The organism is Parasphingorhabdus sp. (assembly GCF_039982415.1).
GTDB lineage: Bacteria > Pseudomonadota > Alphaproteobacteria > Sphingomonadales > Sphingomonadaceae > Parasphingorhabdus.
The window spans coordinates 1-57466 of record NZ_JBDWYL010000005.1 but is presented as its reverse complement, the minus strand read 5'-3'; the positions used below and the strand labels follow the sequence as shown (position 1 = coordinate 57466).

General features: G+C 51.6%; 59 protein-coding genes (1 of these 59 cut by a window edge). 44 read left to right on the top strand and 15 right to left on the bottom strand.

All coding sequences use genetic code 11. The annotated features are described in order from the left end of the window. From ABJU74_RS05170 to msrA, 3 genes are all read left to right on the top strand, one after another. Nucleotides 1-924 carry the 3' portion of a pyridoxal phosphate-dependent aminotransferase gene (locus ABJU74_RS05170; protein WP_348383092.1) on the top strand. 279 nt of this gene lie to the left of the window's left edge, so the window shows 924 of its 1203 coding nt (coding positions 280-1203); the start codon falls outside the window, past its left edge; the stop codon is at nt 922-924. A gap of 229 nt (nt 925-1153) precedes the next feature. Next, on the top strand, nt 1154-1312 hold the full coding sequence (locus ABJU74_RS05165; protein ID WP_348383091.1) for a hypothetical protein: 159 nt from the start codon (nt 1154-1156) through the stop codon (nt 1310-1312). Between the two features lie 28 nt (nt 1313-1340). Beyond that, complete coding sequence (gene msrA / locus ABJU74_RS05160) at nt 1341-2078, top strand: peptide-methionine (S)-S-oxide reductase MsrA (RefSeq protein ID WP_348383090.1); 738 nt, start codon at nt 1341-1343, stop codon at nt 2076-2078. 248 nt (nt 2079-2326) lie between these two features. On the opposite strand, the gene infC is transcribed toward msrA, so the two are convergent. The 3 genes from infC to thrS all read right to left on the bottom strand — a co-directional run bounded on the left by infC (nt 2327) and on the right by thrS (nt 5473). Further along, complete coding sequence (infC, locus tag ABJU74_RS05155) at nt 2327-2866, bottom strand: translation initiation factor IF-3 (RefSeq protein ID WP_348303387.1); 540 nt, start codon at nt 2864-2866, stop codon at nt 2327-2329. Between the two features lie 112 nt (nt 2867-2978). Beyond that, nucleotides 2979-3470 carry a DUF305 domain-containing protein gene (locus tag ABJU74_RS05150; protein WP_348383089.1) on the bottom strand — a complete coding sequence of 164 codons (492 nt, stop codon included), beginning with the start codon at nt 3468-3470 and terminating at the stop codon, nt 2979-2981. Then, nucleotides 3467-5473, bottom strand: a complete 2007-nt coding sequence (gene thrS / locus ABJU74_RS05145; protein WP_348383088.1) for a threonine--tRNA ligase — start codon at nt 5471-5473, stop codon at nt 3467-3469. The genes ABJU74_RS05150 and thrS overlap by 4 nt, the downstream gene beginning before the upstream one ends. A 337-nt stretch (nt 5474-5810) precedes the next feature. Between thrS and ABJU74_RS05140 the strand changes: the two genes are divergently transcribed. The 7 genes from ABJU74_RS05140 to ABJU74_RS05110 all read left to right on the top strand — a co-directional run bounded on the left by ABJU74_RS05140 (nt 5811) and on the right by ABJU74_RS05110 (nt 9539). Continuing rightward, the gene (locus ABJU74_RS05140; protein WP_348383087.1) at nt 5811-6227 is read left to right on the top strand and encodes a hypothetical protein; all 417 of its coding nucleotides are present in this window, start codon (nt 5811-5813) and stop codon (nt 6225-6227) included. After that, nucleotides 6224-6670 (top strand): hypothetical protein, encoded by a 447-nt coding sequence (locus tag ABJU74_RS05135; protein WP_348383086.1) that lies wholly within the window; start codon nt 6224-6226, stop codon nt 6668-6670. The genes ABJU74_RS05140 and ABJU74_RS05135 overlap by 4 nt, the downstream gene beginning before the upstream one ends. After that, entirely contained in the window at nt 6667-6858 is a 192-nt protein-coding gene (locus ABJU74_RS05130) for a helix-turn-helix transcriptional regulator (RefSeq protein ID WP_348383085.1), read from the top strand. Before ABJU74_RS05135 ends, ABJU74_RS05130 begins: the two co-directional genes overlap by 4 nt. Nucleotides 6859-6918: 60 nt before the next feature. After that, nucleotides 6919-7272, top strand: a complete 354-nt coding sequence (locus tag ABJU74_RS05125; RefSeq protein ID WP_348383084.1) for a hypothetical protein — start codon at nt 6919-6921, stop codon at nt 7270-7272. Nucleotides 7273-7329: 57 nt separating this feature from the next. Then, nucleotides 7330-8076, top strand: a complete 747-nt coding sequence (locus ABJU74_RS05120; protein ID WP_348383083.1) for an alpha/beta hydrolase — start codon at nt 7330-7332, stop codon at nt 8074-8076. A gap of 101 nt (nt 8077-8177) precedes the next feature. Further along, nucleotides 8178-8954, top strand: coding sequence for a tetratricopeptide repeat protein (locus ABJU74_RS05115; RefSeq protein WP_348422662.1), 777 nt, complete (start codon nt 8178-8180; stop codon nt 8952-8954). A 78-nt stretch (nt 8955-9032) separates the two neighbouring features. After that, nucleotides 9033-9539: a DUF3617 family protein gene (locus ABJU74_RS05110; protein ID WP_348383081.1), complete on the top strand. Its 507-nt coding sequence runs from the start codon at nt 9033-9035 to the stop codon at nt 9537-9539. 17 nt (nt 9540-9556) lie between these two features. On the opposite strand, the gene ABJU74_RS05105 is transcribed toward ABJU74_RS05110, so the two are convergent. From ABJU74_RS05105 to ABJU74_RS05095, 3 genes are all read right to left on the bottom strand, one after another. Beyond that, nucleotides 9557-11188 carry a DUF4166 domain-containing protein gene (locus ABJU74_RS05105; RefSeq protein ID WP_348383080.1) on the bottom strand — a complete coding sequence of 544 codons (1632 nt, stop codon included), beginning with the start codon at nt 11186-11188 and terminating at the stop codon, nt 9557-9559. Continuing rightward, nucleotides 11185-11613, bottom strand: a complete 429-nt coding sequence (locus ABJU74_RS05100) for a DCC1-like thiol-disulfide oxidoreductase family protein (protein WP_348383079.1) — start codon at nt 11611-11613, stop codon at nt 11185-11187. Before ABJU74_RS05100 ends, ABJU74_RS05105 begins: the two co-directional genes overlap by 4 nt. 102 nt (nt 11614-11715) lie before the next feature. Further along, on the bottom strand, nt 11716-12522 hold the full coding sequence (locus ABJU74_RS05095; protein ID WP_348383078.1) for a hypothetical protein: 807 nt from the start codon (nt 12520-12522) through the stop codon (nt 11716-11718). 88 nt (nt 12523-12610) lie between these two features. Here ABJU74_RS05095 and ABJU74_RS05090 point away from each other — a divergent pair, with 88 nt between their 5' ends. Beyond that, entirely contained in the window at nt 12611-13528 is a 918-nt protein-coding gene (locus ABJU74_RS05090; RefSeq protein ID WP_348383077.1) for a LysR family transcriptional regulator, read from the top strand. A 56-nt stretch (nt 13529-13584) separates the two neighbouring features. Beyond that, the gene (locus tag ABJU74_RS05085) at nt 13585-16209 is read left to right on the top strand and encodes an AMP-binding protein (RefSeq protein ID WP_348383076.1); all 2625 of its coding nucleotides are present in this window, start codon (nt 13585-13587) and stop codon (nt 16207-16209) included. A gap of 12 nt (nt 16210-16221) precedes the next feature. On the opposite strand, the gene ABJU74_RS05080 is transcribed toward ABJU74_RS05085, so the two are convergent. Beyond that, nucleotides 16222-16956: an SIMPL domain-containing protein gene (locus ABJU74_RS05080; protein WP_348383075.1), complete on the bottom strand. Its 735-nt coding sequence runs from the start codon at nt 16954-16956 to the stop codon at nt 16222-16224. Between the two features lie 112 nt (nt 16957-17068). Here ABJU74_RS05080 and ABJU74_RS05075 point away from each other — a divergent pair, with 112 nt between their 5' ends. Next, complete coding sequence (locus ABJU74_RS05075) at nt 17069-17509, top strand: VOC family protein (protein ID WP_348383074.1); 441 nt, start codon at nt 17069-17071, stop codon at nt 17507-17509. Nucleotide 17510: 1 nt separating this feature from the next. On the opposite strand, the gene ABJU74_RS05070 is transcribed toward ABJU74_RS05075, so the two are convergent. Further along, entirely contained in the window at nt 17511-19229 is a 1719-nt protein-coding gene (locus ABJU74_RS05070; protein WP_348383073.1) for a diguanylate cyclase, read from the bottom strand. A gap of 107 nt (nt 19230-19336) precedes the next feature. On the opposite strand from ABJU74_RS05070, the gene gloB reads away from it, so the two are divergent. After that, complete coding sequence (gene gloB / locus ABJU74_RS05065) at nt 19337-20062, top strand: hydroxyacylglutathione hydrolase (protein ID WP_348383072.1); 726 nt, start codon at nt 19337-19339, stop codon at nt 20060-20062. 71 nt (nt 20063-20133) lie between these two features. Beyond that, a complete protein-coding gene (locus ABJU74_RS05060) occupies nt 20134-20550 on the top strand; it encodes a hypothetical protein (protein ID WP_348383071.1) in 417 nt (138 codons plus the stop codon). A 21-nt stretch (nt 20551-20571) separates the two neighbouring features. Here ABJU74_RS05060 and ABJU74_RS05055 read toward each other — a convergent pair whose 3' ends face one another. The 3 genes from ABJU74_RS05055 to ABJU74_RS05045 all read right to left on the bottom strand — a co-directional run bounded on the left by ABJU74_RS05055 (nt 20572) and on the right by ABJU74_RS05045 (nt 25285). Continuing rightward, entirely contained in the window at nt 20572-22329 is a 1758-nt protein-coding gene (locus tag ABJU74_RS05055; RefSeq protein ID WP_348383152.1) for an AMP-binding protein, read from the bottom strand. Nucleotides 22330-22482: 153 nt separating this feature from the next. Further along, nucleotides 22483-24189 carry a gamma-glutamyltransferase gene (ggt, locus tag ABJU74_RS05050; RefSeq protein WP_348383070.1) on the bottom strand — a complete coding sequence of 569 codons (1707 nt, stop codon included), beginning with the start codon at nt 24187-24189 and terminating at the stop codon, nt 22483-22485. A 37-nt stretch (nt 24190-24226) separates the two neighbouring features. Continuing rightward, nucleotides 24227-25285 (bottom strand): quinone-dependent dihydroorotate dehydrogenase, encoded by a 1059-nt coding sequence (locus tag ABJU74_RS05045; RefSeq protein ID WP_348383069.1) that lies wholly within the window; start codon nt 25283-25285, stop codon nt 24227-24229. A gap of 132 nt (nt 25286-25417) precedes the next feature. On the opposite strand from ABJU74_RS05045, the gene ABJU74_RS05040 reads away from it, so the two are divergent. The 6 genes from ABJU74_RS05040 (at nt 25418) to ABJU74_RS05015 (ending at nt 31478) form a co-directional block, all read left to right on the top strand. Next, entirely contained in the window at nt 25418-26581 is a 1164-nt protein-coding gene (locus ABJU74_RS05040; RefSeq protein ID WP_348383068.1) for an isovaleryl-CoA dehydrogenase, read from the top strand. Beyond that, nucleotides 26581-27543, top strand: coding sequence for an NAD(P)-dependent oxidoreductase (locus ABJU74_RS05035; protein ID WP_348383067.1), 963 nt, complete (start codon nt 26581-26583; stop codon nt 27541-27543). The genes ABJU74_RS05040 and ABJU74_RS05035 overlap by 1 nt, the downstream gene beginning before the upstream one ends. Beyond that, nucleotides 27540-28226 (top strand): glutathione S-transferase family protein, encoded by a 687-nt coding sequence (locus tag ABJU74_RS05030; protein ID WP_348383066.1) that lies wholly within the window; start codon nt 27540-27542, stop codon nt 28224-28226. The genes ABJU74_RS05035 and ABJU74_RS05030 overlap by 4 nt, the downstream gene beginning before the upstream one ends. Nucleotides 28227-28344: 118 nt before the next feature. Then, nucleotides 28345-29832: a SulP family inorganic anion transporter gene (locus ABJU74_RS05025; protein ID WP_348383065.1), complete on the top strand. Its 1488-nt coding sequence runs from the start codon at nt 28345-28347 to the stop codon at nt 29830-29832. A gap of 117 nt (nt 29833-29949) precedes the next feature. After that, a complete protein-coding gene (locus ABJU74_RS05020; protein WP_348383064.1) occupies nt 29950-30582 on the top strand; it encodes a glutathione S-transferase family protein in 633 nt (210 codons plus the stop codon). A 59-nt stretch (nt 30583-30641) separates the two neighbouring features. Next, nucleotides 30642-31478: a DMT family transporter gene (locus tag ABJU74_RS05015; RefSeq protein ID WP_348383063.1), complete on the top strand. Its 837-nt coding sequence runs from the start codon at nt 30642-30644 to the stop codon at nt 31476-31478. On the opposite strand, the gene ABJU74_RS05010 is transcribed toward ABJU74_RS05015, so the two are convergent. Further along, nucleotides 31475-32008, bottom strand: coding sequence for a sterol desaturase family protein (locus tag ABJU74_RS05010; protein WP_348383062.1), 534 nt, complete (start codon nt 32006-32008; stop codon nt 31475-31477). The two genes, ABJU74_RS05015 and ABJU74_RS05010, sit on opposite strands and share 4 nt — an antisense overlap. Nucleotides 32009-32121: 113 nt before the next feature. On the opposite strand from ABJU74_RS05010, the gene leuC reads away from it, so the two are divergent. The 18 genes from leuC (at nt 32122) to ABJU74_RS04920 (ending at nt 46258) form a co-directional block, all read left to right on the top strand. Beyond that, nucleotides 32122-33552, top strand: a complete 1431-nt coding sequence (gene leuC / locus ABJU74_RS05005; RefSeq protein ID WP_348383061.1) for a 3-isopropylmalate dehydratase large subunit — start codon at nt 32122-32124, stop codon at nt 33550-33552. A gap of 8 nt (nt 33553-33560) precedes the next feature. Continuing rightward, nucleotides 33561-33803, top strand: a complete 243-nt coding sequence (locus tag ABJU74_RS05000; protein ID WP_348383060.1) for a hypothetical protein — start codon at nt 33561-33563, stop codon at nt 33801-33803. After that, on the top strand, nt 33800-34393 hold the full coding sequence (leuD, locus tag ABJU74_RS04995; protein WP_348383059.1) for a 3-isopropylmalate dehydratase small subunit: 594 nt from the start codon (nt 33800-33802) through the stop codon (nt 34391-34393). Before ABJU74_RS05000 ends, leuD begins: the two co-directional genes overlap by 4 nt. 34 nt (nt 34394-34427) lie before the next feature. Next, entirely contained in the window at nt 34428-35429 is a 1002-nt protein-coding gene (locus ABJU74_RS04990; RefSeq protein ID WP_348383058.1) for an NADPH:quinone oxidoreductase family protein, read from the top strand. 88 nt (nt 35430-35517) lie between these two features. Further along, the gene (locus ABJU74_RS04985) at nt 35518-35844 is read left to right on the top strand and encodes a DUF1476 domain-containing protein (RefSeq protein WP_348383057.1); all 327 of its coding nucleotides are present in this window, start codon (nt 35518-35520) and stop codon (nt 35842-35844) included. A gap of 11 nt (nt 35845-35855) precedes the next feature. Then, nucleotides 35856-36089 (top strand): BolA/IbaG family iron-sulfur metabolism protein, encoded by a 234-nt coding sequence (locus tag ABJU74_RS04980; protein ID WP_348383056.1) that lies wholly within the window; start codon nt 35856-35858, stop codon nt 36087-36089. A 21-nt stretch (nt 36090-36110) separates the two neighbouring features. Continuing rightward, a complete protein-coding gene (gene grxD, locus ABJU74_RS04975) occupies nt 36111-36446 on the top strand; it encodes a Grx4 family monothiol glutaredoxin (protein ID WP_348383055.1) in 336 nt (111 codons plus the stop codon). Between the two features lie 558 nt (nt 36447-37004). Beyond that, nucleotides 37005-37373, top strand: coding sequence for a BlaI/MecI/CopY family transcriptional regulator (locus ABJU74_RS04970; protein ID WP_348383054.1), 369 nt, complete (start codon nt 37005-37007; stop codon nt 37371-37373). Further along, nucleotides 37370-39406, top strand: coding sequence for a M56 family metallopeptidase (locus ABJU74_RS04965; RefSeq protein ID WP_348383053.1), 2037 nt, complete (start codon nt 37370-37372; stop codon nt 39404-39406). The genes ABJU74_RS04970 and ABJU74_RS04965 overlap by 4 nt, the downstream gene beginning before the upstream one ends. A gap of 114 nt (nt 39407-39520) precedes the next feature. After that, on the top strand, nt 39521-40399 hold the full coding sequence (locus tag ABJU74_RS04960; RefSeq protein ID WP_348383052.1) for an MBL fold metallo-hydrolase: 879 nt from the start codon (nt 39521-39523) through the stop codon (nt 40397-40399). Further along, on the top strand, nt 40381-41097 hold the full coding sequence (locus ABJU74_RS04955) for a DUF4230 domain-containing protein (RefSeq protein ID WP_348383051.1): 717 nt from the start codon (nt 40381-40383) through the stop codon (nt 41095-41097). The genes ABJU74_RS04960 and ABJU74_RS04955 overlap by 19 nt, the downstream gene beginning before the upstream one ends. Beyond that, entirely contained in the window at nt 41094-42185 is a 1092-nt protein-coding gene (locus ABJU74_RS04950; RefSeq protein WP_348383050.1) for a kelch repeat-containing protein, read from the top strand. Before ABJU74_RS04955 ends, ABJU74_RS04950 begins: the two co-directional genes overlap by 4 nt. Before the next feature lie 103 nt (nt 42186-42288). Beyond that, nucleotides 42289-43302 (top strand): quinolinate synthase NadA, encoded by a 1014-nt coding sequence (gene nadA, locus ABJU74_RS04945; RefSeq protein WP_348383049.1) that lies wholly within the window; start codon nt 42289-42291, stop codon nt 43300-43302. A 2-nt stretch (nt 43303-43304) separates the two neighbouring features. Continuing rightward, nucleotides 43305-43763: an SMI1/KNR4 family protein gene (locus ABJU74_RS04940; RefSeq protein WP_348383151.1), complete on the top strand. Its 459-nt coding sequence runs from the start codon at nt 43305-43307 to the stop codon at nt 43761-43763. Beyond that, complete coding sequence (gene nadC / locus ABJU74_RS04935; RefSeq protein ID WP_348383048.1) at nt 43764-44612, top strand: carboxylating nicotinate-nucleotide diphosphorylase; 849 nt, start codon at nt 43764-43766, stop codon at nt 44610-44612. It abuts the gene before it with no gap. A 34-nt stretch (nt 44613-44646) separates the two neighbouring features. Beyond that, nucleotides 44647-45072, top strand: a complete 426-nt coding sequence (locus tag ABJU74_RS04930; RefSeq protein ID WP_348383047.1) for a hypothetical protein — start codon at nt 44647-44649, stop codon at nt 45070-45072. A gap of 29 nt (nt 45073-45101) precedes the next feature. Next, nucleotides 45102-45557 (top strand): hypothetical protein, encoded by a 456-nt coding sequence (locus ABJU74_RS04925; RefSeq protein WP_348383046.1) that lies wholly within the window; start codon nt 45102-45104, stop codon nt 45555-45557. Beyond that, on the top strand, nt 45554-46258 hold the full coding sequence (locus tag ABJU74_RS04920; protein ID WP_348383045.1) for a ribonuclease T: 705 nt from the start codon (nt 45554-45556) through the stop codon (nt 46256-46258). The genes ABJU74_RS04925 and ABJU74_RS04920 overlap by 4 nt, the downstream gene beginning before the upstream one ends. A gap of 18 nt (nt 46259-46276) precedes the next feature. On the opposite strand, the gene ABJU74_RS04915 is transcribed toward ABJU74_RS04920, so the two are convergent. From ABJU74_RS04915 to ABJU74_RS04905, 3 genes are read right to left on the bottom strand one after another with little or no spacing between them, the layout of a single operon-like run. Further along, nucleotides 46277-46720, bottom strand: a complete 444-nt coding sequence (locus tag ABJU74_RS04915) for a DUF4112 domain-containing protein (protein ID WP_348383044.1) — start codon at nt 46718-46720, stop codon at nt 46277-46279. A gap of 32 nt (nt 46721-46752) precedes the next feature. After that, on the bottom strand, nt 46753-48270 hold the full coding sequence (locus ABJU74_RS04910; protein WP_348383043.1) for an ABC transporter substrate-binding protein: 1518 nt from the start codon (nt 48268-48270) through the stop codon (nt 46753-46755). Continuing rightward, entirely contained in the window at nt 48267-49811 is a 1545-nt protein-coding gene (locus ABJU74_RS04905) for a peptide ABC transporter substrate-binding protein (RefSeq protein ID WP_348383042.1), read from the bottom strand. Before ABJU74_RS04905 ends, ABJU74_RS04910 begins: the two co-directional genes overlap by 4 nt. Before the next feature lie 77 nt (nt 49812-49888). On the opposite strand from ABJU74_RS04905, the gene ABJU74_RS04900 reads away from it, so the two are divergent. The 5 genes from ABJU74_RS04900 to ABJU74_RS04880 all read left to right on the top strand — a co-directional run bounded on the left by ABJU74_RS04900 (nt 49889) and on the right by ABJU74_RS04880 (nt 57070). After that, complete coding sequence (locus ABJU74_RS04900) at nt 49889-51073, top strand: acyl-CoA dehydrogenase family protein (RefSeq protein WP_348383041.1); 1185 nt, start codon at nt 49889-49891, stop codon at nt 51071-51073. Nucleotides 51074-51463: 390 nt separating this feature from the next. Then, nucleotides 51464-52060 carry an Ig-like domain-containing protein gene (locus ABJU74_RS04895; RefSeq protein WP_348383040.1) on the top strand — a complete coding sequence of 199 codons (597 nt, stop codon included), beginning with the start codon at nt 51464-51466 and terminating at the stop codon, nt 52058-52060. 77 nt (nt 52061-52137) lie between these two features. After that, nucleotides 52138-52491, top strand: coding sequence for a hypothetical protein (locus tag ABJU74_RS04890; protein ID WP_348383039.1), 354 nt, complete (start codon nt 52138-52140; stop codon nt 52489-52491). Further along, nucleotides 52488-56711, top strand: a complete 4224-nt coding sequence (locus ABJU74_RS04885) for an RHS repeat-associated core domain-containing protein (protein WP_348383038.1) — start codon at nt 52488-52490, stop codon at nt 56709-56711. Before ABJU74_RS04890 ends, ABJU74_RS04885 begins: the two co-directional genes overlap by 4 nt. Then, nucleotides 56708-57070, top strand: coding sequence for a hypothetical protein (locus ABJU74_RS04880; RefSeq protein WP_348383037.1), 363 nt, complete (start codon nt 56708-56710; stop codon nt 57068-57070). Before ABJU74_RS04885 ends, ABJU74_RS04880 begins: the two co-directional genes overlap by 4 nt. Nucleotides 57071-57466: the final 396 nt, after the last annotated feature.

Below are 57466 nucleotides of genomic sequence, written 5' to 3'. Positions count from 1 at the left end.
ATTTCGGTAAATGGCGGCGGCAAACATACCTTGTTCAACGCTCTGGTCGCCACATTGGATCCGGGTGACGAAGTGATTATTCCCGCACCTTATTGGGTCAGCTATCCTGATATGGTCAATTTTGCTGGCGGAACGCCAGTCATTATCGAAGCCGGCGCGGATCAAAATTACAAAATCACACCGGAACAGTTAGAAGCGGCGATCACGCCAAAAACCAAATGGCTGATCCTGAACTCTCCATCTAATCCAACCGGCGCAGCCTATAGCGGTGATGCCCTGAAATCATTGGGCGCGATATTGAGCAAATATCCCCAGGTGATGGTGATGACCGATGATATGTATGAACATATTTGGTATGCGGATTTTCCGTTCACAACAATCGCCCAAATATGTCCGGATCTCTATGATCGCACCTTAACCGTTAGCGGTTGTTCCAAAGCTTATGCGATGACCGGTTGGCGGATTGGTTTTGCAGGTGGCCCGGAATGGCTGATCGGAGCGATGCGCAAATTGCAATCGCAATCAACATCCAATCCCAGTTCGATTTCGCAAGCAGCAGCAGTGGCCGCGCTCAATGGTCCACAAGAGTTTCTGGCGGAACGTAACGCCGCTTTCCAAAAACGTCGAGATTTGGTGGTATCGATGATGAACGATACGCCGGGCCTGCATTGTCCAACTCCGGAAGGCGCCTTTTATGTCTATCCTGATGCCAGTGAACTCATGGGCAAAAAGACGCCTAAAGGCAAAATTATCGAGAATGACCAGGATCTGATCGGATATTTTCTGGATGAAGCCCAAGTCGCAGCCGTGCATGGGGCAGCCTTTGGACTCTCCCCGGCCTTTCGGATAAGCTATGCCACTTCGGAAGATATTTTGCGCGAAGCCTGTACCCGAATACAGCGCGCTTGTGCCGCACTGACTTAGTTTTATCGCGCAATTTGGCCGTTGGTTTCGGACTCGATCTTGTCGAGCAACCGCCAAGGCGATAGGCAAGCACAACGCCTTGTGGCGGAAACTCTAAAGTTTCTCTTCACAGGCTGAAACTGAATGTCGTCCTGTGATACTGTTCACAACGCGGTCAGCATTTCTATATTATCTGTGTAACCAAATCGGGGGTCGCTTCGAATATTGAGGTAACCACAAGGATAATGACATGCCGAGTTTTTTGAAATCAGACCTGACTTATAGCCTGAGCGGCGGTTTCCTTTTGGGTGCGCTCGCTTTGTTTTTCATGCAGCCGAGCGAAGATCAGCAAGAGTTTAGCCAGAATTTGTCATCGACCGTGACAGAAGTAAAGCAAGTGCTAAGCTGAAATTTCGGGTCGAGACGAGGCGTTTGATATGAGTAGATTCCTTCCTAAACTAGCAATAGCAGGCATGAGTTTTGCCGCGGCAAGTGCGATATGGTCTGGCGTCGGTGCGCCCTCGCCATTGAAACAGCAAAGCCCCAGCTTGTTCACCAGCGAGGCGCATGCCGCCGAAAAAGCGACGATTATTCCAGCCCCTCGCGTCAATAGCGCTGAAAAAGGAAAACGGGCCGTTACCATTTTTGCCGGCGGATGTTTCTGGGGAGTGGAAGGTGTATTTGAACATACCAAAGGTGTGATCAGCGCCGTTTCAGGCTACCATGGCGGAAGCAAGCGCAGCGCGTCTTATAAGCTCGTCAGCGCGGGGTTAACCAATCACGCAGAAGTTGTGCGCGTTGTATATGACCCCAGTGTGGTTAGCTATGGCAAGCTGATGCAAGTCTTTTTCTCGGTAGTCGCCGACCCCACCACGCTGAATGCGCAAGGTCCGGATCGCGGCAAACATTATCGTAGTGCCTTAATTCCAACCAATAATGTGCAAGCCAAAGCGGCCCGTGCCTATATTGCTCAGTTAAACCGGGGCAAATATTGGAAGCGGCCGATTGTGACGAAAATTGAGCCTTACCAGGCCTTTCATCCAGCGGAACGATATCATCAGGATTTCATGCAGAAAAATCCGCGCCAAGGATATATTGTGCGATGGGACAAGCCAAAAGTCGCCAATTTGAAGCGTCATTTTCCTAAGCAATATCGTTCGAAACCAGTTAGTTAATCTCTGACTGGAAAAGTCGCGCAAAAAGTTGGGCCATGCTTAACCCGCTGTTAGTCCGATGCTGCCATAAACGGCAGCGAAGGGCATGAGCGCAAATGGTAAGTCAAGAATTCGAAATTATTGTTGCATTGGCTGCGATTGCGGTTGGTGTCGCATTTCTCTGGGTTGCGCGCACGCATCCTCAATAGCAATGTTTCTGAACCGCTAGGCGCGTTAAACTGGGTCGCTATGCAACCCAATATTATGGCTTATTTGGGACACAATACCATCAACATTTGACGGCCTTCCAACTTCGGATAGGCTTCCACCTTGGCAGTTTCTTTGGTGTCTTCCTGGACCCGTTGGAGAAGCTGCATACCAAGCTGCTGGTGTGACATTTCGCGACCGCGGAAGCGCAAGGTCACTTTGACCTTGTCCCCATTGTCGATAAATTTATTCACGTTGCGCATCTTCACTTGATAGTCATGATCGTCAATATTCGGACGCATCTTGATTTCTTTGACGTCCTGCACCTTTTGGGTTTTCCGAGCGGCATTAGCCTTTTTCTGGGCTTCATATTTAAACTTACCAACATCGAGAAATTTTGCGACGGGCGGTGAAGCGTTCGGAGAGACTTCAACAAGATCGAGACCGACATCTTTGGCACGCTCTATGGCTTCGCCGGTATTCATGACACCAAGGTTCTCTCCCCGGTCGTCAATCACCCGAACCGTGTCGGAGATGATCAAATTGTTGAAACGCGGACCGCCTTTGACGGGCGGTGTGGGACGGCGTGGTGGTGCAGCTATGTTAAATACTCCTAATCGTTGTAGTGAAGCGGGCAATAGCGAGAAATTGCTGAAGCCGCAAATTGTTATCTATAGTTAGTGTCTGCAAAGCCTCGGATCAATGGCCGGTTGATTATTCTGGGTCGGCGGGCGTGACTTGCGGAATATCGGCCACTTTGGGTGTATTCTCCAGGGACTTTGGCAATAGCGATTGGTTTGCCGGCAGCGCTTCGCGCTTTTCCATCCAGGCTTGCATCTGATCGATTTCTTTGCGCTGGCTTTCGATTATTTGCTCCGCAAGCGCTCGCGTTTCGGGATCGCTCCCATATTCGAGGACAATTTCAGCCATTTCGACTGCGCCTTGATGATGCGGAATCATACCTTGCATGAAGGCGATATCCGGATCGGGGTCGATGGTTTTGCCCATATCTGCATGCATTTTGGCATTGGCGCGAATATAGGCTTGAACCGCAGCATTGCCTTTGCCGGATTCCGGTTTGTCTGCCATTTTATGATCCATTGTCATGGCAGCAGTTTCCACGCTGCCTCCATCTTCGTCAACCGGTTTGCAGGAGGTCAGCACCAGCGCGCCAGTTACCATGAGGGCAAAATTTCTTCTCATCATTCTATCTCTCCCTTCAAGTCCGGCGCCAATGCTTCTTCCGTTAGCATGGCAATGGCGTCCTCGATGCTTAATATCATCTGTTCTTTCTGCCCCAATTTGCGCAGAGCAACCTTGCCTTCTTCGGCCTCACGCATCCCGACGACCAAGATATTGGGTATCTTGCCAACACTATGTTCACGCACTTTATAGTTGATTTTCTCGTTACGTAAATCGGCCTCGACGCGTAGACCAGCGGCCCGCAGCTTCTCGGTAATTTGCTGCGCATAGTCATTGGCGTCGGTTACGATTGTGGCGACCACAGCTTGCGTCGGAGCCAGCCAAAGTGGCATTTTACCGGCAAAATGTTCAATCAAGATGCCTATGAAGCGTTCATAGGATCCGAAAATGGCTCGGTGCAGCATCACTGGGCGATGGCGCGCGCCATCTTCTGCGATATAGCTGGCATCAAGACGTTCCGGCAGCACACGGTCGGATTGAATCGTGCCCACCTGCCAGGTCCGGCCGATGGCGTCGGTCAGATGCCATTCGAGCTTAGGCGCATAAAAAGCGCCCTCTCCGGGCAGTTCTTCCCAGCCATATTCTTCGGTGGCCATGCCCGCATCAATAACCGCTTGGCGCAATTCCCCTTCGGCTTTGTCCCAGTCTGCATCAGAACCAAATCTCTGCTCAGGCCGCAGCGCCAATTTGATCGAATAGCCGCCAAAACCCATATCTTTGTAAATCCGGTCGGCGAGGGCACAAAAGGCGCGAACCTCTTCAACAATCTGATCTTCCCGGCAAAATATATGGGCATCGTCCTGGGTAAACTGCCGCACGCGCATTAAGCCATGCAGCGCACCATGGGGTTCGTTCCGGTGACAACAGCCATGTTCAAATAGGCGCAAAGGCAAATCGCGATAACTTTTAATGCCTTGCCGGAAAACCAAAACATGGGCTGGGCAATTCATAGGCTTAATGGCCATCATATCTGCATTAGATGAGATGACGGGCGCATCATCTTGTGTATTGGGTACTTCGTCGGGGACGACGAACATATTTTCGCGATATTTACCCCAGTGACCGGATTGTTCCCATTGTTTGGCGTCCATGATTTGCGGTGTTTTTATTTCATCATAGCCCGCTTCATCTATCGCTCGGCGCATATAGGCTTCTAGCTCCCGCCAAATCACAAAGCCTTTCGCGTGCCAAAATATACTGCCCATGGCTTCGGACTGAATGTGGAAAAGATCCATTTCCTGACCCAGTTTGCGATGATCACGCTTGGCCGCTTCTTCCAGCCGCACCAGATGGGCTTTCAGTTGTTTCTTGTTGAGCCAGCCGGTGCCGTAAATGCGTGACAATTGCGGATTGCGCTGATCACCGCGCCAATAAGCGCCGGAAACCCGGGTCAATTGAAAGGCTTGCGGATCAAGCTTGCCGGTCGACGGCAGATGGGGACCGCGGCACATGTCCATCCAGTCATCACCGGACCAATAGACGCTAAGCTCTTCGCCTTCGGGCAATTCTGCTGCCCATTCCGCTTTGAACTTTTCGCCATCTTTTTCCCATTGGGCAATCAGATCATTGCGATCCCAGACTTCCCGGCGCAACGGTTTGTCCGCTTTGATGATCCGCCGCATTTCTTCCTCGATTTTGGGAAGGTCATCATCCGTAAACGGGTCTCCTGCAGGAGCGAAATCATAATAAAATCCATCGTCGGTGGAAGGGCCGAAGGTGATTTGCGTGCCAGGAAACAGATTTTGAACCGCTTCAGCGAGCACATGAGCAAAATCATGGCGCGCCAATTCTAGCGCTTCTTCTTCGTCACGGGCCGTGATGAGCGCCAACTCGGTGTCCACTTCCAATGGACGCATTATGTCGCGCACTTCGCCGTCAATGCGGGCCGCCAGCGCCGCTTTGGCAAGACCGGGTCCAATATCTGCCGCGATCTGTGCGGGAGTTGTGCCCGATTCCACTTCACGCGCGCTGCCGTCGGGAAGGGTGATTTTGATCATGTCGGTCATCGGGTTTCAATCTTTAAAGTTCACACAGTTCTCACCAAGAACGCCAGAAAACGGCGACCCATGGATTTTTATTGCCTTAGTCCATGGTAGCATCAAGTCAACCGCCGCGAGCACAGAAGGCTTTCCCAGGGGCGGAAAGTTCTATGGACTTAAAGTAAAGGAAGCTTGACATTTGTTTTTATCCTCGTCATAAAGTCAAGGTAACATGACATTTTGTCAACTTAACTTGAAGGAGATTCTTGATGAGAATGAAAAAAATTGGCCGCTGCTCGATCGCGCAAAATGCTGATGTCGCTATGTGGGCCAGCCTTGCGATATTGTTCATGGCGATGTTCCGGTGAGTGAACAATCCCCCAGAAGTTTTCGGCAACGCATCTACCATATGTTGAAGCCGGATTGGGTCTTTGCTTTTCTCTTGCCCGTCAGTGTTATCATGCTGATCGCCGAGAATCTGAACCCTGAGCCAGTTATAGCGGTGGATCCGTTGATCAAAATCTTAGCCATTTCCGGACTGACATCAGTGATCGCTTTCATTGCCACTTTCGCGGCTGCCATGGATCGACGGAAGGTGGAGGACTATTTCTTCCAGCTGATGATCAACGGCGCAATCGTCGGAATAGTTTCCACATTATTTGTCAATCTGACTTGGGACCTATTTTATGGACCGTTGATGGGTGACGATATTATCGCGGTTATGCTGGCAAGTTGGAGTCTGGGCTATTTCTTTTATCGGATAAGGGGGCTGAACACATGAGCAACGCCAGCAAGCAACCTGAGCATGGTCAACCGGGATTGATACCAAAATCAAAAATTCCGCCGTCGATGAAGCGTTATTTCTGGCGCATGGGCATATTCATGACCGCTTATATGGCTATACTGATTTGGGGTTTGTCTCTCAAAAATTCTGCCAGCCCTCCGGAAGGAGCTGTCATCTATGGTCTCGCGATCCTGACCGCCTTGCCGATGTGCGCGGTTTTCTGGACTGTGTTCCGTCTGCTGGTTGAAATGGAAGATGAATATCAGCGTTTTTTGGTCGCCAAACAGATTATGTTAGCCACTGCGATCACTTTATGTGCGGCAACCATTTGGCAGTTTCTAAATGTCTATGGATTGATTATCGAAGGACCTCAATGGTTCGGTGCTATCTGGCTGGCTTCATTTGGAATTGCCGGCGGCATTGTGAGGTGGCGAGCGTGAAGAACAGGTTGAAAGTTTTGCGTGCGGAACGCGATTGGTCGCAGGCCGATCTGGCCGACCAGTTGAATGTTTCGCGGCAAAGCGTCAATGCCGTGGAAACGGGAAAATATGATCCATCCTTGCCGCTCGCGTTCAAAATTGCAGCGCTATTTGGCATGGCGATAGAAGATATTTTCAGCGTCGACTAATTATTATGTGGCTGGGCTGGTAATCAAATATAAACCACGATCGGTTATATTTTGCCGGTTATGAGCAATAACCAATCTATCTGGCACCGCGATGCCAAAGGCGCGCGCAAGCGCACAGTGCGAATTGAGACAATCGGCAAAACTTTTTTGTTTTTCGAAAATCAATGGCGCAGCGAAGCCTATTATTTTGGTGATCTGGTTTATCGCGGAATGTCTGCTGGTTCTCATATTTTCGGGCTGGAAGATGGTATCAAGGAACGACCCCATTGGGAATTGGGTTTCCATGGTGACCCCCCGACAGAGTTGATGGCGGCCTTGCCAAAAATGAAACAACCTATGCTCAGCGGTATTGGCATGTTGATAATTGCCTTTCTTTGCCTGGGCATCGTCTATTTTGGTTCACCGCACGTTTGAGTTGATTGGCTTGTCCTCTCTGCGTAGGCAGGACAAAATTCTCAACGGAAGACGGTCATGGAAGAAGATATTCATTATCTGCAGCGCCCCGGTGGAGCCGATTTGGCATATTGCTATCGGCCAGCAAAAGCAGGCGTGAAGGGCACCACTTTGGTTTTTTTGCCGGGTTACATGTCCGATATGGAGGGCGGCAAAGCCATAGCGCTCGATGCGTGGGCGGAGGCACAAGGCCGGGCTATGCTGCGTCTGGACTATGCCGGCTGCGGCGCTAGTGGTGGCGAATTTGAAGAGCAAACTTTGATCGACTGGCGCGATGATGTCCTGTTCCTCATTGAGAAAGTGACGACAGGATCAATTTCCTTGATTGGCTCCTCCATGGGAGGATGGCTGATGCTGTTAGTAGCCCTCGCGAGACCGATGCGCGTGAAAGCGATAGTTGGCGTTGCCGCAGCACCGGATTTTACCGATTGGGGTTTTTCGCAAGAACAGAAAATGACAATATTGCGGGAAGGCAAGCTGGAGGAGCATAGCGATTATAGTGATGATCCTTATGTCACCACCAATAAATTTTGGCAGTCCGGGGAAGCCAATCGGTTGCTCCACAAAGAGATTGCCTTCGACGGGGCGATGCGTTTGCTCCACGGTCAGAATGACGCGGATGTTCCCTGGGCCTATGCATTGGAAATTGCCAAAAAAACACGTTCATCCGATGTGCAGGTCCATTTGATAAAAGACGGCGATCACCGGTTGTCGCGCGATCAAGATATTGCCTTGCTGATCGATGTGATCTCACGGCTCAGATAAATTAATGCCATGTGCAGGCCGCAGTTTTTGCATCCTGTTCAACGGTTCAATCAACAGACCCTGCAATGGTTACGGGGCGGAGTTTAGTAATGCTCTCACCTATGATTTTTGTCCTCCTGCAATCCGCAACGCCTTTTGGTTCTCCGGTTCCGGACATTATCAATCCCTCTGCGCCGATGACAATGTCAGAAGTGCGGTTTAATGAATGTGTCGATTTGGCGGTGGATGATCCGGCAAGCGGCGTGGTCGAAGCGAATAAATGGCGGATCGAAGGCGGTGGCTTCTTGGCGCGTCACTGTCTCGGCTTTGCTTATGCCGAACAATTTAATTGGGGCGCCGCAACCAAAAGTTTTGCTCAGGCGGCCTCCGAAGCCGAAGTGGCAAAATATCCTCGTGTCGCCAATTTTTGGGCGCAAGCTGGCAATGCAGCTTTGGCCGGCAACCAACCGGACAAGGCGTTGGAATATCTCAACGCTGCATTGGTGCAAGGCAGCTTGATTGGATTGGAAAAAGGGGAGGTTCATCTCGATCGCGCCCGCGCGCATGTCGCTCTTAATGATTATGCAGCCGCCACAAAGGAATTTGCTATGGTCCATAAATTGGCACCGCAAGATCCATTGGGTTGGCTCTTATCTGCCACATTGGCGCGGCGCATGGGCGATTTGCCATTAGCCTTAGCAGATATTCAAGTGGCCGCTAGATTGGCGCAGCGCGATCCTGCCGTGGCTCTGGAAACCGGGAATATTGCTTATGAAGGCGGGGATACCGAGCAAGCCAAAATAAATTGGGAAAAAGCGATTAGTCTCGATCCGGAAAGCCGGTCCGCGACAGTGGCTAAAAAATATCTCGGACAATTGGTAACCAGCGTGACCGAGTAAGATTTGCCTTACAGGGCTTCCCAATTTGTTGGTTGGCCGATACAAACAGTGGCACATAATCAAGAAAGCCATTTTGCAATGACCAATAAATTTATTTTACCCTTGCTGTCTGCCCCGCTGATGCTCGCTGCTTGCAGCGATAGTGGAGATGGCAGCCCGATTGCTGGACAATATAAGCAAACGGTCAAAATCACCACACTCGATTTTCCTGGCATGACCGAAGACGTTAAAAAACGCACGATCGCGCAAATGGAGCGTGCTGCCGGCGGTGGTACGGGCGGTTTATTTTGTATGCAGGGCAATGATAATGGCGCGCAATGGAAAGAAGCGGCCAAACAAATGTCAGGGGCTTTGGGCGGTCAATGTGAAACGTCAAAAGACGACGGGTCGGCCACCACAATTGATTTGGAAATGACCTGCACCGGAACTGGCAAAGGCGATATTGGCATCGAGATGACCGGACAGGCCAATAGCCAAGGATATGAAAGCGAGATGTCCTTTGATATTAAAGAGCCAAATTCCGGTGAGACTGCCAAGCTGGCCATGAAAATTGGTGCGGATCGGCAAGGGGATTGTCCGGGCTAAAACCCGTAACGCAATCGCTATTTGACCGGCTTCAACCAGCCGCGATAATGCACCATCAACCCGAATAGCGGTAATGTTATAGGGACGTCAAAATTGAAAATCCCTGCTTCTTCCCATTCGCTTGCCGTCGATTGGGGGGCAAGGAATAGGGGCAAGGGAATGCGCCAGAATGTCCAGCCTTTGAGCTGCATCTTCAAACCATCCGAGGTCACCGGCAAAGTAAAGTAAAAGCGAAAAGGACCAAATCTTTCCGTTAGAAATTGCCCTGATCGTTCTAAGCGACTAGAAAATTTTCTCCCCGAAAAAGACCGTGTCCAATTTTCACCGCGATCATCGACCTGAATATGGACATGCAAGTCATGGGTGCCCTTAGGCGGAAAACCGAAAAGTCTGGCGGCAATTTTTGCGACAATATTGGAGCCGGTTTCCACTCTGGCTTCCCCTTCAAACCCGGCATCTCTGACACTGTTGTGCAAATTTTGTAAGCGGCGCGGTAAGTGATCATAATCGGGACCAATAACCCGGCGATAGAGTGATGGATCGCGGAGGATCGTGCGCGTTTCATGGTCTATGGCGCAGCGATCGAATAGCGGCTGAAATTCTTCCAAGTTTAGCAAATTGCCCGCGTCATAGGCGCCGGCGCTCATCTGATTGTTCAAGATTTTCTCAGACAATAACACAGCCGCAAAAGTTGGAATGAAAGGGCCGTCGCCATTGCGTGCGATCAAGGTCCAAATTTTCTGGCAGGCTTTGTCATTTTCTTGTCCATAAATTTCTACCTTCATGGCTGAAATGTCAGAGCCCCATGCGCGGGTTAAATTTTGAATTTTGAGCAATAGTACAGATAAGGGCGTTAAGGATTTGATCCACTTCCAACGAATGAGCCAGCTCGCGATCCACAGGCTCCGATTTTGAAAGTCTAACTCTGTCCCCGCCCGAAAGGTTACCGCAGGTGGAGGATGAAATGCTTTCACTAGCAGCGTAAGATCGGGTACATCCGCAAGGCCCACCGACCGTTTCCCAGCGCTCCAACCGTTAGACAAATCAAACTTGATTTTGCAAAAATCTTGCCAGCCGTAAAAAATTTGCCACCTACCCCCACGCATTAATTGGATCGGTTGACCCACATAGTTGAGGATTGCTTCCGTTACCGACCGTCCTGCTGTCGCTCTATTCGAGGCGCTAATAGCCATGTCTATGGTTTCGGGTTTGAGGTCGGGTGAAACCAAATGACGAACCACCGCTCCAGACAGAGCGGGAACACTGGAAGCACCGCTGATGATAGGGATACCCGCAGATATAGCTGCTTCACTATGGCGATTGATTGAACACACAAATGCGCGGCTGTCTGCTAGGTCGAGATAAGCCGTTTTTGCTGCGATAGATTGTTGAACCAAATTATCGCTGGAGTTTTGAAATGGCCCCGCAGCATCAATGATCAAATCCGGTTGATAGCATTCCAAAACAGAGCTTATATCGCCCGTACGATCTGCTGCCACCGGCACGCAATTTTCGCATTTTTCACAGAATTGTTCTGCTTTTTGTATATTCCTCCCTGCCACTAAAATTTTGTAATCGCGCCGCGCTAGCTCGGCGGATAGACGCCCACCAAAGCCACCATAGCCTCCGAAAAGCAAAATGGTTTTCACAGGATCCGGTCTTTATCTGCAGCTTGGGGTACCCAGCATGTCTCCCGTTTGCCAAATATCCGATAACGGTTGCGCGCAACAAACAGATACAGGCGATCTCGCAGGAATGCGGGAATTATAAGGGCCATATTGGCAATTTTCCAAGGCCAACCGAGGCCGTCATATATGGCCAAAATGGCATCACTATTGCGTAATAGTTGCCCATTTTGAACGACGATGAGAGTTTCGGGTTCGGATGGATCAATTCCATATTTCCGATATAACCTGCTGCCATATTTTCCTTGCATCGGTGCCAGTAAAAATTGCTGTCGTTGATCATGTTTCAAGATGAACTGCGCATTTGCTGAACATAAAATACACACAGCATCAAAGACGATTATCGATTTTCCTGGAGGCAGTGCGGAGATGTCATGCGGATAAGACATGCATCTTCTATCTACCGAATAGCCAGAAGTTTCAACGCCATGAAAAAAGCAATTTGTCTTTAATTGGCTCGAGTGATCAAAAGCCCGATATTATATTATCGTCTAGTCTTTGGGCGGTTGTGCCTTTCCGTTTACCGACATACGATAAAATTCTATTTTTCGGGCGCCCGAGCGAATATAGGGCGCGCTGGCTTTATAGGCGGCTGTTTTTTGAACCTGTTCAAAACCATCAGCAGTTTCCCATTCGACAAAGGTCAATTGGTTGGGCGCCTTTAATGCAGTGGCATGGGCTTCCATTTTGGGATTGTGCATTTTGAATATGAATTCACCACCCGCTGCGTGTACCGCCGTTTCGATACCGGATAGATAATTTTGATAATCATCTGGTTTTTCTGGATTGGTCCAAGCCACCACCAATGTATAAAATTTTGCTGGATCAAAGAGCAAATTGAGATCATTTTCCACCGCAGCGCTATATATGCGCAATTCATGCCAGGCTTTGGGTCGCTGGGCTTTGATCGTTGGCCAGCTTTGGTGACCGGTCAATTTCATTTCCGATGCTGCATCGGGATAGGAAAAAAAGATTAAACCCGTCGGCTCGAAATCACTGATGACGGCCGTGTCCACTTTCAGTTGAGCCTCGCGCTTCAGGCCAAATTTCTGTCCCAGTGGCAGCGCTTTCCGGTAGTAAGATTGGCGCTCTCTTTGGGCGGCGTGATCAGCCCTCGCTTCGGGCATGATGATAGAGAGATATTGGCCCTTTTTTACCTTCAGTCGGACATCGGCAGTGCGCTCGGCTGGCCGGGATTGCGGTTCTGTATCGGTCTGAGCGAAAGCGCCGGTGCTGGCTGCGGCCATAATCATGGCTATGGCGGGTATAAATGAGAGCGCTTTGAAAGTGCGGGGCATAGATCGATATCTTCCGTTCTGACATTGAGTGAATGGAGTTTTGTTGCGGTATCGCACCTCAATAAAGCAAGTTTTCTGATATTTGTGGATGAATATCATTTCATTTTGGTGCAATAATGCACCAATGGAAAATTGGGATGACTTTCGATTCATTTTGGCTCTGGATCGGGCCGTGACAATCCGATCGGCGGCCGCGATATTGGGCGTGACGCACAGCACCGTGTCCCGGCGCCTGGCTGTTATCAATAGACGCTATGGCAAACCTGTATTTGAACGCATTGCCAGCGGCTATAGAAAAACAGAACTGGGCATAGAATTGGTCAGCGCAGCGCGGCAAATGGAAATGCTCAGCTTCTCTGCCGACCGTCGGCGCAAAGCCAGTGAAACTGGACTATCGGGTCCGATAACGCTGTCAATTCCGGATGTTTTGGGGCAGTTTTTGTTGCGCGATTATATCGCCGATTTTTGCCATCAATATCCCGATATCAGATTATCAGTGCAGAGCAGTTACCGATTTGCCGATCTCGATCGATCAGAAGCAGATGTGGTCATCCGCAGCGTTGCAAATCCACCGGAGCATTTGATCGGCCGGCGTTTATTTCCTTATGCATTGAGCTATTACTGCCAGCGCGAGTATCTCAGAATGACAAAAGCGGAAGATCGCTGTTGGATTGCGGCATCAAACCCGTTCGGACCATCGGACTGGCTGAGCAAAAGCCCCTTTCCGGACGCCCCGATTTTGATGATTAGTGACGATATCACGCTGCGTCAAAAGATGATGGCCCAAGGCCATGGGATGATCCGCAGCGCTTGCTACATCAATGATCCTGATCCGGAAATTGTCCGCATACCTAAAGCCGGTTCGCCTGTGCCGGCTGCTGACTTTTGGGTTCTTACCCATCCTGATCTTAAAGATACGCCGCGCATCAAATTGTTAATGCGGTTTTTAACTGAGGCTCTGATCGAGAATCAAGCGTTGATAGAAGGGCGGACGGTGGACAGTTGAGAAGCCTGTTGATAGGCGACGTTCGGCAAATGCGCTGAGATGAATAGGGGCTAATCATGGCATTGGACGGAAATCGGGTCATCGCGATTGAGAAAGTGAGTTCCGTCGCCTATTTGCAGGCTGTTTTCGCGGCCTGGAATGCTGGGGATGTCATCATGCCCGTGCCATCCGGCCAAGATCTTCCCGATACCGGGCTGTCTGTAGATGATCGGGTGGACATTAGTCCTGGCGGCGGTTGGTTTTCGCAGAGCTTGGCTCCAGACCCGAGCCCAAAGCCCGCACAGATTAGTCTGACTTCGGGAACCACCGGCACACCGAAAGCGGTCCTGCTGAGCCGGCGGGCGCTAAGCGATGTAACCTCGCGGCTCATTGACATTATGGCGATGGATTCGTCCATCCGGGAATATATTGGCGTGCCGGTGACCTTCTCCTTTGGTCTTGGTCGAGCTCGCGCGATAGCAGCCGTGGGCGGACAGGCTTTCCTGCCGGAGACGGGCTTTCGGCCGGATCAAATAGCCGCAATGCTCACCGATGGTCAGATTAATGCCTTATCTGCTGTGCCGACCATGTTACGGCTTTTGATCAGCCAACGAGATTTGTTCCTTTCCTGCGGCGACAAGCTGCAATGGTTGGAAATTGGTAGCCAATATATGAGTGGATCGGAAAAAGCCGATATTCGCGCGATTTTTCCGAATGCGCGGATTGTGCAACATTATGGTTTGACTGAAGCGTCTCGGACGACTTTCCTAACCATTAGCGATGCTACCGAAGCAGCACTGGAAACCGTCGGCCGACCCACCGGCGCAGCCGATGTGAAAATCGACGATGATCGGCGTATTTGTATTTGCGGCCCGCATCTTGCTGATGGAATATTGACGGACGGAGCAGTGGAGCCGCTGGCTCAAGCGGATGGCTGGCTCGTTACCAATGATCTCGGATCACTGGAAAACGGCTTATTGACTTATCACGGCCGGGCCGATGACTTGCTCAATATAAGCGGTATTAAAGTGCCCGCAGAATTGTTTGAGCAGCGGTTAAGCGATCAAATGGAAAAAGCAGCCGGTCAGTTCGCCGTAGCGGGCCGCAATGATCCGCTCAGGGGATGGGCGGTAATGGTTGTTTACGAACCCGAAGTCGATCCGGCTGCTTTGCACAGACATACGCTTTCGGTTGCATCAGAATTTGGTCTAGCACCAACGGATTGCGTTCTGGTTCCGGTATCCGCGATACCCAGGACCGATACCGGAAAAATTCAACGCAAACAGATCACCAAATTATATGACAATGCCCAACCCTATCAGGCGCTAGCCGGAAAATTTGAACGGGACGGCGATAAGATAAGCGCGCCTCTATCACCGACTGAACAAAATATTGCCAATATATGGGCGGAAGCCTTGGGTATTGAGAATGTGACAGCCGACGACAATTTTTTTGATATTGGCGGTGACTCGTTGTCAGCGATAAATCTCATGTTACGAGCCGAGCAAGCGGGGCTTTCCAAAGACATGATGGGGCATATTTTTGATGGCCACAGTGTCCGGGACATAGCCCGGCTGATCGATCAACAAGACACCGCGGGTTTGCCAGACGACGCGCGAGAAGATGCGCCCGTGCAGCGTGGGCAATTGGCGCAGCTCAGTGATGCCCTCAACAGCACCCGGGGTTTGCTCGTATTGCTGGTCATTGCAGCCCATTGGATGCCCTTTTTCTTTGATCGTATGGGGCCATTTAAGGAAGCAGCCTATCAATGGAGCTTCATTCCTTTTCGGCTCGGCACTCCCGGATTCGCAATGGTTTTCGGGATGGGTCTAGGGTTGCTCTACATGACTGTGTTGGAAAAATCACCTGAGCGCCTCCGGCGAAAACTGTCTTCCAATACCATAATCTTGGCCGTTGGCGTGGGTCTCAGCGCTTTGGTGATAGCGATACGCATGGCATTTACTGATGGTTTTCCTCCAATATGGCCTGAAAAGCTGTTTTACACCGTACTGCTCTTTTACCTCATGATCGTCCCGACATCCGGGTTTTTGCTAAAAGCTGTGCGGTTGCTCCCGTCGCGCATATGGGGTGCTCTGCTAATCGCAGCAATCGCTTTGGCTTTATCGACATTTTTCCGTTTCATACTTGCTGATACTGACGTCACCGGTTGGTTGAGTTTGGGCCGGCTCATGCTCATTGCCCAATATTCTTATCCTCTGATGCTCGTCGAAGTCGCCATTGGTGTCGCCATGGGACTATGGCTGCGGGATAATCAGCATCGAACAGATTTGGTACGACAGTCGGTTACTTATGGATTGATCCTTCTCATTGGGGGCGGCTTACTTGTACCATTGGTTGGGCGAGACTGGTTGATCGAGGCTGGCCAACCCCTCTCTTTCCCCGCCTTTGCAGGCTGCATCTTGTTGCTATTTGCTGCGTTTAAAATAGCGGCTCAGCTGAACGTTGCGGTGATGACCACGCGCTTGTTGGTCATCACCGGCATATTGGCCTTTCCAGCCTTTGTGGGCCACGGATTGGTTATGCCGATCAAGGACATATTGATGGAGCTGGGTCTTCCCTATCTTTTTGCGCTTGCCATAGCCGTTGGTCTTTTTGTCGCGGCTGCCTGGCTATCCTATAGAAAGCTCTACTTGATCTACTATGGCCATATGTCCCCAGCGAACAGGGCTAAGAATGTGTAACCCAAAGCGGGTCTAGTCGAGATAGAAATTGACTGTCGTCACCACCCGGACTTTTTTATAAGGAGTATCGGTAACCCCATAGCCGCCACCGTCACCATCGCGCGAATTGATCGAAAAATATCCTTGGGTTGCGGATTTTATTCCGCCGACATCGGTACCGCTGTCTTTGGCAAATTGTTCCGCTGACTTGCGCGCATCTTTTGTGGCTTCGGCAACCATTTCCGGTTTTATTTCATCTAATTTGGTGAACGTGTAGCTCATGCCTGAACCGTCTTCGAGGACGACTCCCCGGCGTACGAGATCAAATTGCCGGGCAACGGCCGCTTGGGCTTTTTCAATATCGTCCGTGCGCAAGGATAACCGCTGTCGCACAGTGTAGCGCGTGATGCCGTTGCTGGTATATTGGTTCACATTGGCGCCGGTTGGTTTCAAGGCATCCGCTTTAAAACCCAATTCATTGAAAAATTTTGTTATGGCTGCGGTGTCGCGATCCATATCGGCTTGGGCTTCGGCAAGATTGTTGCTTTGCGCGCTATAGGCAATCGTCCAGGTGGCCAGATCTGCGGTGACTTCGCGTTCTGCCAATCCGCGGACCGTCACACTGCGGTCAGCCATTTTGGAACGTAACAATCCATCGCCCAACAAATAGCCGCCAGCGATCAATCCAATCGTCAGCAATCCAGAGCATAATAATAATATATTGTTTTTCTTATCTAAAAATTTGGTGTGTTCGATATTCTCAGTCATAGCTCTTTCCCTCTCGATCCAAGCGATCTAAACTGTCCTTGCCACCCTGGTACGGCTTTGCTTCAACTGCGATGAACCGTTTCTGAATAGCGATGAATGGAGACTACCTCTGATGCCGATTCAATATTTACACACCATGCTGCGCGTCAGCGACCCCGATGCCACCGTCAAATTTTTCAATTTGCTCGGACTGGAGGAAGTGCGGCGCTATGACAGTGAACAAGGCCGTTTTTCGCTTATTTTCTTAGCGGCGCCGGGGCAGAAAGATGTGGCTGAAGTCGAACTGACCTATAATTGGCCGGCAGAAGATGGCAGCGCGGAAGACTATAATGGGGGGCGAAATTTTGGCCATTTGGCCTATCGAGTCGATAATATTTATGAGCTGTGTCAGACATTGATGGATGCCGGCGTGACGATTAATCGTCCGCCTCGTGATGGCCATATGGCATTTGTGCGGTCGCCCGATAATATCTCGGTGGAGTTGCTGCAAGCGGGCGATCGATTGCCTGTTCAAGAGCCATGGGCAAGCATGGAAAATATCGGCGAGTGGTAATCTAAGCCACTTTTTTTGATTTGCGCGGTGCGGTCAGTTTCGGAAAAGATACTTTCCGTATCGGCGCATCGTTACAGCTTACTCGATTTCGGCCGGCATTTTTGGCCTGATATAAAAGCTTGTCCGCTTTTGCATAAATATTGGCAAAGCTCTTGTTCCGATCCGCTTCGGACAGATGATAAAGCCCGCAGCTGGCCGTGACAGGGCCGATTGTCCCAGGGACATTGTGGATGATCTGGCGCGCTATTCCCTGGCGCAATCGTTCCGCTTCTTGCAACGCATTGGGCGCTTTAATCAGCAATACAAATTCTTCACCGCCAATGCGTGCAGCGGTTGATTTTGTGCCGGCATCGAGGGCGCGGGCGGCGACAGCCAAAACCATATCACCGGTCTCGTGACCATGCAGGTCGTTGACTTGCTTGAAATGGTCCAGATCAAAAATTGCCAGCGCGGTAATGTCCGCACGATGGTCGAGATATTCGCGTTCAATTGCGCGGCGATTATTGAGCTGTGTCAAAGGATCGGTATCCGCCAGCTCTTCTAATGTAATTGCTTGGATGCGGGCAGTGTCCCGTTGGCGTTTCACGATCATGAAGCGATCGGCGACACCCAATGCGATCACTGTGATCTCAATGGCGGCAGCCGCATAGAACAGATGATCGAACCAATAAGGTGCACTGTGCAAGGTCAGGCCGCGAGATAATCGCTCCACCGCAACCAACAGCATGGGTGTCCAGCCAATTAGCTGAAATTTGGCAGCGCGACTGCCGTTCCACAATCCTTGGGAAATGGAAGCAACAAACAGGATCAAAACTGGCGCGAAGGCCAAGAAATATAGCATATTGGCATTGGGACGGATAATCTCGATCTGAATATTGGTCACCATAGCCATGGTCATCAGCCAGAGCACCGCCCAGCGCAAAGCTTTGCGCAGAACAGGCGATAATTTTCCTTCCTCGAGAAAGCAGGCCGCAAACATTGAAGCAGAGGCGACACCGGCCGCAAATATCAGCGGTGTGAATGTTGCCAAAAATTCAAGACGAAGTCCGGGCCAGATGTAGAATATCAAGCTGGAGGAACAAACCGTATACGCTAGACAAGCGGATGTCATGGCCAAATGCCAAAGCAAAAACCGTTCTTTTAGAATTTGATAGAAGGCAATATTATAAATGATCGGGGCAATGGCGAGGCCAACAAAAACACAAATGATCAGCAAGATAGCTTGCGATTGTAATCCATCTTTCACATTGTCGGTAATCGTCGCCTTGGTCAGCATACTGTTCATCCAGGGATGATCGATGGCCACAGCAATATTCGCGATGCGAGATTCGATAGCGGGAATCTCCAGCGCCATCACCGAGCCGGTCTGCCATCCTGAAATTGCTTCTTGTGGAGACCATTTGCGCGAAGAAATATTGCCGTCCACATCCTCTACAAACATAGTGATTGCGCTGAACCTACTGATGTCTGTCATCAGATAATGCTGTTTGGTATCGTGACTGATACGCGGGTGATCGAAGAATAGCCAGGATCGCGGGCCTTCAATGCTCCAGCGTTTATCACCACAATTTTTAAGCTCAGGCTGTGCGAGAATATCCGCAAAATCAAAATCCAGGGGAGTTTGCGCTGTACACGCTGCTTTGCCTGAAGGCGCGGCGAGGACAGGGGTGGTCCAAGCCATTCCCAAATGAATCAGCAGCAATAGCCAAAAATACCGCATTTTGCGTCCCCACATCCCGAGCCTGTTTCTTAGCGTAACGGCCTTGAAATAAGGTTAATTTCCCTTTTGGCATTTGCGGCTTGCGGTTAAGCTGCTATCTTTGCCTTATGGCACTCGAAATCATCAGAATTCCCGTATTGTCCGACAATTATGTCTGGCTGGTTCATGAACCTGAATCCAAAGAAACCATGGTCGTCGATCCTGCCGTTGCAGATCCGGTTCTGGCGGAAGCGCAATCGCGCGGTTGGACCATAACGCAAATTTGGAATACCCATTGGCATCCAGACCATACCGGCGGAAATGCCGCGATTAAGGCTGCGACCGGGTGTAAAATTACTGGACCAGAAGCCGAGAAAGAGCGCATTCCGACACTGGATGTCATGGTGAAAGAAGGTGATGCGGTGCGTCTGGGGTCTGTTACCGCTGCGGTGCTCGATGTCCCGGCCCATACCGCCGGGCATATTGCGTTTCATGTAGGGGATGAACAGGCGATATTTGTCGGAGACACGCTTTTCGCCATGGGTTGCGGACGATTATTCGAAGGCACCGCTGCGCAAATGTATGACAATATGCAAAAATTGGGGCAATTACCCGGAGAAACCATGGTCTATTGTGCCCATGAATATACTCAGGCCAACGGGGAATATGCTTTGGTTGCCGAGCCGGACAACCTCGCCCTGAAAGAACGGATGGACGCGGTGCTGATTGCAAGGGCTAAAGGCGAAGCTACAATACCTACAACCATTGCGCTGGAAGCCGCAACAAACCCCTTTATGCGCGCAAATTCAGCCGAACAGCTGGCCGAACGACGGGAAGCCAAAGATAATTTCTGATCGCTGATTTCTTTTTTTGGAGCGTTTATGATATGTTATCGCGTTGATGGGGGCGTCGAAGGAGAATCGTCATGCGTAAAGTTATTTTCACATTACCCCTCGCGCTGATGCTTGCAGCGCCAGCAGCGTTGAGCGGCACCGCAGAAGTGAAGCTCAGCGAAAAGGAACAGGCCAGTTTTGACAAGATTGTCGAAGGTCGCACCGCCGGAAAACCGGTGAGCTGTATTAGCCGGAATGATCAGAAAAATATGCGCGTCGTGGGCGATAAATATCTCATCTATAGCCGCACAAGAAATGCCAAAACTGTTTATGTCAATCAGCCGCATGGCGGTTGTCGTGACGTTGATCGGCACACGCTGGTTACACGAAGATTCTCGGGCAATCTGTGCCGCGGGGAAATTGGATTGGTAGAAGATTTTAACAGCGGCGCCTTTGTTGACAGCTGCTCGTTTAGTAGCTTTGTACCCTATACCAAAACAGAAGGGTAGTCGGTGAAGGTTTGAACGGCTCTATTTTTTGTAGAGCGCGTTCAACCGATCCTGATAGCGTTCACGAATAATGTGCCGCCGAATTTTCATACTTGGCGTCAGCTCTTCATTTTCAATCGCAAAAGGTTCGTCGGCAAATTCAAACCGACGAACTTTTTCTGTTACTGATAGATTCTTATTTACCCGGTCGACTGCAGCGCTGACGGCAGATTTAAACGCCGGATTGGCCTGCAATTTCAGGAAATCATAGGCCATACCTTCTTTGCGAGACCATTCCAGCGCCCATTCGGGATCCGGCACGACGAGGCCAGACATATAAGGACGTTTGTCACCTACAATCATGGCCTGAAGAATTTCCGGTTGCAATGTCAGCATGCCTTCCAGTTTTTGCGGCGCGACATTTTCGCCTTTGTCGTTGACGATCAAATCCTTTTTACGGTCCGTGATAGCCACGCGTCCGGCTTCGTCGATCAACCCAATGTCGCCGGTATGGAGCCATCCATCTACTATCACCCGATCGGTTTCAGCCTGATTGCGCCAATAGCCTTTCATGACCAATTCTCCGCGCACCAATATCTCACCATCCTCGGCAATTTTTACCTCGGTATCAATCATGGGCGGGCCAACCGTGTCCATTTTCAAACCGGTGCGTGGACGGTTGCAAGCGATGATCGGACCGGATTCAGTCTGACCATAGCCTTGCAATAAAGTGAGGCCGAGGGCTTGAAAAAACACGCCAATATCGGGATTGAGCGGTGCGCCACCGGAGACCATTGCCTTGATCCGGCCGCCAAAACGTTTCTGGACTTTGGGCCGCAACGTCTTGTTGAGGAAAATATCCATTGGTTTGTCGCGCTTGCGTTTCTTGCCATCCGCTTCGCGTTCACCCATGGCCAGTGCCTTGCCCAGCAAATAATTGGGCATTTTGCCTTGTTTCTCGACAGTTTTAATCAACCGCGCCCGCAAAACTTCAAACAGCCGCGGGACCACAACCATGATTGTTGGCCGGACTTCTTCGATATTGGATGCCAGCTTTTCCAATCCTTCGGAATAAAAAATCTGTGCCCCAAGCCCGATGGGAAAAAATTGTCCGGCGCTATGTTCATAGGCGTGGCTTAACGGAAGGAACGACAAAAAGACTTCGTCGTCCCAGCCAAAGTCATTTTCAATAACTTCGCTCGGCCCTTTGACATTGTGCAAAATCGCCCCATGGGGCTGCATCACGCCGCGCGGCTTCCCGCCCGTGCCGCTGGTGTAAATGATACAGGCGACATCATCGCGATTAATCTGGGCGGCCTCGGCGCGGATGTCGGCAACATCTTCATTGGTGCCTTCGACGAGGCTGTGCCATTGGTGAATGGCAAAATCTCCAGATTGACCAATGCGTAAATCGGACATGCCAATCACAATATCGGCATCTGCCGATTTGATCACTGAAGGAATGAGATTTTGCGCCAGTTTCTGGTCGGATACGATGACGGCCTTAGCACCGCTATTGTCCAGAATATGCTGATGGTCGCTCGGTGTGTTGGTTGTATAGGTTGGAACCGTGATGCATTTGGCGGCCATGATAGCCAAGTCAGCAATACACCATTGCGGACAGTTATCCGCAACCAGCATGACCCGGTCACCGGGTTTCAGTCCCAGTTTCTCAAAGGATTTTGCCAGCGCGGCAACCTGTCGTGCAGCCTCTGCCCAGCTGATTGATTGCCACTCGCCGTCAATCTTGGCGCTCAGAAAAGGTTGATCGCCGCCTTCTTCTGCTCGCTGGAAGAACATGGATACCAGATTTGAAAAACCGTCAAATTCCAAATAACGATCTGTTGCTTTTTTTGCCGACACTTTCATCACCCTCTCGCGTGGCTTAGGCGTTAACAGCCAAGCCCCTATTGTGCTTATAGGCTAGCGCGGTTCTGGACTGCGGGCAATGGTTTAAGGCAGCTCGCTGACAGCTTCTCCGGTGCTGCGCGGGTCGACGGCTCCAACCCAACCTTGCTCGGTTTTTTGGGCACCAGCTAGTTTTGACGGTAAATTGCTGGTCACGACGGTATGCCCAAGCCGCGCCAGATCATTTTTCAAAGCCACTAAGTCGCTGTTATTTTCAATCAAAAGGCCGGCGCCACCAAAATAGATATTCGGCATGGCCATGGCTTGTTCGAGCGTCAGTCCATAATCGAGGACGCCGATCAATGTTTTGGTGACATGCATTATGATCCGTTTGCCACCAGCGGAACCGAGCGCAAGAATGGGGTTGCCTTCGGCATTGTAAACAATCGTCGGAGACATTGAAGAAAGCGGGCGTTTCCCCGCCTGCACCCGATTGGCCACCAGCGCTCCATTTTTTTCGGGAGCAAAGGTGAAATCGGTCAATTCATTGTTCAACACCATACCCCGGGCCAATAATTGACTGCCAAACGGGCCTTCAACGGTTGAGGTCATATTGGCAATATTGCCGTCACTATCGACAGCGGTAAAATGCGTGGTTCCTGCCACTTCTGAGGAAAGGGCGGCGGTCCGGGGCATCGCACCGGGCGGATGACCTGCGGGATAGGTTTCCATATCAGGAAATTCCGGGCGGACTCGTTGCAAGGCAATAAGCGCAGAGCGTTCGGCCAAATAATTTTTATCAATCAGGCCATCCACCGGTACTGATACAAAATCCTGATCGGCGAGATATTTTTCCCGATCCGCATAAGCCAGCCGCATGGCCTCGCCAATGACATGCCAAGCGCGTGCCGGTTCGTCTTTATATAAGCGGCTCATATCAAATCGTTCTATCGAACCCAGAATTTGCAATACCGTGGTGGCGCCTGATGAGGGTGGACCCATGCCGCAAATGCGATATTCGCGATAAGTGGAGCAAACCGGCCGGCGCAATATTGCACGATAATTTGAGAAATCCTCTGCGGTTATTGCTGACGGGTTTTGCGGCGCATTCGCAACTGCTGCTGAAATGGCGGCAGCGGTTGCGCCGCTATAGAAAGCGTCAGCACCACCGGATTGCAAATCTCTCAGCAAATCTGCCAGTTCCGGGTTTTTGATAATCGTTCCGCGCGGCGCCGGCGCCCCATTGCGCCAATATAATTTCTGCATGTCGGGAAATTTGACCCATAGTTTTTCGAGACGTTTCAGCCAATCATATTGGGGCGCGCTGACGGCATAGCCTTGATCGGCTAGGCGAATTGCCGGTTCAAACAACTTCGCCCAGGGCAATTTGCCCCATTTTTTATGCGCCATTTCCATCAATCGCATATTTCCCGGTACGCCGACAGACTTGCCGCCCGGCGTTGCCTGTCTCCACCCTAATGGTTTGCCTTCTGCATCGAGGAAACGATCTTCCGATGCCGCGGCGGGCGCCATTTCACGTCCGTCAATCGTCTCCATCCAGCCATTTTTTCCGTCATTATGAAGGAAAAAACCGCCGCCACCAATGCCGCTGGATTGCGGTTCCACCACGGTCAATGCGAGCATCATCGCCATGGCGGCATCTGTTGCCGATCCCCCGGCTTGCAACATCTCAAAGCCTGCTTTGGTTGCTTCGGGATGGGCGGACGCAGCAGTGCCGGCATTTTGCGCCATAGCCGGTGCGGCCATGGGAATGAGCAGGGAAAAAGCGAATAAAGTCAGGAGTTTTTTCATGGTCCCAAGTTTATGGACGGCGCAGCATTTTGGCAAATCATTTGTCGTCTGCACCGACGGCCTCAGAAATAGATGTCAATCCGTCCCGCTTTACCATTTTTGCCAATTCACGATTAATCCTTTTGGCGATGGCTGGTCCTTCATAAATCATCGCGGTATAAATTTGCACCAAGGTTGCGCCGGCCTTGATTCGGGCATAGGCATCTTCTGCTGACGCAATACCGCCCACACCAATAAGCGGTATTTTGCCGCCACTGGTGGCCCGAAAATCTCGCAATCTTTGGAGCGCAAGCGATTTGAGCGGATTGCCAGATAGCCCGCCGGTTTCTTGCTTGTTGGAGGAGAGTAGGTCTGGACGGCTGATGGTCGTGTTTGAAATTATCAGCGCATCAATTTTCTGTTTCATCGAAACGTCGACAATATCTTCAATATCAGCAGGTTCGAGATCAGGAGCCACCTTGAGAAAAACCGGTGGACGATCATCACGTGGACGATCATCGCCACGTGCTTCCATCACGGCGCTTAACAACTCTTCTAATGCACCCTTATCCTGCAAGGCGCGCAAACCGGGCGTATTGGGAGAGGAAATATTCACCGTGAGATAATCAGCCAGAGGGGCCATATTCTTCACACCGATAACATAATCGGCAATTCGATCGTCGCTATCTTTATTGGCGCCGATATTGATGCCGAGCAGGCCTTTTGCCATGCGCCGGCGCATGCGGGACAAGCGCGGGATCGCTTTGTCCTGGCCTTGGTTGTTGAAGCCCAGGCGATTAATCACTGCGCGATCCTGAGGAAGCCGGAAGATCCGCGGCTTCGGATTGCCAGTTTGCGGGCGCGGGGTCAGTGTGCCGACTTCTGCAAAGCCAAAACCCATGCGGACAAGAGCATCGGGGACTTCGCCATTTTTATCAAAGCCTGGCGCCATGCCGACGGGATTGGGAAAATGGAGACCGGCCATGGTGGTGGCCAAAACCGAGTCAGAATGCGGCGCAGGGCCAAGCGGCAACGCCTTTAATCCGGCGATGGTTAGGCTATGCGCTTTTTCCGCGTCAACGGAAAAAATAAACGGGCGAGCAAGATCATAAAGCATGGCTGCGCCTATGGCATTGCTAAGTCCGATCGGCAATGCCGGGAAGCGTTCCGCCGGCGGAAAAATTGTCAGAAATTTTGGTCGCAGTCGCAACCAAATATGATATGCGCATCGCAGAAAGAAGAGGACCCCATGATAGCGACTCCCGATTTTGATTTTCAGCTTGGTGAAATGGCTGACCAGATCCGTGATACCACCCGGCGTTTTGCGGATGAAAAAATCAGTCCATTGGCTGAGAAAATGGATCGCGAAGATTGGTTCCCCCGCGAACTGTGGGAACAGATGGGCGCCTTGGGATTGCACGGCGTGACGGTGGAAGAAACCGATGGCGGCTTGGGTTTGGGATATTTGGAGCATGCAATTGCCGTTGAAGAAGTGAGCCGGGGAAGCGCCGCACTGGGATTGAGCTATGGGGCGCATAGTAATCTTTGCGTCAATCAGATCCGCCGCTGGGCTTCGCCGGAACAAAAGGCCAAATATTTGCCCAAACTGATTTCTGGTGAACATGTCGGATCGCTGGCCATGTCGGAGGCCGGTGCTGGTTCGGACGTGGTTTCGATGAAACTCAAGGCCGAAGCAGTTCAAGGCGGTTACTTGTTAAATGGCACCAAATTCTGGATCACCAATTCCACGGATGCGGACACGTTGGTCGTCTATGCCAAAACCCGTCCGGATGCGGGTTCTGGAGGTATTACTGCCTTTCTGATCGAGAAAGATATGAAGGGTTTTTCCATCGGTCAGAAGATTGAGAAGGTCGGCATGAAAGGCAGCCCGACAGCGGAACTGGTCTTTGATGATTGTGAAGTACCGGAAGAAAATGTCATGGGACCGATTAACGGCGGCGTAGGCGTGCTCATGTCCGGTCTGGATTATGAGCGGGCGGTGCTGGCGGCAATTCCCTTGGGCCTTATGCAGGCGTGCCTCGATACCGTTATTCCATACGTCCGTGAGCGCAAGCAGTTTGGCAAACCAATTGGCACCTTTCAGCTGATGCAAGGCAAGATTGCCGATATGTATGTCCGGCTCAACAGCGCGCGCTCCTATGTCTATGCCGTAAACAAAGCCTGTGACGCAGGCCAGACAACCCGTTTCGACGCGGCAGGCGCGGTCATGTATGCGTCCGAAAGCAGCGTCCGAGTAGCAGAAGAATCCGTTCAAGCATTGGGCGGCGCCGGCTATACAACCGACTGGCCGGTAGAGCGTTACTGGCGCGATTCCAAATTGCTCGACATTGGCGCCGGGACCAATGAAATTCGCCGCATGCTGATCGGCCGCGAGTTGATCGGGGGGGGCTGATGAAGCTGCTGCTCACCGGCTCATCTGGTTGGTTAGGGCGGCATCTCGCACCTAGACTTGAAGCGATTGGTCACAAAGTAATCGGTCTTGATATTGCGCCCGGAGACCACACAGATATTGTCGGCACGGTGGCGGACCGCACTTTGATCGACAAGACTTTCCGCGGCCATGGCATTGAAGCGGTAATCCATGCGGGGGCGCTGCATAAGCCTGATATTGTCCGCTATCCGAATAGCGCCTTTGTCGATGTCAATGTGACCGGCACACTCAATCTCTTGGAAGCCGCAGTGCAGGCCGGTCATGACCGATTTATCTTTACGTCCACCACTTCATTGATGATTTCAGAAACGGTGCGTGCCGGCCGTGAGGGCGGGGCCGAGCAGGCCTTTTGGTTGGATGAAGAATTTGGCCCTTTGAAACCGCGCAATATCTATGGCGTGACCAAGATATCTGCGGAGCACTTGTGCCGTCTATTCCACAAGCTACACGGGATAAACGTCGCGGTTCTGCGTACAGGACGTTTTTTCCCGGAGGATGATGACACGCTAATAATGCCAAGTGGTCCCAATCTAAAAGCCAATGAATTTCTAAACCGCCGATTGACTGTTGAAGATGCTGCGGAGGCCCATGTTGTGGCTTTAAATGGCATTGCTGATCTCGGTTTCGAGACGTTTATTTTGTCAGCGCCTACGCCGTTTGGACGCACAGATTGCGCGCAGCTTATCGCCAATGCGCCCGCGGTTATCGCTCGCTATTACCCCGAGGCCAAAGCCCTATATGACAAAAAAGGCTGGATTTTGCCGGATCATATTGACCGCATTTATGATGCAGGCAAAGCCGAGCGGCTGTTAGGATTTCGGTCAAAGACCGATTTTGCTAGTATTTTAGCGGCGTTGGCCGAAGAGCGCGAGCCACCTTTTCATCATGATCCCCACTATCTCTCTCCTAAGGAGGCTTTATGAGTTACACGCTGATTACCGCAAACCGGAATTATTCCAGCTGGTCCTTGCGCCCTTGGATATTGATGAAAGCGTTGGATATCCCATTTGCCAACGAAATTATCTATTTCGAAGCGGAAAATTACGACCGGTTTCGCGCCTTTGCCCCCAATGCGCAAGTGCCCTGCTTGAAAGATGGGGACCGGACGATCTGGGATTCGCTGGCGATTGTCGAATATCTGGCCGAGCGTCATCCGGGGGTCTGGCCGGAAGAGGAAAAGGCGCGGACCTGGGCGCGCTGTGCCGCCGCGGAAATGCATGGTGGTTTCGCGGCTCTCCGCAATATTTGTCCGATGAATGTCGGAGTTCGCGCGCAACTACATGCCGTGGAAACACCATTGCAACGGAATATCGACCGCATTGGAGAGCTTTTTGCGCAAGGGATTGACAGCTTTGACGGCCCTTGGCTGGCGGGCACAGAATTTACCGCCGTGGATGCATTTTTTGCGCCCGTGGCTTATCGCGTGCGCAGCTTTGATCTGGATATCGGTGAAAAGGCGCGCGCTTGGGTGGATCATATCATCGCGCATCCGGCCATGGGAGAATGGGAAGCTCAGGCTCTGGCAGAGCCGCATCGCGAAATTGGACATGAAGAAGAAATAGCTGCAGTTGCCACTGTCACCGATGATTTTCGTCACGCTGAATGATAGCCCAATCCAATATTCCAAGCCAAGCTTGACGGCTATCGACCAATAGTTCATGCCCCGCCGCGATGATGCTGCGTTGCAGCATGGCATATTCATTTTGCCGGTAGGGACTGATTTCATGGCTATTCACAACGATTTTAAACGCGATTGGCTTTCCAATCCGAAGACAGAATTTTTGGCTGGTCTTGTGGTTGCATTGGCCTTGATTCCCGAAGCCATTGGTTTTGCGATTATCGCAGGCGTTGATCCGCGCGTGGGGCTTTATGCGAGCTTTTCGATCGCGGTAATCATCTCGATTATTGGTGGCAGGCCGGGAATGATCAGTGCAGCGACTGCCGCGGTGGCGGTTTTGGTCGTGCCATTGGTGCGCGACCATGGGGTCGAATATCTTTTCGCGGCAACCATATTAATGGGAATTTTTCAGGCCATAGCAGCTTTGCTGCGGTTGGATATGTTGATGCGATTTGTCTCGCGATCTGTGATCACCGGTTTCGTCAATGCGCTGGCAATTCTGATCTTCATGGCACAATTGCCGCAACTGACTGGTGAAGCGATGACTTGGCAAACTTACATCATGGTCGCTGCTGGCTTGGCGATTATTTATGGCTTGCCGAAGCTGACCAGTTGGGTGCCGTCTCCTTTGGCGGCGATTGTTGTGCTGGCCGGTATCAGCATCTATTTCAAAGTGGATGTATCAACAGTGGGCGACATGGGTGAATTGCCTGATAGTTTGCCATGGTTTCATATTCCCCAAATTCCGATCACTTGGGAAACCTTGCGGATTATAGCACCCTATTCGCTTGCAATGGCGGCTGTGGGGCTATTGGAATCTCTGCTTACGGCCTCAATTGTCGATGATATGACCGAGACCCGCAGTGACAAGAAGCGCGAAACCTATGGGCAAGGCATTGCCAATTTTGTCACCGGTTGGATTGGCGGCATGGGCGGCTGCGCAATGATTGGCCAATCCGTGATCAATATTAAGTCCGGCGGTCGTCGCCGCGCTTCGACCTTTATCGCCGGGGTGATGTTGCTCATCCTGATCGTTGGCCTTGGGCCGCTGGTTGCTCAAATTCCGATGCCTGCTTTGGTTGCCGTCATGATTTTCGTTTCGATCAGCACATTCCGGTGGAAGAGCTTTACCGAAATCATGCATCATCCATGGCCTTCCAACGTCGTGATGATCGCAACGGTAGTCATGGTTGTTGCAACGCATGATCTGTCGATTGGCGTGCTTACCGGGGTCTTGCTTTCCGGCATATTCTTTGCCTGGAAAGTAAGGCAATTGGTTACCATTCAGGATTTTGTCGAAGTCACTACTCATCGCTATGTCTTCGGCGGACAGATATTTTTCGGCTCTGTAGATATGCTCTACGAAGCGATGGAATTTAATGAACAAGATATTGATACCGTGATCATCGATGTGCATGACGCGCATTTCTGGGACATATCGGCAACTGGGATGCTCGATAAAATTGTCGAGCGATTGCAAAATGAGGGCAAGACAGTGGAGCTTATCGGTCTAAATGAGGCCAGCGCTACGCTGGTCGAAAAATATAGCGACAATGATCGCCCCTTTGAAAGCCTTGGGGTTGTCGGCCATTAGACCTATTGATTTTCAAGCGATAAGAAATCTGTCTGGACTCGCTGGAGAAAGCTGGCACATTGCGCATTATTTTCATCGAGAGTGGATAATGCATATCCCGCAACAGGAGCCCAGAATATGATCATTTTGCACCATTTGGAATATAGCCGTTCAACGCGCATCATCTGGTTACTTGAGGAATTGGGCGTGGACTATGAAATGGTGCGTCACCAACGCCATCCCGAAACCATGCGGGCGCAGGCTGATCTTGCTGCTATCCATCCGCTCGCCAAAGCGCCGACAGCCATTATTGACGGCCATCTCATGATGGAGTCAGGCGCCATTATCGAATATATTCTGGAGCAATATGGCGACGGCAAATTAGCGCCTGCACCCGGTTCGAAAGAACGGGCCGAATATTTGGAATGGCTGCATTTTACTGAGGGAACATTGGCCAATCCCGTCATTGTCCAAATGCTCGCCCCGCGTTTCGGCGGATTGGGCGAAGGCTATGCGCCTTTTGTCGAAGGGGAAGTGGTTAAACTTCTCGATTATGTCGAGCATCATATCGACAATCGCGAATATCTGGTTGGCGATGGTTTTACCGGTGCGGATATCAATATCGCCTATGTCATAGAATTGGCAACCGCGGCTGGAATGCTCGCAAATCGACCCGCAGCAATGGCTTATGGACAACGGATTATGGCTCGTCCGGCTTATAAAAAGGCCATTGAACTGGGCGGTCCGGTCGTGCCTACGCTGGCGGGTTAGTGTTCGCCTCGGATCAGTTATCAAAAGCTACGAGTAGGCGCCTTTTAACGGCGCTGCTGTTGATATTGACGCTTTGCGCATTTGCCGGCAATTCTTTGCTTAATCGCGCAGCCTTGGCTGAAAACACCATTGATTGGGCGAGCTTCACGGTGATCCGACTAGTGTCCGGAGCGATCATGCTTGCACTGCTTTTGGGCCTTCGTCACGGCCGGGCTGTGCTGCCGCGAGGCGATACTATTGTCCCGGCAATAGCGCTGTTTGTTTATGCGGTGAGCTTTTCTTTCGCCTATGTCTCGCTCGATGCAGCCGTCGGGGCGCTTATATTATTTCCGGCGGGGCAATTGAGTTTGCAATTCATCGGAATGGTTCGCGGCATCTATCCGACGCCTATTCAATGGGCAGGGCTACTCTTGGCTATAGCCGGATTGGCGGTCTTCCTGACGCCGGGCGACACGGCACCGCCGCTAATCGGCGGATTGATTATGGCGATTGCCGGAATTTCCTGGGGTTTTTACAGTTGGGCCGGAAAAGGGGCTGCACGACCGGCGCTGGCTACAGCCCGCAATTTTGTTGGCGCTGCTTTGCTTTGCCTCTTGCTTATTCCTGTTTTGGGCGAGGGTGCTCAGAATCAACCGACCGGTATCGCTCTGGCCATTGCTTCTGGAACGATCACCTCAGGGCTTGGTTATATCACCTGGTATGCGGTTTTGCCGCGCTTATCGGTCAGTACCGCCGCCGCCTCGCAGCTTTCTGTACCAGCCATTGCGGCTCTAGGCGGTGTGTTACTGCTGGGTGAAACGCTATCGATGCGTTTCTTTATCGGCAGCGCGATGATTTTCGCTGGCATCGCATTGACCATGTTTCAGAATAAGCAAGCCAAAAGCCCGGAAATCTAGTTTGCGTTCACAGAATCCCGAACAATCGCCTCCCCGGTTTCCCGCTGTATTTTCAGCTCTGCTTTTAACTTGGCGGGATCACGGGCAAAAACGAAACCAAAGCTGACGCCACCTTCTTTGCCGATAGTCGCGTGATGCAGCTTATGGGCTTGGACCAGCCGTTTGGCATAGCCGCGTTTCGGGACATATTTGAAATAACGCTGATGCACCAAGCCGTCGTGGATCAGTGTATAGATAATGCCATAGAATAAGATACCAAGACCAATCCATGTGCCCGGTTCCCAAGCGGAGCCTCCCATGACATTTTTCATTATTGGGGAACTACCAACCACAAACATCGAAATGCTCATCACTGCTCCGACAATGCCATAGAGATCATTTTTCTCTAGCGCCTTGTCATGCGGTTCATGATGATCGCGATGCCAGTTCCAGCCAAAACCATGCATGATATATTTATGTGCCCCCCATGCGATAAATTCCATCGCGATGACAGAGGCGAGGATAGTGGCGATGATTGCGAAAATGCTCATCTGTCGAAGATACGTCTTTCTGATCGGCTTTTGAAGTCACTTCTCACTTGCGCCGACAATTGATCTGGGTAAACGAAGCACCATATTGGAACAGAGGATGGTATAACCCCCAGATGACCGAAACAAAAACCCTGTACGAGAAAATTTGGGATGCGCATGTCGTGGACCAGCGCGATGATGGCACCGCACTTATTTATATCGATCGCCATTTGGTCCATGAAGTCACGAGTCCGCAAGCTTTTGAAGGGTTGCGACTGGCTGGACGCAAAGTCCGCCGCCCGGATTTGACGCTGGCTGTGCCGGATCACAATCTGCCGACGACCGCGCGTCTCGATGGGCGGGGCCAGAAAATCCCAATTGCAGATTCCCAAAGCGCGGCGCAGCTGGAAGCGCTGGAAGCGAATGCACCGGCTTTTGGCATAAAATATATTGGTGCCACAGATAAAGAGCAGGGCATTGTTCATGTCATTGGACCGGAACAGGGCTTTACCTTACCGGGAACAACTTTGGTATGTGGGGACAGCCATACGGCAGCGCATGGCGCATTGGGTGCTCTGGCTTTTGGCATTGGAACGAGCGAAGTCGAGCATGTTCTGGCCACGCAGACGCTACAATTGTCGCGATCCAAGTCGATGGAAATTCGCGTTGAAGGTCTTTTGGGTCCTGCGGTGAGTCCTAAGGATCTGATCCTGCATATTATCGGCGTTATCGGTGCCGCTGGAGGCACCGGCCACGTGATTGAATATCGCGGAGCGGTGTTTGAGAACATGTCCATTGAAGGGCGGTTGACCGTGTCGAACATGTCCATAGAAGCCGGTGCAAGAGCTGGTCTTATCGCTCCCGACGACAAGACTTTTGCGTATTTGCAGGGGCGGCCGATGGCACCGAAAGGGGCGGATTGGGACGCAGCAATTGCCTATTGGAAAACCTTGCGAACCGATGACGGTGCCAAATTTGACAAAAGTGTTGTGATTCAAGCGGCGGATGTGGCCCCGACTGTCACTTGGGGAACGAGCCCGGAAGATGTGGTGCCGGTAACCGGCCATGTCCCTGCACCGGAAAGCTACGCCGATATTTCCAAGCAGGATGCGGCGCGCAAATCATTGGATTATATGGGATTGACCGCCGGACAGCCACTTGAAGAAGTGGCGGTGGAAAATATCTTCATCGGCAGCTGTACAAATAGTCGGATCGAAGATCTCAGAGCCGCCGCGCAAGTGTTGAAGGGCCGCAAGAAAGCCGAAGGCGTCAAATGGGCCATTATAGTGCCGGGATCCGGATTGGTAAAAGCGCAAGCCGAAGCCGAAGGACTTGACAAGATCTTTACGGATTCTGGCTTTGAGTGGCGGGAGCCGGGTTGCTCGGCCTGTTTGGGTATGAACCCGGATAAAGTGCCGGCTGGTGAACGTTGTGCGTCGACATCTAATCGCAATTTTGTTGGCCGTCAGGGACCGGGTGCTAGAACCCATTTAATGTCTCCGGCAATGGCAGCTGCCGCCGCAGTGACCGGTAAGCTGACCGATGTTCGGGAATTGATAGGATAGTTTAGAATATGGCAGATGATAGCAAACATACTGATGAGAACGAAGATGCGGCCAGCGGATCGAAAGAAAAGTCCACCAAATGGTCTACCGGGGCGAAAGTCGGCGCGGCCGTCGGTTCTGCAGCCATTGCCGCGGCTTTGATTTATGCGGGCCGCCATAAGATGCGCAAGCTTGATGAATTTAAATCTGACAAACCCAAACCGGGTACGCGCTATGAAAATGAACCGGATGAAGATGGAGACGGCGCGTGAAACCAGTGCGCAAAGTCGACGGACGGGCGATTCCTTTTGGCCGGAAAAATGTCGATACTGATGTAATTATCTCGGCAGAATGGCTCAAAACCATATCGCGAGAAGGACTGGGTGCTGGCGCTTTTGAATCGGTGCGCGCGCAACCGGGCAATGTTTTTGATGATCCGGAATATGCTGGCGCCTCGATCTTGATCGCTGGTGACAATTTTGGCTGTGGATCGAGCCGGGAACATGCCGCTTGGGCATTGGATGATATGGGCATAAAAGCCATTATCGCACCCAGCTTTTCCGATATTTTTTCCAGCAATGCGTTTAAAAACGGACTGCTGGCCATTGCCTTGCCGCAAGAGGCTATCGATCGTTTGATGGAGGTCGCCAAGACCGATCCGATCATGATCGATATGGAAAATATGACGGTCACCACGCCGTTTCAGGACCGCTTTCGCTTCGAGATGGATCCCTTTCGGCAACAATGTCTGATGGATGGTCTTGATGAAATAGACCTGACAATGGCGAAATCCGATGCCATAGAGGCGCATGAAAAGCGGATCGATTCTGCGCAAGGCTGGCACAAACCCGCCGCCGTTTAGAGCGTTACAAAAAAGAGCAAAAGAGGAAAACACAATGAAAGCATTAATGTCCACGAAGGTTGGCGGACCGGATAGCCTAGAAATGCTGGAGGTCGACGCTCCAACGGCTGGCAAGGGTCAAGTGGTCATTGATGTAAAGGCTTGTTCAATTAACTATCCCGATGTCCTGATCATCCAGGATCTCTATCAGTTTAAGCCGCCCCGCCCTTTTGCACCAGGCGGCGAAGTTTCAGGTGTGATTGCCGAAGTGGGCGAAGGCGTGACCGATTTGAAAGTCGGTGATCGCGTTGCTTCGACAACGGGGCATGGCGGCCTGGTGGGCCAAGTAGCGGTCGACCATAATAGCGTGTTCAAGCTGCCCGATAGTGTAAGCTTTGAGGATGCCTCGGCGCTTATCCTCACTTATGGGACATCCATTCATGCCTTAGTGGATCGGGGCCATATCAAGGAAGGTGATACCTTATTGGTTTTGGGTGCATCTGGCGGTGTGGGTATTGCCGCTGTGGAGTTAGGCAAAGCTTTTGGTGCCCGCGTGGTAGCCGCGGTTTCATCAGAAGAAAAAGCGGCCTTTGCTAAAGCCGCAGGTGCCGATGAAACGGTTGTTTATGGCCGGGCGCCGTTTACCAAAGATGAGTCCAAAGCGCTGGCGGCTCAGTTTAAAGCTGCCGTCGGACCCAATGGCGCGGATGTCATCTATGATGCTGTGGGCGGCGATTATAGCGAACCAGCGGTTCGGTCCATTGCCTGGGAAGGGCGTTTCCTGGTTGTTGGTTTTCCTGCGGGTATAGCGAAACTGCCGCTTAACCTGACCTTGTTGAAATCCTGCGATGTCTGCGGTGTCTTCTGGGGAGCTTATGCAATGCGCGATCCGGCGGGTAACCGCTCCCACATCAACCGGCTGTTCAAACTGTGGGACCAAAATATGATTCAGCCGCGTGTGTCGGAAGTTTTTGATTTTGCCGATGCTGGTAAGGCGATCCAGAAGATGGCGGATCGCGGCGCAATTGGTAAATTGGTTGTGAAAGTGGCTGACTGATCAAATATGGCCTCTTGTCGCCGATGCGGCTAATGCCTATTTCTGTTCCACGAGCTTTTGAAAAAGCCGAAATGAGTTAGGGAAAATTATGTCCGGTTTTAGTGATCGCGAAAAAGCATTTGAAAATAAGTTCGCGCGCGACGAAGAAATGCAGTTCAAACTGACGGCGCGCCGTAATCGTCTGGTTGGCGAATGGGCTGCTGAGAAAATGGGCCTTACGGCTGAAGAAACGGATTCTTATGCCAAAGCCGTTGTCCAAGCCGATTTTGAAGAAGCCGGTGATGAAGATGTTATTCGCAAATTATTGGGCGATTTAACTTCGGCTGGCGTCGATATTGATGACGCCGGCATCCGGACCGCCTTGGCCGATAAAATGGTGGAAGCACGCCGCCAATTTATCGAACAAACTGAGTAGGACAGCTAGAAATGCCAATGGCCAGCAAAGATATTAAGGCAATGATTCTCGCCGCCTTTCCGGACGCCATCGTTGAGATTGAGGATCTGGCAGGTGATGGCGATCATTATGCTGCCTCAGTCCTCACGTCAGATTTTGCGGGCATGAACAGAGTGAAACAGCATCAAGCGGTCTATGCCGCTTTAAAAGGTAAAATGGGTGGAGAGCTGCATGCCTTGCAGCTGACGACCGGCGTTCCCGGCTAGCATCCAAACAGGAGATAGAACATGAGTGACGCAGTGCATGCCAAAATCGATACGATGGTGACGACCAATGACGTTGTGCTTTTTATGAAGGGCACGCCGCTTTTCCCGCAATGTGGATTTTCCAGCAAGGCAGTGGCCATTCTGGAACATCTCGGGGTCGGCTTTGAATCTGTCGATGTCCTTCAGGATATGGACGTGCGACAGGGGATCAAGGAATTTTCTGATTGGCCAACCATCCCGCAACTCTATGTCAAAGGAGAGTTTGTCGGCGGCAGCGATATCATGATGGAAATGTACGAAGCGGGCGAATTGGGCGAATTAATGGCCGCAAAAAAAGTCGCTCCCGCAACCAGCTAAGGGCTTTAAACCCGTGGGATGATCCATCCCTCGCGCTCGCTTTCAATCGATAGCGTTGATCTTGCACTTTGGTGCGCATTAAAGCGTTACGGCTTTTTTTGCGTCGGCTTGCAATCGGCCCTTTTTGCCGCAAAAAAGAAACGGCCCGGATTAGGAGATCCGAGCCGTTCTAAAATGGGTATAGTGGGTAGTCTAAATTTCTAATGAGAGGGGACGGCGAAGACCAGAACGCTGTCCCTCTCATTTGCGTTTCATGGGTGTGAAACATAGGAACACAGTTATCCTTGCACCCCCTGTGCCACATTTATCACCAATATGTTTTTCAAGCACTTAGTTGGTTAAACGGCCGTTAACTTGATCGGCGGTGTAAACTTTTCCGACAAATTTATGGATATGTTCACCCGCAATTTGGCGGCAGACGATGAAACGGTTCACCGCATTTGTAAAATTACACATTTACATTTGTGGTCGATGAAACTACATATGTAGTCGTTAGCGAGTCTCAGACCCGCTTTTCGACCAACAAAGCAAGTAGTTTGGATTGGGGAGAATCAGGACATGGTTGAACGTATCAGCGATGCCGAACATGAGATTATGGAGGTGCTGTGGAAAACAGCACCGCTGACCGCTACAGAAGTGGCTGACCGCGTTGCCGATGCGCGCGGCTGGTCTTTGCAAACCGTGAAAACCTTATTGTCCCGACTGGCGACCAAAGCGGTCATTGGCACCGAACGCGACGGGCGCCGCTTTCTCTATTCCCCGCTGGTCGAGCGCGATACCTATTTGACTGGCGTTTCACGCAAATTTGTCGACCGCTTGTTTGGCGGAAAGGTGACGCCTTTGGTTGCTCATTTGGCGGAAGCCGATGAGTTAAGCGCTGATGATATCAAGGAAATCGAAGAGCTTTTGAGGGAGTTGAAGGCATGACCGACTGGATGATGGACACGATGGTGTCGATGACATTGCTCATGCTTTTGGTCCTAGCGATCCGCAAGCCGGTAGGTCATTTCTTTGGGGCCCATATTGCCTATCTGCTTTGGGCACTGCCATTGGCACGCTTGTTCATGCCAACCTTAACGTTACAGGCTCCGCCGCCAGCAGAAACGGCAGCGCCCGCCTTGGCCGCGCCGATTCTTACAGACATAGGTCTAGCAGCGCCTGCGGATCCAGCGGGAATGGCGGCCTTGGCCTCGATCGACTGGATGCTTATCGCATTGGTTGTCTGGCTCGGCGGCGCTGGCATGTTGTTTATCAGCAAAATGGCGTCTTATTTTCAGTTTCGCGAAGATATTGTCTCAGACGGCCATCTGGTTGGAAGCCATGGACGGATTAGGATTCTCGAAACGGCTGCGGTTACAGGTCCTCTGGCTTTCGGTCTGTTTGAAAAATATATTGCCGTGCCGACGAATTTTTTCCGTGACTATGCTCCGCGCGAACGCGAGTTGGCGCTCAAACATGAAATTGCCCATCATGAGTCGGGAGATTTAGCGGCCAATTTCATTGGCCTCGTCATCCTGTCTTTGCATTGGTTTAATCCTGTCGCCTGGTTCGCTTGGATTGCCTTTCGCCAGGATCAAGAAACCGCATGCGACGCGCGTGTTTTGCAGGATAATGGTCGCGATTTACGGGCGGTTTATGGGCGGACCATTGCCAAATCCGTTTCGGGTCACAAGCTAGGCTTGGCGAGTCCCTTGAACCAAAAAAACAAAATTAAAGATCGATTGAAAATGCTTGGCCAATCTGAGAAATCGACCATGCGAAAGCGTGCCGGTGCATTGATGGTTGGTGCGAGCACGGTAATCGCTCTGCCGTTGACGGCGACGGTTACCTATGCGGTTGAAGCAGAAGCCCACCCGCATGATGACGCCTTGGCCATTGCCAAAGATCAGCCGGCACAATCCAATCCGTTGAAAATTCGCAGCGGACCAACCACGGTTGATGTCGGCAGCACCGGTGTCGTGGTGATGGAAAAAGGCAGCAACGGCTACAAATATACAATCGCCAATGATCAGGGCCGATTTGAATTTAAGTCCGAACGCAAATTGTCGGAGAAACAGGTCGCCAAGAAAATTGCGAAAATGCAACCCATCAGTCAACAAATGGACACGAACTGGCAACCCGTGGCTCCTAAGCCTCCCGTAGCACCCATTCCTCCTGCGCCACCAGAATTTGACGGCGATGCGCGGGATGCGTCCGAAGAAACGGTCAATATCACTATGCTCAATGGTGAAAAAGACTGGGCCAAAGTTCGTTCAAGCGGAAAAGAACATGTTCACCGTGTCAAATATAACGGCCGCACCGTGGTGTTGCGCACCAATCGCAAGCTCGACAAGGATGAATTGCGTGAAATGGTCGCGGAAGCCGAAGAGTCTCGCAAAGAAGCTGAGCGTGAAGCGCGGGAATATCAGCGCGAGAAAAAGCTATCGGCACGCGAGCGCCGCGCCGCCGAACGCGAAGTCGAGCGGGAAGTTGAACAGGCATTGCGCGAAGCGAATCGTGAAGCCCTTGAAGCGGCGCGCGAGGCGCGCAATGAAGTCCGTGAAGCCTTAAGAGAAGCGATAGAAATTCAGCGCGAAGCGCAAGAGGAAGCGCGTGAAGCGAAGAGCGTTGCCGCGCGTCTTTGGGAAGTCTCTCAAATTGCTTTTAAACCCAATTTCCGCGTGAAAGCGGTCACGGCCAAAAAGATCAAAACAGGGAGTTTTTCTCCTGCGGATTGTGCCGCGATGAACAAGAAAATTGCCTTTGCCGGAAGCAATAATGTCAATGACCCCAAATGGGCCAATGTCGTGGGTTGTGTGAAGGTGAACAAAAAGCTGGCTTTGGAAGTCACGTTGAAAAGCTTGAAGAAACAGCGCAAAAAAACCGCTGAATGCAACCACAAGAGCCACCAAGACAAATTGCAAATCGAAGCCTTTGATCGAGAAATTAAAGAATTGGAAGCCAAGCTTTCGATTACATAAAATTTCGCAAAACCTATCGTCACAAGATCGGGAGTGAGTCCAATTTAGGGCCGCTCCCGATTTTGTTATAATATTCACGTTTGTTTTGCAGGCGGAATATGCCACATCTTCAAAATGAGCGAAGATTTTGATCCGAGTAAATTCCCCACAGGGCTTGCAGAGCAGATGGAACCCTTGGTGGTTCGCGTGCTGGCGGGCAATCCTAGTCCCTATACCTATACGGGAACCCAGACTTATTTAGTGGGCAATCAATCTGATCGAGCGGTGATTGATCCAGGCCCCGCCATAGAAGAGCATATTGATGCGATTGTCGCAGCAGCGGCAGGCGCGAAAATCACCGCTATCATGTGCACGCATACGCATCGGGATCACAGCCCGGCAGCAAAACCTCTCGCCGCGCGCACTGGCGCCAAAATTATCGGTTGCGCGCCGCTCGTCCTCGAAGATGATGGCCCGCGCGCAGATGAAAGCTTTGATAAAGACTATGCGCCAGACCAGATATTGCAAGATGGAGAGCGTTTTGCCGGTGACGGCTGGACGATCGAAGCGGTTGCAACGCCGGGGCACACGTCCAACCATCTATGTCTCGCCGTTGCAGAATCGGGCGCCATGTTTACCGGCGATCATGTGATGGCTTGGTCGACCAGTGTGATTGTTCCGCCCGATGGCGATATGGCTGACTATATGGCCAGTCTGCAAAAAATCTATGAGCGGGACGACAAGGTCTATTATCCGGCCCACGGCAAGAAAGTGGATAAACCCCGGCAGCTTGTGCGCGGTATGATGGGACATCGCAAACAGCGTGAACGCCAGATTTTAAAACTGCTCGAAGAAGGTCCCTACGTGATACCCGATATGGTCACGCAAATGTATAAAGGCCTTGATCCCCGTCTCAAAGGAGCGGCTGGTCAATCCGTCCGCGCGCACTTGGTTGATCTGCAAAACCGATCCATCGTTGCGGTGGAAGGAGAGACTTGGACGATTTTATCATGAACCGCCGCTTCGCCATCCCCTTGGCGATCATGGCCGGCATCATAGCGATATTGGCTCTGTTATCCTGGTTAATTTTGTCAAAATTTGAAAGCGGCTTTACGCCGGATCCTGTCTCCATCGCCAGTGCCAGTCTTGATGGCTTGCGCGAACAAAACCGACTGACCGTCTTTGTGGCTAGTTATAATGCCACGGTAACAACAACTGAAACCAGAGTGGGACTATCCGCACGCAAGACCCTGATCATGCCCGGATCGGTGCGATATGAGGTGGATCTTGCTAAACTCAAGCCTGCCGATGTCCGCTGGGATGCAGATAGCCAGACATTGTTCGTTGCTATGCCGCCTATCGAAATTGCGCGACCGGAAGTGCAGGTCGATCGGATTCAGAGCTATGATGATGGTGGTATTTTAATGGCCTTGACCGATGCCGAAGACCGTTTGGATCAAGCCAATCGGACAAAGGCGGTTGCGGAATTGGCGGAGCAGGCGAAAAATCCCGTACAGATGCGCCTCGCGCAGGATGCAGGCCGGCGAGCCGTCGCCAACAGCTTTGTCCTGCCGCTGCGCGCAGCCGGTCTAGACGCAACGGTCGATGCCTTTTTCCAAGGTGAGCGCGGTGGCGATCCGGGAAATCGCTGGGATGTTTCCCGTTCAATTGAAGCGGTGCTCTCCGAGCGCGACGAACAGGAGGAAGAATGATAAATTTGTGGCTCCATCGTCTGCCCGCCATGGCAATGGGTATCGTCTTAATTGGCTTAGCGGCCTGCGGGCAAGAACCAGCCGATCCAACCGCATCAGCAGTGGCGGGATTTGAATTGCCCATGCCGATGAGCAACAATGCGGTCGCGGCGGCAGAAGGACCAGATGGGCCGACACTCTATAGTTTCAACGGACTGCAAGCGGGCAAAACGTGGCAAGATACGAGCAATGCGGCCTTTGCCTGTATCATTAGCATCAAGCAATGCGAGGAAATTGCCGCCGTGCCGGTGGACCAGGGCCGGTTGGCGAGCGCAGCTGTGACCATTGCTGGGAAAATCTATATATTTGGAGGCTATACGGTCGCAGAAAATGGCGATGAACTGTCCACACCAGAAGTATTTGCCTTTGATCCCCAGGCCAACTCCTATGCCCGGCTCACCGATATGCCGACCCCTGTCGATGACATGGTTATATTACCCTATCGTGATCGCTATATTTATCTTGTTTCCGGGTGGCATGATGAAGGCAATGTCAGTCTAGTGCAGCTCTATGATACACAATTTGATCGTTGGAGCGTGGCCACCGAATTTCCTGGGAAACCGGTTTTTGGACATGCCGGGGGATTGGCCAATCACAGCATGATTATTGCTGATGGCGTGGCCGTTGCGGGATTGGTAGATGGGAAGCGCAAATTTGCTGCCGCTCCTTTTGTCTGGCGCGGTGATATTGATCCTGGCGATCCGACACGCATAAGCTGGCGCGCCGTTGCCGCCCATCCTGGTGGCCCACGTTATCGCATGGCAGCCGCGGGTGACAATAGCCGCGGCCTGATCCTTTTTGCGGGCGGCGGGGACAATCCCTATAATTATAATGGTATCGGCTATGACGGGGAGCCGGCCAATCCCACTGATCGGGTATTTGGCTATGATCTGAAGACGGATACTTGGCGCGAATTGGGTGTTCTCGCCACACCCAGCATGGATCATCGCGGACTCGTAAAATCGGGTGACCATCACTATATTATGGGCGGAATGGATGCGAAACAGGCCGTGTCCGCTCGGATCTTGAAATTTCGCATCGATGATTGATTTCCATTGGGCGCTGACTTGTTCTAAACAGATCGGGAATCAATTTTAGCGCACCTGCTGTGATTGTGTCGGCGGGTACGAATATAGAGAATAGGATAGGAATATGGACGCACGTGGCGGAATTGGCGGAAGCTTGGCTGGAGTGGATGTGGTGGAAGAAATTCACCGTCTGCGCAAAGAGCGCAACGCGATCATCCTGGCGCACTATTATCAGAAACCGGAAATTCAGGATATTGCCGATTTTGTCGGTGACAGTCTGGAATTATCCCGCAAAGCTGCTGAAACAGATGCCGATGTAATCGCATTTTGTGGTGTGAAGTTCATGGCGGAAACGGCGAAGATATTGTCGCCGGAGAAGATTGTCGTGCTCCCGGATCTGGATGCGGGCTGCAGTTTGGAAGACAGCTGTCCGCCGGATAAATTCAAGGCGTTTCGCGACGAACATCCTGACCATATTGCGCTAACCTATATTAACTGCTCGGCCGAAGTGAAGGCGCTGTCCGACATCATTGTGACCAGCTCATCTGCGGAACATATTCTGTCGCAAATTCCAAAGGATCAGAAGATCATATTTGGTCCCGACAAGCATCTGGGCGGCTATATTGCCAAGAAAACCGGCCGCGACATGTTGTTATGGCCAGGCGTGTGTATTGTCCATGAGGCGTTTAGCGAGACCGAATTGCTGAAGCTGCAAGCAAAACATCCCGATGCGCCCGTAGCGGCCCATCCGGAATGCCCAGCCTATATATTGGATCATGCCGATATGGTCGGTTCAACGAGCGCGATCTTGAAATATGCCAAGGAATTTGAAGGCGATACAATCATCATCGCGACTGAACCGCATATCATCCACCAAATGGAAAAAGCGGTTCCGGAAAAGAATTTCATCGGCGCGCCCGGTGCGGACGGTAACTGCAACTGTAATATCTGCCCCTATATGGCGCTGAACACGATGGAAAAGCTTTATGTCGCCCTGCGCGATTTGGAACCCCGCATCGAGATGGACGAGGAACTGCGCCTGCAGGCCCGCAAGTCAATCAACAAGATGATGGAAATGGCGAGTGCAACCGTAGGACAGGGTGATTTGGGACCAGCTGATCTGGCACATGAGGATTGAGCGTGATCGCAGCATGTAAGAAATTGCAGCTGCGTTGGCAGAGTCAAGATGACGTTGTTCGGCCTTCTGGGACCCATAGTGGGCAGATAGCAGCAATTGAAGAACGATACAGTTTGGAGCTGCCGCGGCAGTTCCGGAATTATTTGGAAACGACTGTGCCGCAGGCAGATTATTGCGGTATGGATGATGAGTATTTTGAATGGTGGCCGACCGAACGAGTCAAAAATATTCCCGATGAATATCCGCACCCCTTGAGTAACGGCATAATCGCTGGACAATCGGAGAGATATCTTTTCTTTGCTGATTATATGATCTGGTGTTGGGCATGGGCTATTTCCTGCACGCAAGATGAAAATCGAGGGAAAGTCGTTTTAATAAACGGTCTCACGGATCAGTTTGTTGCTGATAGTTTCGATGATTTCGTTAACAAATATATGCACAACCCGGAAGAGCTTGGATAAATGACCTTCACCTTAGACCGCTTCGACCTCGATGCCTTCGTGTCTTCCACCCTCGCTGAAGATCTCGGTCCTACGGGCCGCGATGTCACCTCGGAAGCCGTTATTCCGGAGGATGCCATTTTCACCGGAGTGATGGATAGCCGCCATGATGCAGTTGTCGCGGGCTTGCCCATTGCTGAGGCTTTTTTCCGCTCACTCGATCCTGATGTTGAAATTGAAATTCTGGCGAATGAAGGGGAACTGGTTTCGGCGGGTACCGATATCATGCGCTTGAAAGGCAAGGGGCGGGCGATGCTCACCGCAGAGCGCAGCGCGCTCAATACGGTGCAGCATCTGACCGGTATTGCCTCGATGACCAATGAATATGTCCGCAGGATTGTGGGCACGGGATGCACGTTGCTGGATACGCGCAAGACGATACCTGGACTGCGCGTCTTGGAAAAATATGCCACCCGCATGGGCGGTGCGGACAATCATCGCATGGGCCTGTGGGACGCAGCGATGATCAAGGATAATCATGTCGCCGTCGCTGGCAATATCTCAGAAGCGGTGCGCCGAGCGGTGAACGCTGGAATTGAACGGATAATTGTTGAAGTGGACCGGGTGGATCAAATTGAACCCGCACTGGCAGCCGGGGCGACCCATTTGCTGCTCGATAATATGGAGCCTGCCACTTTGCGCGGGGCGGTCACGCTGATCGGCGGACGCGTGGTGACCGAAGCATCAGGCGGTGTGACGCTGGAAACAATTTTCGACAAGGCTGATACAGGTGTCGACTTCATCTCCGTCGGCCGTTTAACACAATCGGCCCCGGCAGCGGATATCGGGTTGGACTTTGCACAGGTCTAAGCTAGTCTGACCGAGGTAAGCAGGGAAGGTCAATATGCGGCCGCAATCTATCATAATTTTCGAACGTCTGTTTCTGACCTCTTTGGTCTTGGGCATGATCAATGCTTTTTTGACATGGGATGTAACCATGACGGCGTTGGCGGCTGATCCGACGACCGCGACTTTAGGGGTTGGCTTCATCTATGGCGTGCTGGCTTTTTCTTTTGTGATCAATATTTTGCTCTGGTTTTTTATTGCCCGGAAAGCCAGCAAAGTGGCCAAATGGATTTTGATCGTCTTTTTTGTGATTGGGTTGGCCGGACTGCCCTCCTCGCTCACTTCCTTGCCGATATTAAATGCCGCCATTGCCGTGGCGATTACCGTAATGCAAGGCATTGGCTTGTTCCTGCTGTTTCGAACCGATGCCAAAAAATGGCTGAACGGTGAGCAGCATGTGGATTTGGAAAAAACCTTTGAATGATGAAACCCAGCATGGGGTAGGATGTTAAGGTGGAAAAAGCACAGCGTCCCAAATCAATTTTATGGTTTGAAATATGTTTTCTGGCCTCGATATTAAGTTCAACAATTGATCTGATTATGCATTGGGAAAGCTTTTGGTTCGACACAGAATTTGATGATGCATCGCGCCAATTTTTTGTCATTGTCACCATGCTCACTTTGGTTGCCAGCTATGCCATTCAAATTTGCCTGTGGTATTTCATAGCTCATCGCGCGAGTAATTTTGCACGCTGGGGGCTGGTGGCTCTGACCATTTTGGGATCGCTAAGCATTGCGATAAATTTTAAGGCTTTTGCGGGGTCGGAATTGATCTTTCTGATCGTTACCCAATCTCTTGTCCTGGCTTCCATCCTGTTCTTGTTCCTCGGCAATTCCAGCGAATGGTTTCGGACCAAAGGAGCCATCACCACCGGCGCCACAACCCAATTATCGGATATTTTCAGATGAAGGCCATTATCTTCCTCATACTCCTTTTGGCTCCGACCCTTGCGCAGGCGCAATCCTATCAGTGCCGGGCGCCATCTTTGTCCAAGCCTGCATCGCCCGTGCGCAAACCGGCCGATGAATCGAGGCGTATCATCCCGGTCAGCGGCTATACATTGGCGTTAAGCTGGTCGCCGGAATTCTGCAGAACGCGGCAAGACAGCAAACGGCATGCAACGCAATGTGGCGGCGATAATGGACGCTTTGGTTTTATCCTGCACGGTCTTTGGCCTGATGCCCAAGGCGACCGCTATCCTCAATGGTGCCGGGCGACCAAGCCCTTGCCGCCTGCCGTGGTGAAACGCAATTTTTGCATGATCCCATCCCAGCGCCTGATGGCCCGGGAATGGGCAAAACATGGCACATGTATGACCCAGCAACCACAAACCTATTTTCGGATTTCGCGGATCATGTTTGATGCAGTGGAATTTCCCAACATGGATCGCTTGTCACGAAAGCCGTTGACGGCAGTTGATTTTCGCAAAGCCTTTGCTGCGGTCAATGACGGATTGCAGCCGGATATGATGCGGTTGAAGGTCAATGCACGCGGTTGGTTGCAAGAAGTGCGCTTATGTTTGGGTAAAAGTTTCCGGCCCCGGCGCTGTCCCCGAAATTTGCCGGCTGTTCGAGACAACCGTCCGCTGAAAATCTGGCGGGGCGCTTAACCGGCTGCGATAGTGCTGTTAATCGCGCGGGAAGGCCACTTCTCCTTCGATAATATGCGAACTGGGATGATGTTTATCGAGATGCTTGCGGATGATCCGCAAATTGCGGCTGTTGGAGCGCCACAAAAAGTCAAAAAGGTCTCCGGCAAGCGGCACTGCGCCTAACGCTGTATCGATGCCGACATTGGTTGCCATTCGGGTTAACTGCCATTTTGACATGCCAAGATTACGTGCTTCCCATACAATATAGGCGCCCATAACGGCGGTGGCGATATCGCCGACAATCGGGATAAGTCCGACCAGAGAATCTAATCCAATAGGCTTGTTTATACCGGGAATGACAAATGCTCGCTCGAGCACTTTTTCCATGGCTTCCACGCGCACGCGCACCGCTTGCGGATCACGGCTCACATCAGGCAATTGTTCAGCTAAACGCTTCAATTGGTCTTCTGAAATAGCCATGCCCGCTCCCGCTAGTATTTTGTCTTTCATATTTAAGATATAGGTATTCCCACAAGCGGATTCAATGGGTGCCAGCCACGGGGATTAACGGCAAAGCCCCGTTGTCCGGGCCTGCTGATCGACCAACGGACCGGAACCGCGATAGGAATATAGTTATAATGTTGAACCAGCATAACTTCGGTTTCGGCATAAAGTCGCGCCTTGATCTGCAAATTTGTGGCGGCATTGGCCTCTGCAATTTTCGTATCCGCATCATTGAGACAGATAGGCGTTTTCGCGCAGGTCAGTTGGGATAAAAACCATTGCGCGCTGTCATAGGGTGCAATTTCATCGGTGAGGCGGACATCGGCTTCCTCGTTCAACGCGACTTTCCGCGCATCTAGTCCAATCCGCCGCAAATCCGAGCGGATACGCAAGAACAAGATATCGGCACCAGCGGCATCCGGCAGCGCAATGGTAAGCGGTAAGACCGGCCCTTCCAAGGCCTCCCAGCGGCTTACATGTTCACGCGTAAAAGCCTGACGGTCCTGCATCGTCATGCTGGTCCAGTCGGGCCGCGCGTTGATACCGGTCACATTAAGTGCATCGGGTATGATTTTCTGTCGGCTTTGCCAAGCAGTGACATTGGGAAAAGATGTAAGCAATGCCGGGCGATCAATCGCCATGGACAAGATTTCGCGGTTGGTTGGCAGCGCCCAAAACCCATTGGCGCGAATAAAGGTCAGGCCGAACAGGCCGGCAACGGGGTTGAGGCGCAAATCATTGCTGCTCACGCCGGCTTCTTCAACAAGCGGGAGATGATGGAATTTGCCGTTCAGCACCAAATCCGTATAGCCGGCCGTATAGCGGGCTAAGGCTTTGGCCGCTTTTTCACTGCGCAAAATTACACGCCGCGGGTCATTGGAAGGCTTTTCTTCCTCTGCATCTGTTTCCGCTTCTGTGTCTTCAGATGATGGCGACAATTGATTAAAGGCCTCCAATGTGAAGAGAGATTCCTGTTCCAGCGTGCTCATTGGGCCGGCGCCATGGCCTGCCCGAAACAGCCCCATTTCCGGCTGCGCCATAAGTTGCAGAAAATTGGGATGAGGGGAATTGAGGCGGATTTCGATCACTCGGCCAGTCATCGAGATAATTTCATCAACCGCTTGCAAATCGCGCCCAAGGCGACTGGGTCGCAATTCGGCGATACGTTCCTGCAATAATGTCGCGATGCGTTCTGCTGTGACTTGCCGGCCATCATCCCATTTGGCTTCATTGAGCCGGAAAATATAACTAAGGCCATCATCGGTAACGATCCAGCGGGCAGCCAGCGCCGGGACCACCCGGCCTTGTTCATCAAAGCCGACCAAGCCGCGTGCGATGGCGGCGCGGGCAGAAGCAGAGGCGTAATTTAACTGGATCCCAACCGGTTTTATCGTCGGTTGGTCATCTTCGATCACGCTGACTCGAGCGCGATCTTCATCGCCAACATTGCTACAAGATGCCGCGCCCGCCGACAGGATGAGGGCCGTGATCACGGTGCGGAAATCGAGGCGGGCTTTTCCTGTCATTGGGGCCTTATACGCAATGTTCTGCTAGGATGCACATTGGAAATATTATCCTCCCATCCTTCAATTCTCTCGCGCACTAAGGATCGGGTCACATAAAAATAAAGGGGTAAGATCGGCATGTCATCCACTAGCATGGCATCTGCGCGGCGCATCCTTTCATCACGTTTGTCTGGATTGGCGGTTGCAATGGCCAGGGCCACTTCAGCATCATAGCGTGGATTATCATAGCCGGAATAATTGCCCGACCCATTTTCCGGTTGATGGACGGTTAGAAAATTTTCAGCGACCGGTAAATCGGCAATCCATCCTGATCGGGCCAAAGCAAAATCATGGTTGCGCAAGGCGGCAAAATGCAGGGCAGCTTCGCTGTTGAACAAGCTCGCTTTGACGTTGAGCGGCTTCCACATGGCGGCAAGCGCGACGGAGACCCGGCGATGCTCAGTGGAACTGTTAAAGCGAATTTCAAATTCCAATGGTCGGCGGGCATTAAAGCCCGCTCTTTCCAGCAGGGTCTTGGCTGCTTCGAGCCGGCGTTCACGCGTCCAATGCGCCCAAATGGGTTTGGCGCTTATACCGCCGCTCAACCCCGGTGGTAGCAAATTCCACGCGGGCTGATTGCCGATCCCAATGACTTTCTCAGCGATCCATTCGCGTTCCACCGCCATCGACAAAGCGGTGCGAACACGGGCGTCGTGAAACGGTGGTTTTCTGGTGTTGAACGCGTAATAATAGCTCCCGAAATAAGGAACGCTGCGAGCCAGCCCGGGGTGATTGCGGTTGAGCCATTGGTGCCGGCTGGCTGGATAGTCGGCGGCAATATCTGCGCCGCCTGCCAAAATTAGCCGCATCGCAGATAGGCTATCATCCATAGGTTTCCAGATGATATTTGCCGTGGGTGCGGGCGTGTCATGCCACATCGGGTTTCGGATCATTTTGGCGTGATCGTTTAATTGCCAGGACACCAGTTGATAAGGTCCGCTTGTCACTATGGGGCGCTCATTGGTCCATTGTTCACCGGCCTGTGCGATGCGATGGAGAGGCAGTGCAGCCATTGCTGGATGGGCCAGTAAGACCGGCAAAGAGGGCGCTGGCGCGTGGAGCGTAATGACCACCGTTTGTGCATCAGCAACCGCGACTATTTTGATATTGCGGAAGAGTGCTTTGGTTGGCGACGCGGTTTGAGGGATATTCAGACGATCCCAAATTTCCGGAAATATCCTGGCGTCAAAAGCGGTACCATCGGAAAATTGCAGCTTATCGCGGAGCGAAAATGTCCATTGCAGTCCATCGGCGGAAACCGTCCATTGGCGGGCCAGTCCAGGTTCCGCTTCGCCGGAAGCCTTGAGACGGGTCAGTCCTTCAAACTGGTCAGCAGCAACGCGCAGTGATGACAGATCGGAGATTTTTTGCGGGTCGAGCCCTTTTATCTCTGAATCAGATAGGCGCACAATTTGATCCGGACCGGGCGCAATATTCGACTGTTCGCTGCCGGTGCAAGCAGACAACATAAGAAGGAACCCGAAAAGAGCGATGATCCGCATTAACCTCTTAGTAGATGTTTTTGCTGGATCGACAAATAGTAACTCTTATGCTGGCCTGCTATTTGGGAGATTGAGACATGACGGGCTGGCGATATGATATTAGTGGGCAGGGCGGTGAGACGGGCAATGCTATTTTGGCGCTCTTACCTGAAATAGCCGACCGCGCAGCCGAAACCGAGCAAGCCCGGCGCTTGCCAGCCGATTTGGCGGCAAAATTGGCGCAAGCAGGAGCCTTTAATCTGTCCAAGCCTGCCATTCTTGGCGGCCTGCAATTGCCGCCTACGGAATTTATGCAAATGGTTGTGACCATGGCGGAAGCGGATGCCAGCGTCGGCTGGTGCGCGATGATTGCGGTGACCTCGACATTGGCCGCTGCCTATATGGACAAAAACCCGGCTGAAGAGATTTTCGGACCGGCGAGTATTATTACCGGCGGCGTGTTCGCTCCCATGGGCAAAGCCGAGGATAGGGGGGATCATTATTTGCTTTCCGGTCAATGGCAATGGGGATCGGGTTCGGCCAATTGTTCCTGGCTCGGCGGCGGTGCGATGATTTTCGAGGAAGGTGTGCTGCAGAAATTTGACAATGGAGCGCCCTATCATCGCATGTTGTTTTTTCCCGCTGAACAAGCCCAGTTGATCGATAGCTGGCATGTTTCGGGGATGAAGGGGACCGGATCGGGTGACTTTAGCGTGGAGAATATCAAGGTTCCAAAAGCGCGCAGCGTATCTTTTGTTGCCGATCGTCCCCGCGACCCCGGTGCCCTCTACAAATTCCCACTTTTTGGCCTTTTGGCACTCGGTGTTTCCTCCGTTGCATTGGGCAATGCCCGCGCCGCTTTGGAAGAAATCAAGCAAATTGCACGCACCAAAAAAACACCCGGCGGCGGACGCCATATGGCGCAGCGCGCCACCGTACAAGTGGAGATAGCCCGCGCGACTGCGCAGCTGGAAGGCGCTTTTTCTTTCTTGGAGGACGCCGTCGACAGGGCGTGGCAACAAGCCCAGTCCAGCGACGCTATCACGCCAGCAGTACGCGCACAATTGCGCTTGGCTTGCACCCATGCAACGGAGACCGCGGCCGATGCCTGCAAAACCGCATATAGTCTGGCCGGCGGCGCGGCCGTTTATACAAGCAGCAACTTGCAGCGCCGGTTTCGCGATGCCCATGTGGCCACACAGCATATTGCCACTGCACCCGCTGTGTTTGAACTGGCTGGCCGAGTGCTGTTAGACCAACCGGTTGATATGGCGATGCTATAAGGGTCTGACGGGAAATTTGCAGGTAAAGCGCAAGCATCTCAGCGAGCTTTCGATTTGGAACGAATTGAAGCCATTTGCAGATAGCGGGCTTTGCACCCGCGTTTGGATTTTTGGGATGCTAGCGCGGTGCCCGAAACCATCCGTTCACCAACAATATTAGTTCTCGAGTCGGGTGGATACCAAACTATTTTTCGTCTTCTCATGCACCGCAGAACAAGGACCGAATGGTTTTTTTTAGAGCTCTTTCGCAAAAAAATCATAGCTGCGCATCGCCAGAAAAACTGACGTTATGCAGGCTTGGGATGTGGGTATATCCGAAATGGACCAGTCTCTCAGTTGACCCGATAAAAATGCAGTGACAGCTTCTGTAAAGACCAAAGAGGGGGTTTTATGGACTTTGCTGGGTTTGTTATGCGCGGGATCGCGAAGTGCCGATCCCATCAGGTTGATCGCAGCAATGCAGACAGGTCCTGGCCCTTAATTTCTTTCATAGCCATCGCTTCTCTGGCCGCAGGAAGCTCCGCCTTTGCAACAGAGACTACTACCTATGAATATGATGCACAGGGCCGTTTGATAAAATCATCCAAAACTGGCGGCCCTTCAAACGGCAAGAAAAAATGCACCAGCTATGATCCTGCCGGCAATCGCACCAATCAAACCGTGACTTCAGCGAGCTGCACCGGGGGAACCGGCGGCGGTGGTGGAGGCGGCGGCGGCAGTAACAACCCGCCTGTCGCGGTGAATGATTTCATGGTGACATTTTGCGGTGCTGGCGGCGTCAATGTCCTCACCAATGATAGCGATCCCGATGGCGATACGATAACTGCGATCAGCGTGACCGGCGGCATGGGCGCGACTATTTCGGGCGGCAATACAGTGGTCGTTACGGCAGGTTCAACCGGAACGCTCACCTACACGATCCAGGATACGAGCGGCGCTACCGCCACGGCAACGATATCCGTGTTTGAAGATTGCGGGTTTTTCTGATGCGGATATTTTCTCAGCAGTCAGCCAAATTCCCGTCCTCTTGTAGTCCGCAACGCCGATTTAAAAAGGAACGACCGATGAGAAATTTGTTAGCTCTGGTGTCCTCCGCTGCAATGGTAGCGGTTCTCCCAGCACCCATAGTGACGGCGTCAGCATCCGCCAAAGCCAAAGATGAAATCTGCATGGTTAGCCGCACCCAGGGCCGGCAAGGCGGTGACAAACAAATTTCGATCATTGTGAAGAAACAAAACATCGCCTTGATGCGAGAACGTGGGTTCAAGATATCCGCGTGCAAGGGCGATGCGGCCAAGCGCGACAGCTATAAGAAACAAATCTGCAAATTTGCCAGCATCGCTCCGGCTGATGCGCAAGCGGCGTTTAAAGCACAGCATGGGGCGTCGCCAACTGAGCTTTGTCAGGCAACCAAATGAAACGTGTAAGGGGCATGGGGCACAATATGCGGACAATTTTCACCAGCATCATCTTGGCGTGGACTGCGTTGGTTTTGGCAGCGGGCACAGCGAGTGCGCAGCAGATTAAGCCGCTGGAAATTGAACCGGATGAAAATGGGGTTGATCTGCTCACAGGGCGTGTGGCTACCAAAGAGCCTGCATTATCTGTTCCAGGTGCCGGCAATCTGACCTTTACGAGAATGAGTGAGATATTGCCATTCATGACGGGTAAGGCACCGCCCGGATTTGATGACAATAGCTTTCAAGTGAATGGTGGCGGTACTACGTCTGATTCATTCTTCTGTCCCGAAGATGTCGAATGCCAGTCAAACAAATATAACGGGTCCTATTTATTAGCTGGTATGAGCACCCGGACGTTTACCTACAGTCAGGGCGGTTCGGGTCGGCAAATATTTTTCGATAAGCAATTTTCTTGGTATAATTTAAGCGGCGGTGGCTGGGGCTTTGCCTTTTATCCCTCCTGGATAAAATGGACTAACGGCGAACAGCATAACTATACCTATGATCTTTATGCTTCAGGTATAACCGTTCAACATCGGCCCAACAAGATTACCAGTAATCTGGGTTACGAAATGCGTTTTACGTATCAATCGAACACTGGCAGCAATGTGGGGTGGCGGAAAGTTGCGAGCGTTGCCATCTACAAATCTTCAGCGCCCAGCACTGTTTTGGCCAAACTGACATATAGCGCCAATACTGTTACTGATCTCGAAGGACGCACTTGGACTTGTGGCGGATGTAACTTTGGTATGGATGACCTACCGCAGGTTAACGCCACAACATTAAAACTCCCCGGCGAAGCAACCAATAGCTATACGGCAACTGCTTCCTCCGCTGGTGCGCCTTTGGCCAAGCCGGTGGGACAAGTGGTGCGCGATGGCACCACCTGGAACTATAGCTATCAGGGCTTGACCACTGTCTATCAGGATCCATCGACGCCGAAATTTAACAAAATCACCGTAACTGGCCCATCGGGATTTACCCGTTCAGCCGATATTTATCATCCGCCCAATCAGGATATCGGCCGGATTTCGCCGCGCGTGACAAAAATCACCAACGGATTGAATCAATCCGTCAACTATGAGCATGATATTCATGGCCGGCTTACGAAGATCACTCAGCCGGAAGGCAATAGCGTCTCAGTTACCTATGATGGACTGAGCAATATCACAGAAAAACGGACCAAAAATAAGAGCGGCGGCGGCGATATCGTGGAAAGCGCATATTATGCCAGCAGCACAGGAACCGTGCCTTGCTATGGTATCATGTGCTTCCGCCCCGGTTGGACCAAAGACGCGTTGGGCCATCAGACAGATTACACATGGGATATAACCCATGGCGGGATGTTGACCAAGGTTGAACCGCCCAATCATCAAAGCAAAAGACGCAAAACCATTTATGAATATGAAAATGTTGGCGGTGTGTACCGGGTTAAAAAGGAGCGGATGTGCTCGGTCCATGTCAACGGCTCGAACGATACATGCGGCACGGCGACCGAGCAGGTCACCGAATATACATACTGGGGCAATACGTTATTACCGCTGACGGTGAAGCGTACCAATGGCACCGGATCGCTCTCAGCGATCACGACCAATGCCTATGACGCAGCAGGGCGATTATTATCCACTGACGGACCGCTGGCTGGCACCGGCGATAAAGTGTATAATCGCTATGATCTGGTTGGCCGCAAGACTTGGGAAATTGGCCCCATCGGCGGCAATGGCACGCTGCGCAAAACAACCCGAACAACCTATCGGCCAGCAGATAGCCAACCGACAAAAGTGGAAGTGGGAACGGTATCGCATCCCGGCAATTTGACACTAAATGTCACACAAACGGTTGATAATAGTTACAATAATCGCCGGCTATTGACCAAATCGGAAGTCAAGGGGGGCAGCACCAAATATGCCGTTACCCAGACCAGCTATAATGCCCGCAATCAGGTGGAATGTTCTGTCGTTCGCATGAATCCAGCGCAATTTAACTCCCTGCCATCCAGCGCCTGTACGCTGGATACACAAGGCACTATGGGGCCTGACCGGATCACCAAAAACACGTATGATGTGCTTGGCCGCCCCATTAAAACCGTTGGCGGCTATGGCGCGATGAACGGCGGCGCGGGCAATATTGAAATTGAACTGGGCTATACCACCAATGGACAGGTGGCTTGGCGCAAAGATGGCAATGGCAATAAAACTACTTATCTCTATGAAGGGCATGATCGTAACAACCTGATCTATTTTCCGCACAAAACCAATGTTGGGATATCTGATCCCAATGACCGCGAATCTTTCTCTTATGATGCCAGAGGTAACGTAATTTGGAACTACAAACGCGACAATAGACGGGTGCGTTATACCTATGACAATGCCGGTAATGTATTTCTAAAACGGCATTGGACTACAGGTATTGGGTATAGCGATCATGTCTATTATGGCTATGATGGCCTGGGTCGGCCATTATATGAACGTTTTGCAGCACCGAGCGGCAAGGGTTTGAACCATGCCTATGATGCTTTGGGACGGCTTTCGCTAACAACCGACACAACGGGCGTGGGCTCCCGCACGCTCAGCTATCAATATGATATTGCCGGGCGGCGCACGCGTCTGACCCATCCTGATGGCAAATATTTTGTCTATGACTATTTTAGTGATGGTTCACTGCATCGCATCAAGGAAAATGCCGGTGGCGCAATCGTTACCAATGCCTATGATACGCAGCTGAGGATGAGCCAGCAGGCCCGCTATTTGCAGCAGACCAATCTGGCTTATGATGCTGTCTCTCGCCTCACAAGTTTGAACCATAATCTCTTGAATACAGCGAATGATGTCACCACAACATTTGCTCACAACCCGGCAAGCCAAATCATATCGCGCTCCATCAGCAACGACGCTTATGCCTGGGGCGATGATGTGGATGTGAACCGCAATTACGCGACCAATGGGCTCAATCAATATACCAGTGCGGGTCCCGCCAGCTTTACCTATGATCCCAATGGAAACCTGACGGGAGATGGCGCGAGCAGCTATGTCTATGATACGGAAAACCGTCTGACATCCGCATCTGGGGCAACCACAGCCACGCTGACTTATGATCCCAAAGGCAGGCTCGCCAGCACATCAGGCGGTGCGGCTGGGACGACCCGGTTCCTCTATGACGGGGATGCACTGGTGGCCGAATATGCCAATGACGGCACAACTTTACTGCGCCGCTATGTGCACGGCGCAGGCGTCGATGATCCGCTCGTCTGGTACGAAGGCGCCGCCACCGCCATTTCCAATCGGCGCTTTTTAATATCCGATGAGCGCGGGTCGATTGTGGCGGTCACCAACGGCTATGGCGATCCGCTCGCCATTAACAGCTATGACGACTGGGGCATTCCAGCCGACACCAATCTGGGCCGGTTCCAATATACCGGGCAAATCCATATCCCCGAACTGGATATGTATTACTACAAGGCGCGGATGTACTCTCCCACGCTGGGCCGGTTCATGCAGACCGATCCCATTGGCTATGAAGATGGCATGAATATGTACGCCTATGTCGGGAATGATCCGATGAATAGTGCTGACCCGAGTGGGCTATCTGTTCGATGTGCTGCCAAACTATGTGATTCCAGTGAACTTGAAGGTCTCCAAGGTAACAGTTTAGGTGCCATACAAAGTAAGATAGCTGGGAGTAAGCCTACCGAAGGACGGGCGCGTGTGGCAGCGGCGAATGCTGCTTCTGCACAAAATAGCGGCAATAACTCCTCTTCTGTAAGCAACGTTTCCGAAGGAATTAGGCGAACCGCTCAACGCGGAGAACCCGGAGAAGCCGGAGCACAGGCTGCGGCAGACCTCATTGATGCTGCTGAAAGGGTAAACGATGCAAGGGCTTTGGGGATAAGGGGGATCGGACTATTGTCGGCGGCCGCTGGTGTGATAAGCATCACGACACCTGATTCAGACGACTTCGAAGCTGGTGCGAGACTGCGAGGTGGAGCAATACGCGACCGGCAGGGACGGGTTTTTGTTAGAGACAAGGATGGCCATAGAGGCAGTGCTTGGAAAGTTTGGCCGTCAGTCAGAGCTTTTCAAAAAGGCGGTACTCAATTCTCTGTAAAAAGTGATGGTACAGTGGTAAAAACTAAGAAAAATAAAGTTGGACGTGGAACTCGAGGAAGACGACGTAGATGAACGATTTTTTGCAAGACGCCTTTGAACCTTTGATAATCTCAAGAACAGATCTGGAACGCATTGTTCTCAAGTTGCTAGAACTATGGCCCGAAAACATTGCTTGTGGTCAAAAAGAGTTTGGTCCTAATAGCTTTACTAGTCGAACTCTGACCGAACAGGGCAGAGTTGTCCGTCGAAAGTTTGAAGATGTTAACTGGGGGGATAATACTGATATCGCAGCTGTGGCTATGGATTTTGTTGGTTTAGCTATTAAGGTTTGCTCAAAATACCTTACGGTGGTCCACCCCAATGAGATCGATATAGAAATGGTAATTTATGATATTTCTGCACGTGATGACATAGTCGTGACTGAGACTTAACTTAAATTACGGTGACAGTTTACTTAATCCCGAATAGGACCCGCCATATTGGTTGTTGGCCATTACTAACAAATCCTTTCCATTTGAATTACAGTGACAGTTTACCTTAACCCCTAATAGGGCCCGCCAAATTGGTTGTTGCGAATTACGGTGACAGTGTACTAAATACACCAATAGATAACCGTTATCTGATGACCCGGTTTCGCGCTTGTCCTCGCTCAACATTAATCTTAACGGCACGGCGCGAGATTTGTTGAATTACGGTGACAGTGCACTAATTTCCTCTCTCAGCTGACCGTTACTGACAAACACTGGATATTTACCGATCAGCGCCACGTCTCTACCCCATGGAATTACGGTGACAGTTTACTAATTGCATTAAATAGGTTTGCACCA

Coding starts and splice junctions, on each gene's coding strand:
- ABJU74_RS05165 (WP_348383091.1), top strand. CDS start 1,154: ATGCCGAGTTTTTTGAAATCAGACCTGACTTATAGCCTGAGCGGCGGT.
- msrA (WP_348383090.1), top strand. CDS start 1,341: ATGAGTAGATTCCTTCCTAAACTAGCAATAGCAGGCATGAGTTTTGCC.
- ABJU74_RS05150 (WP_348383089.1), bottom strand. CDS start 3,470: ATGATGAGAAGAAATTTTGCCCTCATGGTAACTGGCGCGCTGGTGCTG.
- thrS (WP_348383088.1), bottom strand. CDS start 5,473: ATGACCGACATGATCAAAATCACCCTTCCCGACGGCAGCGCGCGTGAA.
- ABJU74_RS05135 (WP_348383086.1), top strand. CDS start 6,224: ATGAGCAACGCCAGCAAGCAACCTGAGCATGGTCAACCGGGATTGATA.
- ABJU74_RS05125 (WP_348383084.1), top strand. CDS start 6,919: ATGAGCAATAACCAATCTATCTGGCACCGCGATGCCAAAGGCGCGCGC.
- ABJU74_RS05120 (WP_348383083.1), top strand. CDS start 7,330: ATGGAAGAAGATATTCATTATCTGCAGCGCCCCGGTGGAGCCGATTTG.
- ABJU74_RS05115 (WP_348422662.1), top strand. CDS start 8,178: ATGATTTTTGTCCTCCTGCAATCCGCAACGCCTTTTGGTTCTCCGGTT.
- ABJU74_RS05110 (WP_348383081.1), top strand. CDS start 9,033: ATGACCAATAAATTTATTTTACCCTTGCTGTCTGCCCCGCTGATGCTC.
- ABJU74_RS05100 (WP_348383079.1), bottom strand. CDS start 11,613: ATGTCTTATCCGCATGACATCTCCGCACTGCCTCCAGGAAAATCGATA.
- ABJU74_RS05095 (WP_348383078.1), bottom strand. CDS start 12,522: ATGCCCCGCACTTTCAAAGCGCTCTCATTTATACCCGCCATAGCCATG.
- ABJU74_RS05090 (WP_348383077.1), top strand. CDS start 12,611: ATGAATATCATTTCATTTTGGTGCAATAATGCACCAATGGAAAATTGG.
- ABJU74_RS05085 (WP_348383076.1), top strand. CDS start 13,585: ATGGCATTGGACGGAAATCGGGTCATCGCGATTGAGAAAGTGAGTTCC.
- ABJU74_RS05080 (WP_348383075.1), bottom strand. CDS start 16,956: ATGACTGAGAATATCGAACACACCAAATTTTTAGATAAGAAAAACAAT.
- ABJU74_RS05075 (WP_348383074.1), top strand. CDS start 17,069: ATGCCGATTCAATATTTACACACCATGCTGCGCGTCAGCGACCCCGAT.
- ABJU74_RS05070 (WP_348383073.1), bottom strand. CDS start 19,229: ATGCGGTATTTTTGGCTATTGCTGCTGATTCATTTGGGAATGGCTTGG.
- gloB (WP_348383072.1), top strand. CDS start 19,337: ATGGCACTCGAAATCATCAGAATTCCCGTATTGTCCGACAATTATGTC.
- ABJU74_RS05060 (WP_348383071.1), top strand. CDS start 20,134: ATGCGTAAAGTTATTTTCACATTACCCCTCGCGCTGATGCTTGCAGCG.
- ABJU74_RS05055 (WP_348383152.1), bottom strand. CDS start 22,329: ATGTTCTTCCAGCGAGCAGAAGAAGGCGGCGATCAACCTTTTCTGAGC.
- ggt (WP_348383070.1), bottom strand. CDS start 24,189: ATGAAAAAACTCCTGACTTTATTCGCTTTTTCCCTGCTCATTCCCATG.
- ABJU74_RS05045 (WP_348383069.1), bottom strand. CDS start 25,285: ATGCTTTATGATCTTGCTCGCCCGTTTATTTTTTCCGTTGACGCGGAA.
- ABJU74_RS05040 (WP_348383068.1), top strand. CDS start 25,418: ATGATAGCGACTCCCGATTTTGATTTTCAGCTTGGTGAAATGGCTGAC.
- ABJU74_RS05035 (WP_348383067.1), top strand. CDS start 26,581: ATGAAGCTGCTGCTCACCGGCTCATCTGGTTGGTTAGGGCGGCATCTC.
- ABJU74_RS05030 (WP_348383066.1), top strand. CDS start 27,540: ATGAGTTACACGCTGATTACCGCAAACCGGAATTATTCCAGCTGGTCC.
- ABJU74_RS05025 (WP_348383065.1), top strand. CDS start 28,345: ATGGCTATTCACAACGATTTTAAACGCGATTGGCTTTCCAATCCGAAG.
- ABJU74_RS05020 (WP_348383064.1), top strand. CDS start 29,950: ATGATCATTTTGCACCATTTGGAATATAGCCGTTCAACGCGCATCATC.
- ABJU74_RS05010 (WP_348383062.1), bottom strand. CDS start 32,008: ATGAGCATTTTCGCAATCATCGCCACTATCCTCGCCTCTGTCATCGCG.
- leuC (WP_348383061.1), top strand. CDS start 32,122: ATGACCGAAACAAAAACCCTGTACGAGAAAATTTGGGATGCGCATGTC.
- ABJU74_RS05000 (WP_348383060.1), top strand. CDS start 33,561: ATGGCAGATGATAGCAAACATACTGATGAGAACGAAGATGCGGCCAGC.
- ABJU74_RS04990 (WP_348383058.1), top strand. CDS start 34,428: ATGAAAGCATTAATGTCCACGAAGGTTGGCGGACCGGATAGCCTAGAA.
- ABJU74_RS04985 (WP_348383057.1), top strand. CDS start 35,518: ATGTCCGGTTTTAGTGATCGCGAAAAAGCATTTGAAAATAAGTTCGCG.
- ABJU74_RS04980 (WP_348383056.1), top strand. CDS start 35,856: ATGCCAATGGCCAGCAAAGATATTAAGGCAATGATTCTCGCCGCCTTT.
- grxD (WP_348383055.1), top strand. CDS start 36,111: ATGAGTGACGCAGTGCATGCCAAAATCGATACGATGGTGACGACCAAT.
- ABJU74_RS04970 (WP_348383054.1), top strand. CDS start 37,005: ATGGTTGAACGTATCAGCGATGCCGAACATGAGATTATGGAGGTGCTG.
- ABJU74_RS04965 (WP_348383053.1), top strand. CDS start 37,370: ATGACCGACTGGATGATGGACACGATGGTGTCGATGACATTGCTCATG.
- ABJU74_RS04960 (WP_348383052.1), top strand. CDS start 39,521: ATGAGCGAAGATTTTGATCCGAGTAAATTCCCCACAGGGCTTGCAGAG.
- ABJU74_RS04950 (WP_348383050.1), top strand. CDS start 41,094: ATGATAAATTTGTGGCTCCATCGTCTGCCCGCCATGGCAATGGGTATC.
- nadA (WP_348383049.1), top strand. CDS start 42,289: ATGGACGCACGTGGCGGAATTGGCGGAAGCTTGGCTGGAGTGGATGTG.
- nadC (WP_348383048.1), top strand. CDS start 43,764: ATGACCTTCACCTTAGACCGCTTCGACCTCGATGCCTTCGTGTCTTCC.
- ABJU74_RS04930 (WP_348383047.1), top strand. CDS start 44,647: ATGCGGCCGCAATCTATCATAATTTTCGAACGTCTGTTTCTGACCTCT.
- ABJU74_RS04920 (WP_348383045.1), top strand. CDS start 45,554: ATGAAGGCCATTATCTTCCTCATACTCCTTTTGGCTCCGACCCTTGCG.
- ABJU74_RS04915 (WP_348383044.1), bottom strand. CDS start 46,720: ATGGCTATTTCAGAAGACCAATTGAAGCGTTTAGCTGAACAATTGCCT.
- ABJU74_RS04910 (WP_348383043.1), bottom strand. CDS start 48,270: ATGACAGGAAAAGCCCGCCTCGATTTCCGCACCGTGATCACGGCCCTC.
- ABJU74_RS04905 (WP_348383042.1), bottom strand. CDS start 49,811: ATGCGGATCATCGCTCTTTTCGGGTTCCTTCTTATGTTGTCTGCTTGC.
- ABJU74_RS04900 (WP_348383041.1), top strand. CDS start 49,889: ATGACGGGCTGGCGATATGATATTAGTGGGCAGGGCGGTGAGACGGGC.
- ABJU74_RS04895 (WP_348383040.1), top strand. CDS start 51,464: ATGGACTTTGCTGGGTTTGTTATGCGCGGGATCGCGAAGTGCCGATCC.
- ABJU74_RS04890 (WP_348383039.1), top strand. CDS start 52,138: ATGAGAAATTTGTTAGCTCTGGTGTCCTCCGCTGCAATGGTAGCGGTT.
- ABJU74_RS04885 (WP_348383038.1), top strand. CDS start 52,488: ATGAAACGTGTAAGGGGCATGGGGCACAATATGCGGACAATTTTCACC.
- ABJU74_RS04880 (WP_348383037.1), top strand. CDS start 56,708: ATGAACGATTTTTTGCAAGACGCCTTTGAACCTTTGATAATCTCAAGA.